The organism is Mycobacterium sp. IS-1590, from assembly GCF_001500025.1.
GTDB lineage: Bacteria > Actinomycetota > Actinomycetes > Mycobacteriales > Mycobacteriaceae > Mycobacterium.
In genome coordinates this window covers 55,908-113,578 of the sequence record NZ_LQIW01000045.1, presented here as the reverse complement: position 1 = coordinate 113,578, position 57,671 = coordinate 55,908, and the positions used below count along the sequence as shown (strand labels likewise).

Annotated in this window: 51 protein-coding genes (2 of these 51 cut by a window edge); 21 read left to right on the top strand and 30 right to left on the bottom strand. The window is 68.2% G+C overall.

The features are described 5' to 3' along the window. Positions 1-39: the final stretch of a DUF3367 domain-containing protein gene (locus AU197_RS20000; RefSeq protein ID WP_064404728.1), read on the top strand. It extends 4,107 nt beyond the left edge of the window; the window shows 39 of its 4,146 coding nt (coding positions 4,108-4,146); its start codon lies beyond the left edge, outside the window; the stop codon is at positions 37-39. Here the strand turns inward: AU197_RS20000 and AU197_RS19995 are convergent. Continuing rightward, positions 32-1,627, bottom strand: coding sequence for an MFS transporter (locus AU197_RS19995; protein WP_064404726.1), 1,596 nt, complete (start codon positions 1,625-1,627; stop codon positions 32-34). The genes AU197_RS20000 and AU197_RS19995 overlap by 8 nt on opposite strands. A 75-nt stretch (positions 1,628-1,702) precedes the next feature. Between AU197_RS19995 and AU197_RS19990 the strand changes: the two genes are divergently transcribed. Together AU197_RS19990 and AU197_RS19985 are read left to right on the top strand one after the other, a co-directional pair. After that, positions 1,703-2,674: a phosphotriesterase family protein gene (locus AU197_RS19990; protein ID WP_064404723.1), complete on the top strand. Its 972-nt coding sequence runs from the start codon at positions 1,703-1,705 to the stop codon at positions 2,672-2,674. 1 nt (position 2,675) lies between these two features. Further along, the gene (locus tag AU197_RS19985) at positions 2,676-4,142 is read left to right on the top strand and encodes an AMP-binding protein (protein WP_064404720.1); all 1,467 of its coding nucleotides are present in this window, start codon (positions 2,676-2,678) and stop codon (positions 4,140-4,142) included. Here AU197_RS19985 and AU197_RS19980 read toward each other — a convergent pair. Then, entirely contained in the window at positions 4,111-5,223 is a 1,113-nt protein-coding gene (locus tag AU197_RS19980) for an acyltransferase family protein (RefSeq protein ID WP_064405064.1), read from the bottom strand. The genes AU197_RS19985 and AU197_RS19980 overlap by 32 nt on opposite strands. 214 nt (positions 5,224-5,437) lie before the next feature. Between AU197_RS19980 and pgfA the strand changes: the two genes are divergently transcribed. Beyond that, positions 5,438-6,634, top strand: a complete 1,197-nt coding sequence (gene pgfA, locus AU197_RS19975) for a cell envelope lipid trafficking protein PgfA (protein ID WP_064404718.1) — start codon at positions 5,438-5,440, stop codon at positions 6,632-6,634. Positions 6,635-6,651: 17 nt separating this feature from the next. Further along, the gene (locus AU197_RS19970; RefSeq protein ID WP_197415608.1) at positions 6,652-8,292 is read left to right on the top strand and encodes an MmpA family trehalose lipid delivery protein; all 1,641 of its coding nucleotides are present in this window, start codon (positions 6,652-6,654) and stop codon (positions 8,290-8,292) included. Here the strand turns inward: AU197_RS19970 and AU197_RS19965 are convergent. Continuing rightward, positions 8,289-9,449: a glycosyltransferase family 4 protein gene (locus tag AU197_RS19965; protein ID WP_064405060.1), complete on the bottom strand. Its 1,161-nt coding sequence runs from the start codon at positions 9,447-9,449 to the stop codon at positions 8,289-8,291. The genes AU197_RS19970 and AU197_RS19965 overlap by 4 nt on opposite strands. A 46-nt stretch (positions 9,450-9,495) precedes the next feature. Here AU197_RS19965 and AU197_RS19960 point away from each other — a divergent pair, with 46 nt between their 5' ends. Together AU197_RS19960 and AU197_RS19955 are read left to right on the top strand one after the other, a co-directional pair. Further along, positions 9,496-10,257: a class I SAM-dependent methyltransferase gene (locus AU197_RS19960; protein WP_064404716.1), complete on the top strand. Its 762-nt coding sequence runs from the start codon at positions 9,496-9,498 to the stop codon at positions 10,255-10,257. A 54-nt stretch (positions 10,258-10,311) separates the two neighbouring features. Further along, entirely contained in the window at positions 10,312-11,787 is a 1,476-nt protein-coding gene (locus AU197_RS19955) for an aldehyde dehydrogenase (RefSeq protein ID WP_064404714.1), read from the top strand. Here the strand turns inward: AU197_RS19955 and AU197_RS19950 are convergent. After that, positions 11,784-13,619 carry an acyl-CoA dehydrogenase gene (locus tag AU197_RS19950; RefSeq protein ID WP_064404712.1) on the bottom strand — a complete coding sequence of 612 codons (1,836 nt, stop codon included), beginning with the start codon at positions 13,617-13,619 and terminating at the stop codon, positions 11,784-11,786. The genes AU197_RS19955 and AU197_RS19950 overlap by 4 nt on opposite strands. A gap of 461 nt (positions 13,620-14,080) precedes the next feature. Between AU197_RS19950 and AU197_RS19945 the strand changes: the two genes are divergently transcribed. Next, positions 14,081-14,653 (top strand): TetR/AcrR family transcriptional regulator, encoded by a 573-nt coding sequence (locus tag AU197_RS19945; protein ID WP_064405058.1) that lies wholly within the window; start codon positions 14,081-14,083, stop codon positions 14,651-14,653. On the opposite strand, the gene AU197_RS19940 is transcribed toward AU197_RS19945, so the two are convergent. The 8 genes from AU197_RS19940 to AU197_RS19905 form a co-directional block, all read right to left on the bottom strand. Further along, positions 14,629-15,171, bottom strand: a complete 543-nt coding sequence (locus tag AU197_RS19940) for a dihydrofolate reductase family protein (RefSeq protein ID WP_064404710.1) — start codon at positions 15,169-15,171, stop codon at positions 14,629-14,631. The genes AU197_RS19945 and AU197_RS19940 overlap by 25 nt on opposite strands. Position 15,172: 1 nt before the next feature. Beyond that, positions 15,173-16,090, bottom strand: coding sequence for a helix-turn-helix domain-containing protein (locus AU197_RS19935; RefSeq protein WP_064405057.1), 918 nt, complete (start codon positions 16,088-16,090; stop codon positions 15,173-15,175). Between the two features lie 54 nt (positions 16,091-16,144). Beyond that, positions 16,145-16,990 carry an arylamine N-acetyltransferase family protein gene (locus tag AU197_RS19930; RefSeq protein ID WP_064404709.1) on the bottom strand — a complete coding sequence of 282 codons (846 nt, stop codon included), beginning with the start codon at positions 16,988-16,990 and terminating at the stop codon, positions 16,145-16,147. A gap of 75 nt (positions 16,991-17,065) precedes the next feature. Further along, entirely contained in the window at positions 17,066-17,401 is a 336-nt protein-coding gene (locus AU197_RS19925; protein WP_064404707.1) for a DUF8129 domain-containing protein, read from the bottom strand. Between the two features lie 11 nt (positions 17,402-17,412). Then, positions 17,413-17,619 (bottom strand): hypothetical protein, encoded by a 207-nt coding sequence (locus tag AU197_RS19920; protein ID WP_064404706.1) that lies wholly within the window; start codon positions 17,617-17,619, stop codon positions 17,413-17,415. Positions 17,620-17,656: 37 nt separating this feature from the next. Continuing rightward, on the bottom strand, positions 17,657-18,439 hold the full coding sequence (locus AU197_RS19915; protein ID WP_064404703.1) for a crotonase/enoyl-CoA hydratase family protein: 783 nt from the start codon (positions 18,437-18,439) through the stop codon (positions 17,657-17,659). 21 nt (positions 18,440-18,460) lie between these two features. After that, complete coding sequence (locus AU197_RS19910) at positions 18,461-19,939, bottom strand: protein kinase family protein (RefSeq protein WP_156434495.1); 1,479 nt, start codon at positions 19,937-19,939, stop codon at positions 18,461-18,463. Between the two features lie 115 nt (positions 19,940-20,054). After that, the gene (locus AU197_RS19905; protein WP_064404700.1) at positions 20,055-21,272 is read right to left on the bottom strand and encodes a serine/threonine-protein kinase; all 1,218 of its coding nucleotides are present in this window, start codon (positions 21,270-21,272) and stop codon (positions 20,055-20,057) included. A gap of 109 nt (positions 21,273-21,381) precedes the next feature. Here AU197_RS19905 and AU197_RS19900 point away from each other — a divergent pair, with 109 nt between their 5' ends. After that, the gene (locus tag AU197_RS19900; protein WP_064404698.1) at positions 21,382-22,191 is read left to right on the top strand and encodes a lysophospholipid acyltransferase family protein; all 810 of its coding nucleotides are present in this window, start codon (positions 21,382-21,384) and stop codon (positions 22,189-22,191) included. 42 nt (positions 22,192-22,233) lie between these two features. After that, the gene (locus AU197_RS19895) at positions 22,234-23,514 is read left to right on the top strand and encodes an alpha/beta hydrolase (RefSeq protein ID WP_064404696.1); all 1,281 of its coding nucleotides are present in this window, start codon (positions 22,234-22,236) and stop codon (positions 23,512-23,514) included. A gap of 18 nt (positions 23,515-23,532) precedes the next feature. On the opposite strand, the gene AU197_RS19890 is transcribed toward AU197_RS19895, so the two are convergent. Next, complete coding sequence (locus tag AU197_RS19890; RefSeq protein WP_064404694.1) at positions 23,533-24,951, bottom strand: WS/DGAT/MGAT family O-acyltransferase; 1,419 nt, start codon at positions 24,949-24,951, stop codon at positions 23,533-23,535. 26 nt (positions 24,952-24,977) lie between these two features. Further along, complete coding sequence (locus AU197_RS19885; RefSeq protein WP_064404692.1) at positions 24,978-26,201, bottom strand: alpha/beta hydrolase; 1,224 nt, start codon at positions 26,199-26,201, stop codon at positions 24,978-24,980. Positions 26,202-26,352: 151 nt separating this feature from the next. On the opposite strand from AU197_RS19885, the gene AU197_RS19880 reads away from it, so the two are divergent. Then, a complete protein-coding gene (locus AU197_RS19880; protein WP_064404690.1) occupies positions 26,353-28,521 on the top strand; it encodes an acyl-CoA dehydrogenase family protein in 2,169 nt (722 codons plus the stop codon). Here AU197_RS19880 and AU197_RS19875 read toward each other — a convergent pair whose 3' ends face one another. From AU197_RS19875 to AU197_RS19865, 3 genes are read right to left on the bottom strand one after another with little or no spacing between them, the layout of a single operon-like run. Further along, a complete protein-coding gene (locus AU197_RS19875) occupies positions 28,522-28,905 on the bottom strand; it encodes a hypothetical protein (protein ID WP_502687896.1) in 384 nt (127 codons plus the stop codon). It abuts the gene before it with no gap. A gap of 47 nt (positions 28,906-28,952) precedes the next feature. Next, entirely contained in the window at positions 28,953-29,591 is a 639-nt protein-coding gene (locus AU197_RS19870) for a helix-turn-helix transcriptional regulator (RefSeq protein WP_064404686.1), read from the bottom strand. A 2-nt stretch (positions 29,592-29,593) separates the two neighbouring features. Continuing rightward, positions 29,594-29,785, bottom strand: a complete 192-nt coding sequence (locus tag AU197_RS19865) for a ferredoxin (protein ID WP_064404684.1) — start codon at positions 29,783-29,785, stop codon at positions 29,594-29,596. 122 nt (positions 29,786-29,907) lie between these two features. On the opposite strand from AU197_RS19865, the gene AU197_RS19860 reads away from it, so the two are divergent. Continuing rightward, positions 29,908-30,810, top strand: a complete 903-nt coding sequence (locus AU197_RS19860) for an alpha/beta hydrolase (protein WP_064404682.1) — start codon at positions 29,908-29,910, stop codon at positions 30,808-30,810. A 1-nt stretch (position 30,811) separates the two neighbouring features. On the opposite strand, the gene AU197_RS19855 is transcribed toward AU197_RS19860, so the two are convergent. The 3 genes from AU197_RS19855 to AU197_RS19845 form a co-directional block, all read right to left on the bottom strand. After that, positions 30,812-32,116, bottom strand: a complete 1,305-nt coding sequence (locus AU197_RS19855) for an amidohydrolase family protein (RefSeq protein WP_064404680.1) — start codon at positions 32,114-32,116, stop codon at positions 30,812-30,814. After that, positions 32,110-33,216 carry a CoA transferase gene (locus AU197_RS19850; protein WP_082696779.1) on the bottom strand — a complete coding sequence of 369 codons (1,107 nt, stop codon included), beginning with the start codon at positions 33,214-33,216 and terminating at the stop codon, positions 32,110-32,112. Before AU197_RS19850 ends, AU197_RS19855 begins: the two co-directional genes overlap by 7 nt. 67 nt (positions 33,217-33,283) lie before the next feature. After that, positions 33,284-34,276, bottom strand: a complete 993-nt coding sequence (locus tag AU197_RS19845) for a MaoC family dehydratase (RefSeq protein ID WP_064404676.1) — start codon at positions 34,274-34,276, stop codon at positions 33,284-33,286. Positions 34,277-34,307: 31 nt separating this feature from the next. On the opposite strand from AU197_RS19845, the gene AU197_RS19840 reads away from it, so the two are divergent. After that, positions 34,308-35,456 (top strand): acyl-CoA dehydrogenase family protein, encoded by a 1,149-nt coding sequence (locus AU197_RS19840; protein WP_064404674.1) that lies wholly within the window; start codon positions 34,308-34,310, stop codon positions 35,454-35,456. Positions 35,457-35,459: 3 nt separating this feature from the next. Beyond that, on the top strand, positions 35,460-36,197 hold the full coding sequence (locus AU197_RS19835; protein ID WP_064404672.1) for a GntR family transcriptional regulator: 738 nt from the start codon (positions 35,460-35,462) through the stop codon (positions 36,195-36,197). 50 nt (positions 36,198-36,247) lie between these two features. Here AU197_RS19835 and AU197_RS19830 read toward each other — a convergent pair whose 3' ends face one another. From AU197_RS19830 to AU197_RS19810, 5 genes are all read right to left on the bottom strand, one after another. Next, positions 36,248-37,132 (bottom strand): enoyl-CoA hydratase/isomerase family protein, encoded by an 885-nt coding sequence (locus AU197_RS19830; RefSeq protein WP_064404670.1) that lies wholly within the window; start codon positions 37,130-37,132, stop codon positions 36,248-36,250. Further along, on the bottom strand, positions 37,129-38,655 hold the full coding sequence (gene fadD4, locus AU197_RS19825; RefSeq protein ID WP_064404668.1) for a fatty-acid--CoA ligase FadD4: 1,527 nt from the start codon (positions 38,653-38,655) through the stop codon (positions 37,129-37,131). Before fadD4 ends, AU197_RS19830 begins: the two co-directional genes overlap by 4 nt. A gap of 231 nt (positions 38,656-38,886) precedes the next feature. Next, positions 38,887-40,710, bottom strand: coding sequence for a phosphoenolpyruvate carboxykinase (GTP) (locus tag AU197_RS19820; protein ID WP_064404666.1), 1,824 nt, complete (start codon positions 40,708-40,710; stop codon positions 38,887-38,889). A gap of 211 nt (positions 40,711-40,921) precedes the next feature. Next, positions 40,922-42,415, bottom strand: coding sequence for a hypothetical protein (locus AU197_RS19815; protein ID WP_064405054.1), 1,494 nt, complete (start codon positions 42,413-42,415; stop codon positions 40,922-40,924). An 8-nt stretch (positions 42,416-42,423) separates the two neighbouring features. Then, the gene (locus tag AU197_RS19810) at positions 42,424-43,377 is read right to left on the bottom strand and encodes a hypothetical protein (RefSeq protein ID WP_502687895.1); all 954 of its coding nucleotides are present in this window, start codon (positions 43,375-43,377) and stop codon (positions 42,424-42,426) included. Between the two features lie 195 nt (positions 43,378-43,572). Here AU197_RS19810 and trmB point away from each other — a divergent pair, with 195 nt between their 5' ends. From trmB to AU197_RS19795, 3 genes are read left to right on the top strand one after another with little or no spacing between them, the layout of a single operon-like run. Further along, positions 43,573-44,355, top strand: coding sequence for a tRNA (guanosine(46)-N7)-methyltransferase TrmB (trmB, locus tag AU197_RS19805; RefSeq protein ID WP_064404664.1), 783 nt, complete (start codon positions 43,573-43,575; stop codon positions 44,353-44,355). A gap of 52 nt (positions 44,356-44,407) precedes the next feature. Next, positions 44,408-45,112: an NYN domain-containing protein gene (locus tag AU197_RS19800; RefSeq protein WP_064404662.1), complete on the top strand. Its 705-nt coding sequence runs from the start codon at positions 44,408-44,410 to the stop codon at positions 45,110-45,112. Positions 45,113-45,162: 50 nt separating this feature from the next. Then, positions 45,163-48,516: an MMPL family transporter gene (locus tag AU197_RS19795; RefSeq protein WP_064404660.1), complete on the top strand. Its 3,354-nt coding sequence runs from the start codon at positions 45,163-45,165 to the stop codon at positions 48,514-48,516. Between the two features lie 18 nt (positions 48,517-48,534). Here AU197_RS19795 and AU197_RS19790 read toward each other — a convergent pair whose 3' ends face one another. Then, entirely contained in the window at positions 48,535-49,668 is a 1,134-nt protein-coding gene (locus AU197_RS19790) for an AI-2E family transporter (protein ID WP_064404657.1), read from the bottom strand. 75 nt (positions 49,669-49,743) lie between these two features. Between AU197_RS19790 and AU197_RS19785 the strand changes: the two genes are divergently transcribed. From AU197_RS19785 to AU197_RS19775, 3 genes are all read left to right on the top strand, one after another. Beyond that, the gene (locus AU197_RS19785) at positions 49,744-50,808 is read left to right on the top strand and encodes a lysylphosphatidylglycerol synthase transmembrane domain-containing protein (protein WP_064404656.1); all 1,065 of its coding nucleotides are present in this window, start codon (positions 49,744-49,746) and stop codon (positions 50,806-50,808) included. Positions 50,809-50,954: 146 nt separating this feature from the next. Then, on the top strand, positions 50,955-52,046 hold the full coding sequence (locus AU197_RS19780) for a M23 family metallopeptidase (RefSeq protein ID WP_231745082.1): 1,092 nt from the start codon (positions 50,955-50,957) through the stop codon (positions 52,044-52,046). Continuing rightward, positions 52,033-52,410 carry a DUF3054 domain-containing protein gene (locus tag AU197_RS19775; RefSeq protein WP_064404653.1) on the top strand — a complete coding sequence of 126 codons (378 nt, stop codon included), beginning with the start codon at positions 52,033-52,035 and terminating at the stop codon, positions 52,408-52,410. Before AU197_RS19780 ends, AU197_RS19775 begins: the two co-directional genes overlap by 14 nt. On the opposite strand, the gene AU197_RS19770 is transcribed toward AU197_RS19775, so the two are convergent. From AU197_RS19770 to AU197_RS19755, 4 genes are all read right to left on the bottom strand, one after another. After that, positions 52,366-53,712, bottom strand: a complete 1,347-nt coding sequence (locus AU197_RS19770) for a HAMP domain-containing sensor histidine kinase (protein WP_082696760.1) — start codon at positions 53,710-53,712, stop codon at positions 52,366-52,368. The two genes, AU197_RS19775 and AU197_RS19770, sit on opposite strands and share 45 nt — an antisense overlap. Before the next feature lie 66 nt (positions 53,713-53,778). Next, positions 53,779-54,447 carry a response regulator transcription factor gene (locus tag AU197_RS19765; RefSeq protein WP_197415616.1) on the bottom strand — a complete coding sequence of 223 codons (669 nt, stop codon included), beginning with the start codon at positions 54,445-54,447 and terminating at the stop codon, positions 53,779-53,781. Between the two features lie 63 nt (positions 54,448-54,510). After that, on the bottom strand, positions 54,511-54,885 hold the full coding sequence (locus tag AU197_RS19760; RefSeq protein WP_064404649.1) for a heme-binding protein: 375 nt from the start codon (positions 54,883-54,885) through the stop codon (positions 54,511-54,513). A gap of 190 nt (positions 54,886-55,075) precedes the next feature. Beyond that, positions 55,076-55,651, bottom strand: coding sequence for a hemophore (locus tag AU197_RS19755; RefSeq protein WP_064404648.1), 576 nt, complete (start codon positions 55,649-55,651; stop codon positions 55,076-55,078). A gap of 349 nt (positions 55,652-56,000) precedes the next feature. Here AU197_RS19755 and AU197_RS19750 point away from each other — a divergent pair, with 349 nt between their 5' ends. Next, a protein-coding gene (locus AU197_RS19750; protein ID WP_064404646.1) for an MMPL family transporter crosses the window boundary here: on the top strand, positions 56,001-57,671 show its 5' portion. The gene runs 1,236 nt beyond the window's last position; only the first 1,671 of its 2,907 coding nucleotides appear in the window; its start codon is at positions 56,001-56,003; its stop codon lies beyond the right edge, outside the window.

The window sequence follows — 57,671 nt, the reverse complement described above, 5'->3', positions numbered from 1 at the left end:
GCGGCGTCGACCGTGCGGCCCGAGAAGCGGCTCAGCTGACCGCGATCAGATGCTCGAGCTTGGGTTCGCCGACGACGTACTTGTCGACCTCCTGCTCGGCGATCAGGTCCTGGCCCGTCTGCCGCACGACGTGCTGATGCAGGTGCTCGTACCACGATCGCACGACGAACGCCTCGACGAACGTGTTGGAGAATTCGCCGCTGCGGAACAACCGCCATTGCACGGCGCCGGTGCGCTGCCGCGAACGCTTCACCCGGTCCATCGCCGCGACGAACGCCGCCTCGTTCTCCGATGCGACCCGGTAGGTCTTGAGCACGAGGACCGGACCGTCGGGCGGGGCGGGTTCGAACACCAGCGCCGGTTCCGGCCAGTGCCCCGAGGGTTCGACATCGAGGTTGCCGGTGCCCGGATGCAGCGGCCACCACAGCAGCGATACCGCGCACGCGGTGAGGAACCCCGCCGCGATCAGCAGGGCGGTGACGCTGCTGGTGGCTCCGGCCACCAGGCCCCAGACCAGCGAGCCGATGGCCTGCCCACCCATGAACACCAGCTGGTAGACCGACAGGCCGCGCGCCCGCACCCAGGCCGGAAGGCTCAGCTGCATCGACGCGTTCAGCGTCGACAGGGTGAGCAACCAGGACATGCCGCCGACGATCATCGCGACGACCACCACCGCCAGCACCGGGACGAGCGCCAACACCGCGGTGGCGAGCCCGAAACCGACGGCGCCCACGGTCAACAGGGCGTTTCGCCCGAACCGGAACTGCAATCGGGACAGCACCACCGCGCCGCACACCGCGCCGAAGCCGAGCGCACCCAGTAGCAGGCCGTAGCCCGCCGACGACAGGTGCAGTTGTCGATCGGCGATGACCGCGAGCAGACCCCACAGCGCGCTGCCGGGAGCGATGAACAGCAGTGCCCGCAGCAGGATGCGCCGCACCACCGGCGAGCTGCGGATGTACCGCCCGCCCGCGGTCAACGCAGACAGCGGCCGCTCGGTGGGCAGCAACCGTTCCTCGGCCGGGCGTCGCCAAGTGAACAGCACCACGACGATGCCGACGAACGACACCGCGTTCAGCGCGAACACCATCGTCGGCCCCGAAAGGGACACCAGCACACCCGCGATCGCGGGCCCGATCGCCCGCGCGCTGTTCAGGGCCAGGCTGGTCAACGCCGCCGCGGCGGGAATCTGTTCGCGCGGAACGAGTTCGGGCTGGATGGCCTGCCACGCCGGAGCCGTCAACGCCTGTCCGCAACCGATCAGGAACAGCAGGATCAGCAGCACCGCCGGGGTCGTCAATCCGACTCCGGTCAAGATCGCCAAGACCGAGACCCCGGCCGCCATCGCCGACTGCGTGGCGATCAGCAGGCGCCGCCGGTCGATCAGGTCGGCAACCACGCCCGAAGGTAACGCCAACAACATCACCGGCAGCGTCGTCGCGGTCTGCACCAAGGGAACCAGCACCGCGGCGCCGGGATCGCCGACCAGCATCCACTGCGCGCCGACCGTCTGCATCCATGTACCGAGGTTCGACACGAGCTGCGCGATCCACAACGCCCGATACATCGGCGACCGCAGCGGCGCCCACGCAGACGGCGCGGCGCGGACATTCGACGATGCCGCCATACGGTTCTGGCCTTTCGCTATGAATCGAGTTTCAAGTACCCGATTGAACGGCCGCTATCTCGTAGCATCGGCCGCGTGCCGGAACTGAACACCGCCCGCGGACCGATCGACACCGCAGACCTGGGCGTCACGCTCATGCACGAACACGTCTTCATCCAGTCCCTCGACATCACCACCAACTATCCCGAGGTCTGGGGCGACGACGCCCAACGGGAGGCCGACGCCGTCGTCCGCCTCAACGAGCTCAAATCGCGCGGAGTCGACAGCATCGTCGATCTCACGGTGATCGGCATGGGGCGCTACGTTCCGCGCATCGAGCGTATCGCCGCGCAGACCGGCATCAACATCATCGTGGCGACCGGCGTCTACACCTACAACGACGTCCCGATGTTCTTTCACTTCAGCGGGCCGGAAACCCCGCTCGGCGAGCCGATGGTCGACATGTTCGTCCGCGACATCACCACCGGCATCGCGGGCACCGGCGTCAAGGCGGCGATCCTCAAGTGCGCGACCGACGAGCCCGGCCTGACACCCGGCGTGGAGCGGGTGCTGCGGGCGGTGGCCCAGGCGCACCGGGAAACCGGCGTCCCGATCTCGACGCACACCCACGCCGCGACCAAGCGAGGCCTGGATCAGCAGCGGGTGTTCAGCGAGGAGGGGGTGGACCTATCCCGCGTCGTCATCGGTCATTCCGGCGACAGCACGGACCTGGCCTACCTGGAGGAGCTGATCGACAACGGCTCCTATATCGGGATGGACCGGTTCGGGGTGGACGTATTCCTGGGCTTCGAGGAGCGGGTGGACACCGTGGCGCGGATGTGCGAACGCGGTCACGCCGACAAAATGGTGTTGTCGCACGACGCGTCCTGCTACATGGACTGGTTGCCGGAGGGGCTGGCTGAGCAGACCATGCCCAACTGGCATTACCTGCACATTCACAACGACGTGATCCCGGCCCTCAAGAAACGGGGCGTCACCGAAGAGCAGCTCACGACGATGCTCGTCGACAACCCGCGCCGGATCTTCGAGACACGCGGCGGTTACTGACGTGCCGGAGCCGACCCCGCCGATCAGCACGCAGCTGTCGCAGCTGGCCGCGGCCGACCCAGACGCACCCGCTGTCACCTGTGAGGACGTCACCCTCACCCGCAGCGAACTCGACGCGACGACCAACCGACTGGCCCGTGCCTACGCCGAACTCGGTGTGGGAGAAGGCGATTACGTCTCGGTGGTGTTGCCGAACTCCATCGAGTGGGTGCAGGCGGTGCTGGCGATCTGGAAGCTGGGGGCCATTCCGCAGCCGCTCTCTCCTCGGCTTCCGGACGCCGAACTGGCCGGGCTGCTCGACCTTCGGCCGCGCGCACTGGTGGTCGGCCGCGACGACCCCGCCGGCCGAATAGCAAGTGTGCCAGCGGGTTACATGCCGGATCGGGATCTGTCGGACGCGCCGCTGCCCGAGAAGGTGTCGCCGGTGTTCAAGGCGATGGCATCGGGCGGCAGCACCGGCAGGCCCAAGCTGATCGAGGCCGGCAACGACAGCCGCTTCCCCCCGCTGGTGGGTTATCCGCTTGGGGCGCAGGAGGGTGACGTCAACCTGATCTCGGTGCCGATGAGCCACAACACCGGCTTCACCACGTTCGCGATCGGACTCGTGCAGGGCCATCACCTGGTGTTGATGCCGCGATTCGAACCGCACGAGTTCCTGCGCCTGGTGACCGAGCACCGGGTGACGTGGTTGACGACGGTACCCACGATCATGCAGCGCCTGCTTCCCGTGTACCGGGCCGATCCCGATGCCTATGACCTGTCGTCGATCCGGCGGTTCTGGCATGTCGGCGCACCGTGTCCCCCCGCGGTCAAGCGAGCCTGGATCGAGATCCTGCAGCCCGATACCGTGTGGGAACTCTACGGCGGCACCGAATTACAGGCGTTGACGTTCATCTCCGGTAGCCAGTGGTTGGCCCACCCGGGCTCGGTCGGTGTCGTCGTCACCGGGGAGATGAAGGTGCTCGACGACGACGGCAACGAGTGCCCGCCCGAGGTGGTCGGCGAGATCTACATGCGACCGTCGCCGGGCAGCGGACCGACCTACCGCTATGTCGGCGCGACGGCGAAGTCCCGCGACGGCTGGGACTCGCTGGGCGATCTCGGGTACTTCGACGACGACGGCTTCCTCTACCTCAGCGACCGCCGGGTGGACATGTTCACCGTCGGCGGCAAAAACGTCTATCCCGCCGAGATCGAGTCGGCGCTGTCCGAGCACCCCGCGGTGCTGTCGTGTCTGGTGGTCGGCGTCCCCGACGACGATCTGGGCCAGGTGCCGCATGCGCTCGTGCATGCCGACGGTCTGGACGAGGCGGGCGTCGTCGCGTTCCTGTCCGAGCGGCTCGAGCGCCACAAGGTGCCCCGCACGGTCGAGTTCACCGACGCGCCGTTACGCGACGACGCGGGCAAGGCGCGCCGTTCGGCGGTGCGCGACGAGGTCATCGCGCGACGGGCTCAGGCACGCTGTTGACCGACGAGTCCAATGGCGGCACCGGCCGGGTGTGGCGATACTCCCAGCGCCGCAACGCCGTTCGGCACGGCGACTCCACCAGCGCGTAGCTGACCGCGGCGATCGCGAACCCGAACACCACCGTCAGCACCAGCACCACCGGCATGTGCCCGTTGAACGCGAACTCGCCGATGACCGGGAACACCATCGCCAGCGCGGCGAGATGCCAGATGAACAATCCGTAGGACCATCGCCCCAACGTCACCATCGTCGTGCTGCCCAGCAGTCGATGCGGTGTGTCGGGTCGGTCGAGAACCAGCGGGGCAAGCAGCGCACCCGCGACCACGGCGCCCATCGCGATCTTGACGACGAACTGGCTGACGGTGCCCGGGGTGAGGCCCTCGGGCCCGGCGAGCGGCGAGGCGGCGACCAAAAAGGCCGCAACTGCGATGACGGCCATCAGCACCCGCCGCCGGGCCAGCCGATGCGGCCATCCGACGGGGGCGACGGTCAACTCGGCGAGCAGCATGCCCGCGGCGAACCAGGAGAAGAAGGCGGGCGGCCAGTTCAGGTGGTTGACGCCGGCCGATGTCGCGATCGGCAGCACCGCCCACCCGAGGCTGGCGATTCCCGCGGCGGCGATGACCGGGATGCGGGCCCGCACCGGGACTCGTCGCACCAGCAGCGCCAGCAGCGGCAGCGCCATGTAGAACGCGACCTCGACCGACAGGCTCCACATCTGTGTCAGTCCCGCGGTGAGCGTCAGCGGCACATAGATCTGGGTCAGGGTGAGATTGGCCAACCACACCGTCAGGTCGGCTTTGGCCTCGGGCAGCAGCGACAGGATCACCACGACCGCGACGAGGTACCCGGGCATGATGCGCACGATCCGGGAGCGCAGGTAGTGGCCGGTCGGTGGGATCGGCCGCAGCCCGCGCGCGGCCGAGGCGTGCCCGCGCCACAACAGGAAGCCCGAGAGGGCGAAGAAGAGCGCCACCGCGAGATCGAACCGGCCGAACAGCCGTCCGCTGACCCCGCCGGTGTGGCCGGTCTGGAACGCCACGTGGGTCACGACGACGCCGACCGCGGCGCAGGCCCGCATACCCTCCACCGCAGGCAGGAACCCGCGGGTTCCGCCCACCTGCTCGTCGCGAGTATCGCCGGCCGCCAAAACTGCCACGAAATCAGTGTGCCCGGTGCGGCCGAACACGGGTGCCACGGGTCGGCGGATGCGTCTGGACCGACGACGACCTTAAATTGTGCTGTTAGGGTCAAACGGGTTTCTGCGGGCATACCGCAGTTGAAGGAGGCACGGTTTGAACCGCGCAGTGGCGCTGCGGATTGCGGCTTGCGGGATCTTGGGGCTGGGTGCCGCCCTGTTGATCGCCGCACTGTTGCTGTCCACTTACACCCACAGCAAGATCGCCAAGATCCCGCTGGACCTCGATGCCACGCTGATCAGCGACGGCAGCGGAATGGCCTTCGACCCGGCATCGCTGAACAGCGACCGGTTCGTCGTCGACCGCGACGTGCCGATGGTCCAGCAGGAGCAGCTCACGGTGGAGTCGCCGTCGAACGCCGACGTGGTGACGATGCAGGTGGGCTCCACGCTGCGCCGCACCGACAAACAGCAGGACGCGGGGTTGCTGTTGGCGCTGGTCGACACCGTGACCGTGAACCGCAGCACCGCCGAGGCGGTGTCGAGCGAGAGCAATCCGGGCGGCGCGGTGCAGAAGCCGCGCGCCATGGAGGACGACAAGCCGCCGACCAACATCGCGCTGCCACACGAGGGCTTGGCCTACCGGTTCCCGTTCGACACCGAGAAGAAGACCTACTCCGTCTTCGATCCGATCGCGCAGAAGGCGTTCGACGCCAACTACGACGGCGAAGAAGACGTCAACGGCATGACCACGTACCGGTTCACCCAGAACGTCGGCTACGACTCCGACGGCAAGCTCGTGGAGCCGGTGAAGTACGCGTCGCTCTACGAGGACGACGCCGACAGCGAGGTCACCGCGCGGGCTGCGATGTGGGGTGTGCCCGGTGAGCCCGAGGAGCCGATCACGATGTCGCGGTACTACGCCGCGCAGCGCACCTTCTGGGTCGACCCGGTGTCGGGGACGATCGTCAAGAAGGACGAGCACGGCTACCACTACTACGCCCGCGAGCCGCTCAAGCCGGAGGTCACGTTCGTCGACTTCAAGGTGACGTTCAACGAGGAGACCGTCGAGTCCCAGGTCGCCAGCGCCGGCGACGAGCGCGACCGGGTCGCCCTGTGGGGTCGCATCCTGCCCATCACCTTCACCGCGATGGGTCTGGTGCTGCTGGTCGGCGGCGCCCTCCTCGGCTCGTTCAGCCTGCGCGCGGAGTCCGCGCTGATCGACCCCGGGCTCGACGAGGCCGACCATGGCTTCTTCGACACTCAGGGGATCAAGGTTCCGGGTGCCGAAGCCAAGACCGAGAAGATCCCGACATCTCGACCCACCGACCTTCCCCCGGACAGACCGGTCTGATTCGGAGGTCGGTAGCGGTGCCGGCGTACGCGCTGGTGCTCGCCCTTGCGGTGACGGCGCCGCTGTTCGCGCCCGGATATCTGCTGTTGCGCGACGCGGTCTCCACGCCGCGCTCCTACCTGTCCGACGCCGCGCTCGGCCTGTCCGAGGCCGCACCGCGGGCGCTGCCGCAGGATTTCTTCATGGCCGTCGTGTCGACGGTGGTCGACGGCGGCGTGGTGGCCAAGGCTCTGCTGATCGCCGGCCTGTGGTTGGCGGGTTGGGGTGCGGCCCGACTGGCCGCGTCCGTGGTGCCCGAGTCCGGGCTCGCCGGCCAGTGTGTGGCGGCGACGATCGCGGTGTGGAATCCATATGTCGCCGAACGTCTTTTGCAGGGCCACTGGAGCCTTCTAGTGGGCTACGGGTGCCTGCCGTGGGTGGCCGCGACCATGCTGCGGCTGCGGCAGTCGGCGCAGTGGAGTTCGGTGGCGGCGCTGGCGTTCTGGATGGCGCTGGCGGGGCTGACGCCCACCGGGCTGTTGTTGGCGGCGACCGTCGCGCTCATATGCGTTTTCGCGCCCGGGGAGGGCTGGCGGCGGTGGCGCTGTGCGGGCGTGGCGCTGGGCATGACCGTCGTCGCGGCCTTGCCGTGGTTGGTCGCGGCGACCGTGGCCCGGTCGCTGGAGTCGTCGCAGGCCGACGGCGTCGTCGCGTTCGCGGCGCGCGCGGAACCGGGCCTCGGGACGCTGTTCAGCCTGGCCGGGCTGGGCGGCATCTGGAATGCCGATGCGGTACCGCCCTCGCGGACAACGCTTTTCGCGGTCATCGCCACGGTGGTGCTACTCGGTGTGGTCGCCCTAGGCTTGCCGGTCGTGCTGCGTCGACCGGCGGCCGTGCCGCTGATGGTCCTGGCCGGGGCGGCCATCGTCCTGCCCGCGCTGATGGCCACCGGGCCGGGACTCAGTCTGCTCGAGGCGGCCATCCGCGCTTTTCCCGGCCTCGGGGTGGTGCGTGACGGGCAGAAGTGGGTGGCGTTGGCGATGCCCGGCTACGCGCTGGCCGGCGCGGCGGCGGTCGTCGTCGCCGGACGTCGGTTGCCCGCGGCGGTGGCCGCGGTTCTGTGCTGCGCGGCGCTCATCGCGACATTGCCGGACCTGGCATGGGGGGTGGGCGGCCGGGTCGCGGCCGTGCAGTACCCGCCGGGATGGGCGAAGGTGGCCGCTCTGATCAACGAAGACCCGCGAACGGTCGCGGTGATGCCGATGGGCAGTATGCGGCGTTTCGAGTGGGCGGGTGATGCCCCGGTGCTCGACCCGCTGCCCCGGTGGGTGCGCGCCGACGTGTTGACCACCGGCGATCTTCAGATCGGCGAGCGGACGGTGTACGGGGAAGGTCAGCGTGCGCGCGACGTGCAGGAGATTCTGGTCGAGAGCGCCGACCGCCAACTGCTCGCCGACGCGGGCGTCGGGTGGGTCGTGGTCGAATCAAGCGGTCCCACAACGCCTTTGCCGCTTCCGGTGGCCTACAGCGATGACGACCTCACGCTGTACCGCGTCGGCGGCTGGTCACCGCAGGCCGACGGCAGGGGTCTCGTGGTGGCCGCCCACCTGGCGTGGCTGGCGCTGCTCATCGCGGGCGGGGGTGTGACGCTGCTCGCGGCGTTTCGACGGAGGCGCTAGACGACGCCGCTGACGTACCGACCGGAATGCACGGACTCCAGCACCGTGCGCATCGCCTCGGCGCTCTGCTCCCAGGAGAACTCACCGCAGCGGACATGTGCCTTGGTGCCGAGTTGCTCACGCAGCACGCGGTCGGACAGCAGTTCGGCCAAACCGTCGACCAGGCCGTCGAAGTCGTCGACCAACACGCCGGTCACGCCGTCGACGATGGAATCGGTCAGCCCGCCCGAGGACCGGTAGCCGATCGTGGGCACCGAATGCTGACCGGCCTCGATGACCGCCAGCGCCCAGCCCTCTTTGCGCGATGGCAGCACATGCACCCAGGCCTCTTGCAGCACACGGTGTTTCGCCTCGTCGTCGACGTGCCCATGAAACGTCACCGCCTCGGAGATGCCGAGCAGGGCGGCGTGTTCGACGAGCCGCTGCTCCCACCATCCGCCACCGACGACGTCCAACGTCAGTCCCGGAAAGCGTCGTCGCAGCGCGGCGACGGCTTCGAGCGCATCCTCGATCTGCTTGTGCGGCACCAGACGTGACAACACCACGACACGGGGCGCCGACGCCCGGTCGGCGGTCAGCGTCGACACGGGCGCCTCGTCGAGCCCGTTGCGCACCACCGCGATCTGACCGGGACGCACGCCCAACATCGCCAGGTCGCGAGCCGACGGCAGCGACACCGTGACGTACTGGTTGCGCCGGTGCGCCCGTGGCGAGAGCCTCGATTCGACGAACCAGCCGATCCGGCCCATCACCGGGCCCGCGACCGGCCACTGCTCCCGGTGGCAGTGGTGTACGAGCACGGCGACGCGCCGTCCGTAGGCGAGGCGGGCCATGAACGGAATGCCGTTCTGGGTGTCGATCACCACGTCGGGCCGCACGCGCCGCAGCGGTCCGAGCCCGATACGGGCCAACACCATCGCCAGCCCCGCCCAGATGTAGACCGTGTGCCGCCCCCCGCCACGGCTGACCCGTACTCCGTCGACCACCTCGCGACGCGCGGCCCCCGGGTAACGCGCGGTGCGCAGCGTGACCTCGTATCCCGAAGCAGCCAACTGCGCGCCGATGCGCTGCAGATAGGCCTCGCTGCCACCACCTTGTGGGTGGCCGGTGTCGCGCCAACACAGCAGCAGCACCGATCGGAGCGGACGGGCAGACATCGGCAACAGCGTAGTCGGATCGCGTCGCTGCGTAGTCTTCGGTTCCATGCCGGCCACGGATCTGTTCGCCGAGCGGGCCACGCTGTCCCGGTCGCTGCGCCTGCTCACGGAGTTCCGCTTCGAGCAGACCGACCCCGCCCGGTTCTACGGCGCGCTCGGCGAAGACACCGCCGCGATGGTCGCCGACCTGTGGCTCGGTGCGGACGGATCGACGCCGGCCGGCCGGACCGTGCTCGACGTCGGAGGTGGCCCGGGCTACTTCTCGGAATCGTTCGTCGACAGAGGTTTTCGCTATATCGGCGTCGAACCGGATCCGGCCGAGATGCATGCCGCACCTCAGACGGTGACCGCGACCCCCTATGTGCGGGCTTCGGGGACGGCGCTGCCGTTCGCCGACGACAGCGTCGACATCTGCCTGTCCTCGAACGTGGCCGAGCATGTCCGCCAACCGTGGCGGATGGGCGCCGAGATGCTGCGGGTGACCCGGCCCGGCGGGTTGGTGGTGCTGTCGTACACGGTGTGGCTCGGGCCGTTCGGCGGGCACGAGACGGGTTTGTGGCATTACCTCGGGGGCGCCCGCGCCGCGCGTCGATACACCCGCAGGCACGGGCATCCGCCGAAGAACAACTACGGCTCGTCACTGTTCGCGGTGTCGGCGGCCGACGGCCTGCAGTGGGCCGCGAGCACGGGTGCGCTGATCGCCGCATTCCCGCGCTACCACCCGAGATGGGCGTGGTCGGTGACGAAGGTGCCCGCACTGCGGGAGTTCCTGGTGAGCAACCTGGTGCTGGTGCTGCGGGCGCCGTGAGCACCCGACTGCAACAGGTTCTACTTCGGCGGCTTCCTAGGTAGTGTGACGGGCATGACACAGAGCACCGCATATCGCACCGAATGGGACCAGCTGTTCATCGGCGGCAAGTGGGTCGAGCCGGCCACCTCGGATGTGATCGAGGTGCACTCCCCCGCCACCGGCGAACTGGTGGGCAAGGTGCCGCTGGCTTCGGCCGCCGATGTCGACGCGGCCTGCGCCGCCGCGCGCAAGGCGTTCGACGAGGGTCCGTGGCCGCACAAGTCCCCCGAAGAACGCGCAGCCGTGCTGGCCGCCGCGGTGCAGCTGATGGAGGAGCGGGGCGACGAGCTGAAGTTCCTGCTGGCCGCCGAGACCGGTCAGCCGCAGACGATCGTCGACATGATGCAGTACGGCGCGGCGATGTCGTCGTTCCAGTACTTCGCGGGTGCCGCGGACAAGTTCCGCTGGAAGGAGATCCGCGACGGCATCTACGGCCAGACCCTGGTCGTGCGGGAGCCGATCGGCGTGGTCGGCGCCGTCACCGCGTGGAACGTGCCGTTCTTCCTGGCCGCCAACAAGCTCGGCCCCGCGCTGCTGGCCGGCTGCACCGTGGTGCTCAAACCCGCCGCCGAGACACCGCTGTCGGTGTTCGCGATGGCCGAGATGTTCGCCGAGGCCGGCCTGCCCGAAGGGGTGCTCTCAATCGTCCCCGGCGGCCCCGAGACCGGTCGCGCGCTGACCGCAAACGACCAGATCGACAAGTACACGTTCACTGGCAGCTCCGCCGTCGGCAAGGAGATCGCGAAGATCGCCGCCGAGAAGCTCAAGCCGTGCACGCTCGAGCTCGGCGGGAAGTCCGCCGCGATCATCCTCGAGGACGCCGACCTGGACTCCACGCTGCCGATGCTCGGGTTCTCCGGTGTGATGAACAGCGGGCAGGCCTGCGTCGCGCAGACCCGCATCCTGGCGCCCCGGTCGCGGTACGACGAGATCGTGGAGAAGGTCGCCAACTTCATCGGCGCGATGCCGGTCGGGCTGCCCGACGACCCGAACGCCGCCATCGGCCCGCTGATCTCGGAGAAGCAGCGCGACCGTGTCGAGTCCTACATCAAGAAGGGTGTGGAAGAGGGCGCCCGCCTGGTCACCGGCGGTGGCCGCCCCGAAGGTCTGGACAGCGGCTGGTTCGTGCAGCCGACCGTGTTCGCCGACGTCGACAACTCGATGACGATCGCCCAGGAGGAGATTTTCGGCCCCGTGCTGGCGGTCATCCCCTACGAGGACGAAGAGGACGCGATCCGCATCGCCAACGACTCGGTGTACGGGCTGGCCGGTTCGGTGTGGACGACCGACAACAAGAAGGCGCTCGACGTCGCCTCGAAGATCCGCACCGGTACGTACGCGGTCAACATGTACGCGTTCGACCCCGGCGCCCCGTTCGGCGGCTACAAGAACTCCGGTATCGGCCGCGAGAACGGCCCCGAGGGCATCGAGGCCTACGTCGAGCACAAGAGCGTGCTGCTGCCGTTCGGCTACACGCCCGAGGATTAGAACGCGTCTTCGGGCACGTCCATGGCGTCGAGGCCGACGGTCTCGATGACGCCGCGGACGGCGGCCAACAGCGGCAGCATGTGCTCGGCGAAGAAGTTCCCCGCTGCGACCTTGCCGGTGTAGAACGCACGGTCGCTTGCGGAGACGTCGCCGTCCAGCGCGGCCAGGGCGATCTCGGCCTGGTGCAACAACAACCAGCCGATCACCAGGTCGCCGACGGCGAGCAGGAACGGCACCGATGCCAGTCCGATGCGGTACAGGTCGCGCGGGTTCTCCTGCGCCGAGACCAGATATCCGGTCAGGGCCGCGACCATCGCCTGCACGTCCTGCAGCGCGGTGGCCAGTCGGGCGCGCCCGTCGGCGAGTTCTGGACGCGCGAGGTCACTGCGGACGAACTCCTGGATCTGGCCGGCCAGGTGCGCGAGCGCGGCGCCCTGGTCGCGGGCGATCTTGCGGAAGAAGAAGTCCTGCGCCTGGATGGCGGTGGTGCCCTCGTACAAAGAGTCGATCTTGGCGTCCCGGATGTACTGCTCGATCGGATAGTCCTGCAGGAAACCCGACCCCCCGAACGTCTGTAGGGATTCGGTCAGGCACTGGTATGCGCGTTCCGAACCCACGCCCTTGACGATCGGCAGCAGCAGATCGTTGACGCGCCCTGCCATTTCGGCGTCGGCACCGGAGACGATCTGCGCGACGGCGGGGTCCTGGTGGGCGGCGGTGTAGAGGTAGAGCGCCCGCAGTCCTTCGGCATAGGACTTCTGCGTCAGCAGCGCCCGGCGCACATCCGGGTGGTGCAGGATGGTCACCCGCGGTGCGGTCTTGTCGGTCATCTGGGTCATGTCCGCGCCCTGCACCCGCGTCTTGGCGTACTCCAGCGCGTTGAGATAGCCCGTCGACAGCGTGGCGATCGCCTTGGTGCCCACCATCATTCGGGCGTACTCGATGACCTTGAACATCTGGGCGATGCCGTTGTGGGAGTCGTTGACCAGCCATCCCACGGCGGGCACACCGTGTTGACCGAAGGTCAGCTCGCACGTCGCCGACACCTTGAGCCCCATCTTGTGCTCGACGTTGGTGACGAAGACGCCGTTGCGCTCGCCGAGTTCGCCGGTGTCGGGGTCGAAGTGGTACTTCGGCACGATGAACAGGCTCAGCCCCTTGGTGCCCGGTCCTGCGCCCTCGGGGCGGGCCAGCACGAGATGCACGATGTTCTCGAACAGGTCACCTGCGTCGCCGTTGGTGATGAACCTCTTCACCCCGTCGAGATGCCATGTGCCATCGGCCTGTTGGACGGCCTTGGTGCGCCCTGCACCGACGTCGGAACCGGCGTCGGGTTCGGTCAGAACCATCGTCGCGCACCAGTCGCGCTCGACCATCAGCGCGGCCCAGTGGCGCTGCTGCTCGTTGCCGATGCCGTACAGGATGTCGGCCATCTTCGATCCGGCCTGGTAGATGAACACCGCCGGATTGCCGCCGAGGACGAACTCGTTGATCGCCCACTCCACGGCCGCCGGTGCCGCAACCCCGCCGATGTCCTCGGCCATCCCCACGCGGAACCACTCGCCTTGCCGCCAGGCCCGAAACGACTTCTTGAACGGCTCGGGCAGGGTCACCTCGTGGGTGCCCGGGTCGAACGTGGGCGGGTGTCGGTCGGATTCGGCGAAGGACTCTGCGAGCGCACCCTCGGCCTGGCGGGCCGCCTCGTCGAGCATCTGCCGCACCGAATCGCCATCGAGCTCGCCGAACTCGCCGGTCGCCAGCGCCTTGTCGAGACCCAGCACCTCGAAGAGGTTGAACTCGAGATCCCGCACGTTGCTTCTGTAGTGGCCCATGACGAGCGCCTTTCGTTCGCGTAGCGCCGAGCGTAGCCGTCCGATCGAGCCGCGACCTGCACTTCAGCTCAGGTCGCAGCCGCCGCGCAGATTATGGTTTATCCCATAATGAGAGCGGCAGGCCCCGCACGGCCGCCCCCACCAGCCGTGCCGCTTGACCTGGTATTACCGCCGATCGGGTTGTGATGTGGAATACATTAATTGCCCCGGTGTGTTGGACGTTTTATGCTCGTCGTCATACCAGGGAGGCACCCGATGTGGGTCATTGAAGTCAACGTCGCCGGATACCGGTTCACCCATCGCGTGCACGATCGTCGGATCTTTCGACTCAGCCCCCGTACGCTCGGTTGGCGTCCGGCGCAACTGCGTCGCACGCCCGCAGCTTGACCGCCCAATTGGAGGTTGACCTGTCTTCCGTCGGGACCAAGACCGCCAACAGGCGCGGTTCGACGCGCACCAAGATGTTGGTCGCGGCTGCCGAGGTGCTGCGAGAGCGCGGCGCGGCCGGCGTCACCATCGACGAGGTGCTCGCCCGCAGCGGCGCGCCACGCGGGTCGGTGTACTACCACTTCCCCGCGGGCCGCAATCAGATCCTGCGCGAGGCGCTGACCTTCGCCGGTGATGCAATCACCAAGGAGATCGACGACGCGGCCGCCAAGGGTGGGATGCATTTGGTCCGCAACTTCGTGGCGTTCTGGGAGGAACTGCTCGTCGAAAGCGATTTCGTGGCCGGCTGCCCGGTGGTGGCAGCGGCGATCGGTTCGGCAGCCGAGGAGCCGCAACTGACCACCGTGGCAGGCAGCATCTTCAGCCACTGGCGCGATGCCCTGACCCGCGCGTTCGTCTCCGACGGTTTCGACGAGTCCGACGCCGCCTCCCTCGCGATCACCTGCATCGCGGCGCTGGAGGGCGCGGTGGTGCTGTGCCGGTCGACACGTTCGGTCGACCCGCTACACGATGTCGCCGCACAAGTCGAATTCCTGATCAGGTCACGCGATTTCATCCGGCGCTACGGCGTGCCCGACCGCAACTGAGCCGAACGCCAACGCGCGCAGACGAAGTCCCGGTTCACCGCCGCTTCGACGAGTTGCCACTCCGAACGGACCGGCAGCACCGGCGAACCCGCACCGAGCGAGCACGGCGCGTAGCTGACGATCATCTCGTCGATGAGGCCTGCCTCGACGAACTGTCGCGCGGTATCGCCTCCACCGACCACCCACACGTCCTTGTCCGCCGCGGCGGCGAGCAGCTCCGAATGGAGATCGGCGACGTCACCGGCGAATGTCTGCACATCGTGTCCGCGCTCGACGATGTGCGGACGTCGCGTCAACACCCACGACGGCTGCTCGTACATCCAGTCACCGGGTTCGTTGCGCACGATCCATTCGTAGGTCGCCGAACCCATCACCACGGCGCCGACAGTGGCGATGAACTCGTCGTAGTGGAACGGACCGTTTCGGTCGATGTCGCGTGATGTCAACCAGTCCAGGCTGTCGTGGTCGTCGACGATGAAGCCGTCCATGCTGGACGCCGTGTAGTAGACCGTCGCCAAATCAGTTGCCTCTCATCCATTCCAGCGGATCACCCCGGTGGGTATCGATGCCGTGACGGGCCAGCATCGCCCGGACCAGCCCGCGCCGGTGGGCCGAATACCCCAACACGTGGGCGACGATGCCGTACAACTGGAACGATTCGGGCGGATCGCACAACGCATCGATGACGGTGTCGCCCATCCGGCCGTCGGCGGCATACTCGGAAACCATTGTCGTCCAGCGCTTTGCGATGTCGTCGTGGTGGCCGGCCAGCTGCGCGGCCGTGATGGATTCGGGTCGGGTCGCCGAGCGATCCGGGAAGTCGCGCCCTTCGATCGTGGCCAGCCACACCTGCTTGGTCCAGACGATGGCACCGAGCACGGCTCCGACGCTGGGTTCGGGACCGTCCCAGTCGAGAATCACCTGTCCGGGCGAGAGCTCCTCTCGCCATTGGTCTTTCGTCAACAGGCCTGCGCGGCCGATGAGGTATGCGGTGTCGGCGACGTCGTGAGCCACCATCAGCTGGGAGATGTCGGGCTCCTTCGCTTCTCCGGCGTTGTCGAGCCACAGCGAGTGCGGGGGATGAAAGTGCAGGCCGTTGGGCGCGGCGACCCGGAACCCGACATCGTCAGCCCTGGACGGCGGCACGCCGAAGGTGCGCCGGAAGGCGCGGGAGAACACCTCGACCGACGACCATCCCTCGTCGGCCGCGACGGCGGAAACGCGTTCACCCTGCTGCAGTCGCCATGCTGCCCGTTCGAGCATGATTCGGCGGCGCATCGCCGCGGGCGGTTCGCCGGTCAGGCGGCGCACCTCCCGCGAGAAGTGGAATTCGGAGGCGTGGGTGCTGCGGGCCATGCTGTCGACACCGCTGTTGTCGTCGGCGACGACCGCGTCGAGAAGTTCGCGCAGGCGGTCGCGACGCGAGTCGGTGGTCACGATCACCGAGTATCGTCGCGCCACCCGCGAAAGAACATGACGTTTCCTGCTGCTTCAGCTGTCGAGCACCTCGTGCACCCGGGCCTCGATGTCACGGTGATCGCCGAGGTCGGTCAGATCGATTCCGAAGCGGTCGGTCAGCTCGGTGAGAACGTCCGCTGCGGTGTCGAGACGAACTCGCTCGGTGCCTTCACCGCTGTGGATGGCCAGGTTGCGGCCGCGCAGGTTCCACCTGGCGTCGTCGGTGACCAGCGCCACCGACAGGCCGGTGACGAAGCCCGACTCGGGAAACGTTGACACGTACCAACTTCCGACTTGCAGATCGATCTGCGGCCGCGGGCGGGTCTCGAACACGTACAGCGGCTGCCACTGCCCGCGGATCTCGGCTTCCAGCAGGTAACCCTCGTCGTGGTCGCGCAACCGGTACGGCTCGTGCCGCGTCGGCTGCACGGGACCGGCTTGAAGCCGGATCGGCGACGTCAGCGTCTGTCCGCCGAACCCGACGTCGACCAACCACGGTCCGTCCTCTGCCGGGACGCGCACCGACAGCACCTGATGCGTTTGCGCGGGCAGCGCACCCGACTGGTTCATCCACACCACCCGGCCCGCGAGCCGCTGCACGCCGTAGCCCAGCGCCTCGAGCACGTACCCCATCAACCCGTTGTGCTCGTAGCAGTAGCCGCCGCGGCGACGGCGCACCAGCTTGCGGGTCAGCGCGCCCGCGCTGAGATCGACGACCGGGATTCCCAGCAGCGGATCGAGGTTCTCGAACGGAATCGACCGGTTGTGCGCCGCCACCAGGGCCCCCAGGGTGGACAGCGTCGGCTCCGTCGAGCCGGTGTAGCCGACCCGGTCCAGGTAGGCAGCTACGTCGAGCGCCGCCGTCACGTCGGTTGCCATGCCCACATCTTGCGGCCTCAACCGCCGTTCAGGTCAACCGGTGCCGCGCGTCGGCGCGAACTCTATGCGCGGGGCTTAGGGCTTGCCGCGGGCCGGCGTCTGGTTCGCGACGCCGTGCCGAAGCGGGGTGCTGGCCTGCGCGGCCGTCGACTCCTGCACGGGCGAACCGCCCGCCGTACCGCTCACCTCGGGCGCATTGGCCGGGTCACCGGATGACGGCTCGGCGCCGTGGGTCAGTTCCTTGAGCCGCGCATGCAGCACCTCGAGCACCGGGATGCGGTTGCCGTGCTCGGTCTCGTGGTCGAACACCGCTCGCAGCGCGGGCTCGTCGAGCGCACGGATGCGATGCCGCAGCTCGGTCAGCGGCAGCTGGTCGTAGTCGGTGATCGGCAGGTCGTCGCTCTGCGCCATGCGCTGACTCCTTAGAGGTGAGGTAGGCCGTCGGTCGGCGAGGGAATCGCTGTCCCCGGTCCGTCGGCGTGTCCGCGGTACCGGGCGATCACCGCAGCGACCGCTCCGATACCCGCGAGCGCCAACGTGGGCCACATCGCGGCCTGCACCAACCACACTCGTCTCTGCACCTTGAAGATGCGCTTCTGCGCGCGCCGCGCTCGGGACAACGTTTCCACGTCTAACGGTTGCCCCGGGCGGCGGTTGTGAAACCCGTTAGGTTCCCGTCCACTTCGGCGCCCGCTTCTCGGCGAACGCGATCGCGCCTTCCTTGGCGTCGTTGGACATGAAGACCGGACCGAAGATCTCGACCTGCTTCTTCCACATCTCCTGAGAGTTCCAGTCGCGCGACTCGACGATGATGCGCTTGGTCGCCGCCACCGCGAGTGGACCGTTGGCGGTGATCTTCTCGGCGAACGCGATCGCGGCCTCCAACGCCTGTCCCGGTTCGGCGAGGACGTTGACCATCCCGAGGTCGTGGGCGCGCTGGGCGGTCAGGCTCTCCCCGGTCAACGCCAGTTCCATCGCCAGCCCGTACGGGAGGCGCTGCGGCAACCGCAGCAGTCCGCCGCCGCCTGCGACCAGACCGCGCTTGACCTCGGGGATACCGAATGCGGATTCCTTCGACGCCACGATCAGGTCGGTGGCCAGGGCCAGCTCGCACCCACCGGCCAGGCAGTAACCCTCCACGGCGGCGATGAGCGGCTTGGCGGGCGGGCGTTCGGTGAAGCCCAGGCCGCGGCCCTCGATGGCCACGTTCTCGCCGCGCGCGAACGCCTTGAGATCCATGCCCGCGCTGAACGAGCCGCCGGCCCCGGTCAGGATGCCCACCGACAGGCCGGCATCGCCGTCCAGTCGATCCATGGCGTCGGCAAGGCCGCGACTGACGTCGGCGTTGACCGCGTTCTTGGCCTGCGGACGGTTGATGGTGATGATCAGAATGCGGTCGCGCTGTTCGACCAGTACGACTGGTTCAGTGTTGTCACTCACGCGGCTGATCGTAACGGCCCGCCGATCGGATCATGCGGGCGCAGCGGCCGCGTGCACGCCGATCTCAGCGATGGCCGCACGGTTCTGACCGTCGGCGGTGCCCAGCTTGGTTATCCACACCACCACGCGCGAGATCGGCCGCGTGTCCGTCACCGGAATTCGCGTGAGGCCGGGCTGCACGGGTGTGGCGGGTGTGAGTTCAAAGGAGTCGGTCAGCGCCTTCGGATCGTCGGGCTTGTCGGTCCCGCGTACCTGAATCAGCGAGCCGGCGCTGTTCTGGTCGATGGTGACCGCGGTGATCGGTGTCGGCTCGCGCAGTGAGATGAGCAGGCCCACGCCGGGTTTGAACTTCGGGAAGGGGTCGGCGTCGTAGTAGCGATCGGTCGACCATGCCGTGTCGGGTTTGGCGTCGATCGCCAGACCGGCGTCGTCGGGACTGTCCGGAGATCCGTCGGGGGCGAAGACCGTCGCCGCTTCCAACGGGACGCGGTCGCCGGGGGTGAGTCCGCGCACGGTCTTGGTCTGCTCGGGAGGTGGGGGAACCGTGGTCGTCGGAACCAGTCCGAGTTTGTCCGCGTCCATCGCGACGTCGTCGTCGCTGGTTTCCAGCAGACCGTTGAGCGACGAGCCCAGCGCCAGGATCGCCACCGCAACGATGGTCGCGGCCGCACCGAGTCCGGTGCGAAGGATGGCGCGCCGGGCCACCTCTTTCTGTTCCTCGGGCCCGAAGTTGCGGAATTCGGCGTAGCGTCCGGGCCTCGGAGGCGGCAGGGGCGGCATCACCCGGTGGGTCGACTCGACGTCGGGCGCGGCGGCCTGCTCCAGCAGTGTGAGTAGTGTTGCGGCGCTGCCGATTCCACCGTTGTCCCGCAGCAGCGCAGAGGTCGTCGTGGAGACCAGGAACGGGATTCGGGGATCGACTTCGGCCGGCTCCTTGGGCTGAGTTGAAGCCGGCCACTGACCGACAAGCAGCGTGTACAGTGCGCAGCCGATTCCGCGGAGGTCCGTCTGCGGGGTGGTGTCGGGAAGGACGGCCGGAAACGCAAGCGCCACGTGTCCGTCGGCGCCCACCCGTAGCCGCGCGGGATCGTCGACCGACAGCACCAGACCCGCGCGGTGCGCCGCCTCGGCGGCCCCGGCCAGCGCTGTTGTCATGGCGGCCACGGAGTCGGGCGCCCGCTTTTCGCCCGCGACCTCACGGAGGCTCGCTCCGGGAAGCCAGTCGGACACCACGACGCCGAAGACGCCCGTGTGCAGCACCTCGAGCACCGGCGCGATACCGGCTGCGTCGAGGCCGCGGAGCCGGATGGTGCGCGCGAGGATCTCGTGAACGAACTCGTCGGGCAATTCCTGTGCAACGTCGACGAGTGTCAGCGCGACGTGCTGCCCCGACGCGATGTCGAGCGCTTGCCAGAATTCCAGCAGCGGACCGCTCCCGTGCGCGTCCAGCAGCCGATATCGGCCCCCGATCGCCATGCCGGGGATCAGCCGTTGGGGACTTGTCGCCATCGCTTCCGAACTCGCCTCGACGGTTGTGGTCCGCTCGTCCGCTGCGGTGCGGAGGGGACCCGAACCGGCCCGATTGTCGACGGTGGATAGCCGCGGGGCGCGGTGCCTAAACGCCTCAGTCGCCCTTCTTGCCGTTGCCGTTGCCCCGCCCGTTGCCGTTGCCCGGGCCGCCCTTCTTGGGCCCGGGCGGCGGTTTGGGTTGCTCGACGATCGGCGCCGCGCTCGTCGGCGGGGGTGGCGCAACGGTCGTCGGCGGGGGCGGTGGCGGCTGCGCCGGCGTGCTGGTGCTGACCTGTTGCGGCGGCGGTGTGCTCGACGACGGGTCCAGCGCCAGCGCGAGGCCGGCGACGACGAACGCGACGAACCCCGCGGCCGCGAGCAGCAGCTTGCGCTCGCGGCTCACCGGTCGCCGCCGTGGGGGTGGTGCCACGAAGTAGTTGGCGGAGGGCGCGAGCGGTTCGGCGAGGATCTTCGTGGCCGGTCGTGGCGCCGCTGCGGGCGCCGGCCCCATCACCAAAGCCGTGGGCGCCCCGGCCAACGCGTCTCGCATGTGCTCGGCGCTACCGAATCGCCGGCTCACGTCTCTGGCCATGGCCCGGTCGATCGTCGCGGCCAGCGCCGGGTCGACGTCGGGGCGTACGGCGCTGATCGGCGGAGGAGGTGCATCGAGGATGGCGTGCAGCAGGGCCGCGGGATTCTCCTGGGCGAACGGCCGCTGTCCCGTCAACGCCTCATAGCCCATCACGCCGACGGCGTACAGGTCGTCGGCCACCGACGCCGGTGCGCCCGCGACGCGCTCCGGGCTCATGTAGGCCATCGTGCCGACGATCTGGCCGGTCGCGGTCAGCGCGGCGCCCGCCGTCTTGGCGATGCCGAAGTCGGCGACCTTCATCGCCCCGCTGTTCGGCGCGATCAGCACGTTGCCCGGCTTGATGTCGCGATGGACGATGCCCGCCGCGTGCGCGCAGGCCAGCGCGCCGAGCACGTCGTGCAGCATCGCGCGGACACGTGGTGGCGCCATCGGCCCCATCTCGATCTCGTCCTGCAGCGTGCGGCCGGGCAGGCGCTCCATGACGATGAAGGGGCTGCCGTCATGCTCGCCGCTGTCGTGCACCGCCACGATGTTGGGGTGGTTCAGTCCGGCGGCGGCACGGGCCTCCTCCTCGAACCGTCGCCGCATGCCGGTGTCGGCGTTGAACGCGGGATACAGCAGCTTGATCGCCACCGGCCGATGCAGACGGGTGTCCCACCCGTCGTGGACCTCGGCCATCCCGCCGCGACCGAGGACACCTCGCAATTCGTAGCGGTCCGCAAGAAGTTCGCGGCCGTCCATGCAGATAAGGTAGCCGCACCCACTTTGGGGCAAACGCGCGACATTTGTCCTGCACAGGGACGATCGGCTAAACTAGAACACGTTACAGTTTTCGATCAGAGGGGGTCCGGTGGCCGCCAACGACACCGAGCCGTCGCAGCTCACCAAGTGGGACCCGGGTCTGACCGAACGGTTCTTCGCCATCACCCGCCCGTTCCTCAAACGCTACTTCCGTTCTGAGGTGCGGGGCCTGGAGAACATTCCGGCGGGTGGCGCCCTGGTGGTGTCCAACCACTCCGGGGGCATGCTCCCCATGGACGTGCCGATCCTGGCCGCGGACTTCTACGAGCATCATGGCTACGACCGGCCCATCTACACGCTCAGCCACGACATGCTGATGGTCGGGCCGACCGGCGAGTTCTTCCGCAAGATCGGCTACATCAGCGCCAACCACGAGAACGCCGACCGCGCGCTGCGCTCCGGCGGGCTGGTCGTGGTGTTCCCCGGCGGCGACTATGACGTGTACCGGCCCACGTTCTCGGAGAATGTCATCGACTTCGGCGGGCGGACCGGCTATGTCAAGGCCGCGCTCAACGCCGGTGTGCCGATCGTCCCGACCGTGGGCATCGGCGGTCAGGAGACGCAGATCTTCCTGTCGCGTGGCACCTGGCTGGCAGAGCGCCTCGGGCCGATCGCGCGCCTGGCCCGCACCAAGATCCTGCCTGTCTCCTTCGGGTTCCCGTTCGGCCTGTCGCTGGTGGTGCCGCCCAACATCCCGTTGCCGTCCAAGATCGTCATGCAGGTGCTGCCACCGATCGACATCGTCGCCGAGTTCGGCGAGGACCCCGACATCGACGAGGTCGACGCGTATGTCCGCCGGGTGATGCAGCGCGCCCTCGACGAGTTGGCGACCGAGCGACGCCTCCCGATTCTGGGCTGATACTGGTTTCGGAGACACGTCAGAGGGTTATGACCGACGTCGATGACTAGACGCCGCTTTCCGCTGCTTCGCGCGGCGGCCGAACTCGCCAACGCCGCCAACGGTGTGCAACCGCTCGGTCGCGAGGGGTACATCACCCTGCCTGTCTTCGCGTTCGGATGGCCGACGACCGAGGCCGCGCCGCTCTACCTGGGCGGTTCGGTGCTCGACGCCCTGCGACGCGGACTGCGCGGTGACTTCCGTGGTGCGCGGGGCCGTATCGCCTTGGCGCTCACGGCGATCGCATGGGCGCTGCTCGGCGTCATCATGTACCGCAACGTGAACTCGAAGCGGTATTTCGAGGAGCCCCTGAGCGAAGCGCTCGGCGACGACTACGAGCAGGTGGCCTCGAGGTCACAGCCCGCACGGCGGAGCCGACTCGCCGGCGTCGGCATCCCCCCGAACGAATTGATGCGCCGCCGCTACGTCGAGCGGGCCAACACTGTCCAGTACGGTCCGCACGGGCGCGTCAACCGGGCCGACATCTGGCGGCGGGCCGACCTGCCGCGCGACGGCAAGGCGCCCGTGCTGCTGCAGGTGCCGGGCGGGGCGTGGGCCATCGGCATGCGACGGCCGCAGGCCTATCCCCTGCTCAGCTACATGGCCGAGCGGGGATGGGTGTGCGTCTCGATCGACTACCGGGTCAGCCCGCGGCACACCTGGCCCGCGCACATCATCGATGTCAAACGTGCCCTGGCCTGGATCAAGGAGAACATCGCAGACTACGGCGGGGACCCCGACTTCGTCGCGATCACGGGCGGCTCGGCGGGCGGCCACCTGTCCTCGCTGGCCGCGCTGACACCGGATGATCCGCAGTGGCAGCCGGGCTTCGAGGACGCCGACACGTCCGTGGCGGCCGCGGTACCGATCTACGGCCGCTACGACTGGGTGTCGGCGCGCGGCTCCGGCCGCAAGGAGTTCATCGCCTTCCTGCAGAGGTTCGTCGTGAAGAAGCCCATCACCGAGCACAAGCAGACCTATGTCGACGCCTCCTCGATCATGCGCGTACGTCCCGATGCCCCACCGTTTTTCGTGCTCCACGGTCAGGACGACTCGATCATCCCGGTGCAGGAGGGTCGTGATTTCGTCGAGGCGCTGCGCAAGGTGTCGACGTCCACGGTCGCATACGCCGAAATCCCGCACGCCCAGCACGCTTTCGACTTCTACGGATCGCCGCGTGCGCACTACACCGCTGCCGCGGTCGAGCGCTTCTTGTCGTGGGTGCACGCGCAGCGTCACGCGCCGAGCCGCCGATTGCCGCACCCGCAGTCCGCCGGGGCGTAGCTGTCTGCTGGGCTCGCCCTACTGCGCCATGGCGGACTCGACCACCGTCAGCTCGTCGGAAAGACCTGCAGCCCGACGGATCTCGATGAAAGCGTCGATCATCGCGTCGGTCAATTCGTGCGGGTCGTCGAGTGTGGCACCATCCGACAGCACCGAGATGTTGAGTTGGTCGACGTAGCTCCACACCGTGATGTTGAGCCCGCTGCCGGTGGTGAGCGGACCAACCGAGTAGATCTCGGTGACCAGTGCACCGCCCACCCGGCCGGGTTGGCGGGGGCCAGGCACGTTGGAGATCGGCAAGTTCAAAATCTTGTTCTGGCCGTCCTTTTCGGCCAGCCAGTGAAACAACCGCTCGGCAGGCCTCGGCGGAAAGTAGGCCGACCACCGGCTGATCAGCTCCGGCCCCATCAGGTGATGGGTCTCCTTGGCCTCCACCGCGGCATCGTGCGCCGCTCTGACCCGTTCCAGCGGATCCTCGAGCTGAATGGGTACCGTCATCATGACCCCGGTGAAGTAGTTGCCCGAGATCCGATCGGGAGAGAAGTCGAAACTGACTGGGACAGAGGCCAACAGCGGGTGGTCGGCCTGCCCGTCATACTTCAGGGCGAGCTCACGCAGCGCGCCCGCCGACATCGCCAGCACCATGTCGTTGATGGTGACGCCCAGATGCTTGGCCGTTTCCTTCACGTCGGCGAGCGCCAGGGTGGCGGTGGCGAACTTTCGTTGCGCGTCGACGCGATGGTTCATGAACGAGGGAGGCGGGGTGAACGGCCGGGTGAGTTCCGGTGACAGCTTCTTCGCACTTTTGCGCACCCGTTGGACGCCCTGCGCCGTATACCGCATGACCCCCGGCAGCCGACCGATCTGACGCATATGGTCGGCAAACGCCGTCCGCACCAATTCCGCCTTCCCCGGCGGCGGATCGGTTGCGTACGAGTCACGCTCGGCTTGTGGGCCTTGCTGCAGATCCATACCGCGGGCCAGGAGATTGGCCGATGCGACCCCGTCGGCCAGGGCATGGTGAATCTTGCCGAGCACCGCGATTCGACCGTTGGCCAGGCCCTCGATGAAATACATCTCCCACAGCGGCCTGCTGCGGTCCAGCGGTGTGCTGGCGATCTGGCCGATCGCTTCGTCGAGTTGGCGGCGCCCGCCGGGGCTGTCCACGCGCCAGGGCCGCACGTGGTACTCGAGGTCGACCTCGCAGTTCTCCCGCCACATCGGGTGGTGGAACTTGAACGGGATGTCGACGAGTTCGTAGCGGAAGGGGTCGAGTTTGTAGAGTCGCCGGTGGATGACACGGCGAAAATCGTCGATGCCGAAGGGGCGGTCACCCAACTCGGAAAGGTCGATCACCGCCAGCTTGAGCGTGTGCATGTGCACCGTGGGGGTTTCCGAATACAGCAGGATCGCGTCCCAGCCGCTGAGCCTTCTCACGTCGCGACCCCTCCCTCCGGAGGAGCCTATATAACCTCTTTGGCCCCGACCAGCGTACGGTTTCGGTGAATCTGGTTCAGGAACAATCCTATTGCCGTCGCGGCGGATCCGGTCCTGGCCCCGTCGGTCATGTCGAACGCGTGCCCGGCGCCGGGCAGTTCGACGTAACTGACCACCGACCGCGACGCCGCGCGCAGCCGTTCGACGAAAGCACGGGCCTGCGCCACCGGAATGACACTGTCGCCGGTGCCGTGGACGATCAGGAACGGCGGCGCCTCGGGGTGCACCTGCGCGATCGGGGACGCCTTGCGGTAGACACCTGGGTTCCGGCCCACCTTGTGTCCGACGACGACGCGTTCCAGGAAATCGATGAACCGCACCCGCTCGACGGTCGAGCGATCCTCCCAGCAGTAGCGGCCGTAGATCGGAACCACCGCATCCACCGAGGTGTCCGCATCCTCCGCCAGCTCGGCCTGCAACTCCGGATCGTTGGGCGTCAAACCGGCGAGCGCCGCCAGGTGCCCACCGGCCGAGGTGCCCGCGATCGCCACGAAGTCGCGGTCGCCGCCGAACTTGTCGACGTTGGCGCGGGCCCACGCGATCGCGGTCTTCACGTCGTGGATGTGCGCCGGCCAGCGGTGGTGCGGCGCCACGCGGTAGTCGATGGACAGGCACACCCAGCCCATCTCGGCCAGATGCGACATCAGCGCGTACCCCTGCAGGATGCGCTTGCCGTGTACCCACGCGCCGCCCGGTACGAAGATCAGCACCGGCGCCGGCTCGGCAGGCAACTCCTTGGGCCGCCACACGTCGAGCAATTGCGTAGGCCGAGGCCCGTACCGCACCGACGTGCGATAGACGCTGCGCCGATGCTCGCGCAGCTTCCACAGCGGCGGCACCGACTCCGGCGCCGGCCACTCGATCGCGAGGTCCTTGGCGTTGACGACACCGCGCAGCGCGGCCTCGGTGACGGCGTTGGTGCTGTTGCGTTCGGCCTCTTTTTGCTCGGCGTCACCCGGGCTAAACCACGACTTGACCGTGGCGCCCAGGAAATCGGGCGCGTGGCGGGACCCCCAGACACCCATGGCGGCCAGAGCGCCCAACGGCTCCAGGTGCTTTCCGATGACGGGCAGCGAAGCCGAGGCCACGCTCATCGCCAGCATGTAGTCGGAGGGCCCGGCGTTCAGCAACCACCGCGCGCGTGTCCAGAAGGTCGGACCTGGGTACCGGGCATCCGGTCGCACCGTCATTGCGCGACTGTACCCCGGCGCCGGTTACGCACAAGACAACTTCTTGAAGTGTCTACGGGACACATTTCGGGATCTCCGGCGCCTATACCGTGACCTGCGCAGATGGGCTAGCGTGACTTGCCGACCGTCAACTTCGAAGAGGACTTCGCACGTGAGTAAGTCAGCGCTTGCCATCACCGAAGAGCACGTCGACCTGGCCGACGCGGTTTTCGGCCAGCTCAACCGTGTCAACAGCCGCGCGGCCGCCCGCTCGACGCTGGAGGGTGGTTCGTCGCACCCCGCCGAGATCTGGTCGGCCGCGGCGAGCCTGGGCTGGACCGGCCTGGCCATCGCCGAGGACTACGGCGGGTCCGGCTTCGGGCTGGCGGAGTTGGCGGTGGTGCTCGAAGCCCAGGGTCGCGAACTGTGCCCCGGGCCGTTCCTGCCTTCCGTGGCCGCCGCGGTGGTGATCGACCGGTGCGCATCCGGTTCCCTTCGCGCACAACTGCTTCCGGATCTCGCCGACGGCAGTACGGTCGGCGCGCTTGCTGTTTCAGGCAGCGTGACCGTCGGCTCCGACCTGGTCGTGACCGGCGAGAGCCCCGCGGTGCTGGGCGCGCCCGACGCGAATCTGCTGGTCGTGGTCGCGGGCGACGACGTCGTCGTCATCGATTCCGCGGCCGAGGGCGTCACGATCACCCCGCTCGAGTCGATGGACACCTCGCGCAGCCTCGGCTCGGTCGCGCTGAGGGGTGTGGCGGTCACCGACGAGCGTCTGCTTCGCGGCGCGGCACGCAAGGCGCACACGGTATTTCGCATCCTCGCGTCGGCCGAAGCCGTCGGCGTCAGTTGGGCGAGCATGGAGATGGCCGTCGAATACGCCAAGGTGCGTGAGCAGTTCGGCCGCACGATCGGGACATTCCAGGCCGTCAAGCACCATGCGGCCAACATGCTCGTCAACGCCGAGGTCACGACGGCCGCGACATGGGATGCCGCCCGCGCCGACGACCTGGACAGCGCGTCGTTCGCCGCCGCGGTCGCCGCATCGCACGCCATCCGGACGCAGATCTTCAATGCCCAGACCAACATTCAGCTCCACGGCGGGATCGGTTTCACCTGGGAGCACGACGCCCACCTGTATCTGCGGCGCGCCAGGACGCTCGCGGCGCTGACGGCCGAGGCCGGCGATCCGCTGCTGGACATCGTCGAAGCGCAGCGCAGTGGCCAGGCGCGGGGCGCGACGTTCACGCTGCCGCCGGAAGCCGAGCAGTTCCGCGAGCAGGCGCGCGACGCCGTCTCGAAGTTGCGCTCGCTGCCCGCCGGCCAACAGCGCGACTTCCTCGTCGACTCCGGTTACCTGGTGCCGCACTGGCCCAAACCGTGGGGACGCGCCGCGGAGGTGCTCGAACAGCTGGTCATCGAGGAGGAGTTCGCCGATGTCGAGCGGCCCGACCTGGGCATCACCGGCTGGGTCACGCTGACCATCGCCCAGGCGGGCACCGACGATCAGAGGGAGCGCTGGGTCGAACCGGTGCTGCGCGGCGACGTGATGTGGTGTCAGCTGTTCTCCGAACCGGGCGCGGGCTCGGACGCCGCGGCCGTGCGGACGTCGGCGAAGAAGGTCGACGGCGGCTGGCGGGTGACCGGCCAGAAGGTATGGACCAGCCTGGCCCACCAGTGCCAGTGGGGTCTGGCCACCGTGCGCACCGACCCCGACGCCCCCAAACACGCAGGTGTGACGATGATGGCCATCGACATGAAAGCCCCTGGTGTGACGGTGAATCCGCTTCGCGGGCTGACCGGCCACGCCCACTTCAACGAGGTGTTCTTCGACGACGTCTTCGTCCCGGACGCCGACGTCGTCGGGGATGTGAACAAGGGTTGGTTGGTGGCCCGCGCGACGCTGGGCAATGAGCGCATCTCGATCGGCGGCGGTTCGGGTGGCACGACCGGGTTCACCGCGGCCGATCTGGTGAAGTTGCTCGACAACGCCTCGGCCGAGACCCGGGCGACGTACCTGCGGCGGGCCGGCGAGGTGATCGCCGAGACGCACACGTTGCGGTTGTTGAACCTGCGACGGGTGACCCGCGCGATCGCGGGTTCGGACCCCGGACCGGAGGGCAACGTCACCAAGCTCCTGGTGGCCGAATCCGGGCAGCGGATGACCGAATTGGCCATGGAGTTGGCCGGATCTTCCGCCGTCGTCGGGCAGACCCCGACGCTGACGCTGGCCTACCTCGGTAACCGGGCCATGACGATCGCCGGTGGCACCTCGGAGATCACCCGGAACACGATCGCCGAGCGCATCCTCGGCCTGCCGCGTGACCCGTTGCTGAAATAGTCAGGCCAGCAAGGTGATTCCACCGACGATCAGCGCGATCACCTTGACGAGCTCGAGCGCGACGTAACCGTAGTGGGCGCGTGACCGGCCCGTCGGCGCCTGTCCCGGCGGGGTGGTCAGCACGACGTCCGAGCGGCGGTTGAGCGCCGGACGGACCGCGACCAGTTGTGCGGCCAACGCCACGACGACGACGCCGACCGCGATGACGGCAACGGGTGAGGGCCGCGCGATCGCCACGCCGATGACCAGGACCACAGCCAGCACTGCCTCGATGCTGTTGAGGGCGCGGAACACCAACCGGCCGATGCCGAGCCCGACCTGCAGGGACACCCCCGGGGCCCGAAACTTCAGCGGAGCCTCGATGAACGAGATGGCGAGCACCATGCCCAACCAGACGAAGGTGACCGCGATCGAGACCGCCTGTGCGACTGTCACTGAACTCGCCTCCTCGGCGCCATGTGTGCGATGCAGAGCCCTGGCTCTGCGAAGGGGGTCAACCCATCCACCGTCACCGGTGCGTCCCAGGCCGTCAGCGCGCCCTGCATGAGGCCGAGATGCACCGGACAGATGACCTCGCGGCGGTCCACGGCCAGCTCCAGGAACGGACAGTTTCGCAATCCGATTTCGGCACCGGCGGAACGCTTTTCGGGATCAAATCCCAGATCGGCGAGCAGATCGGTGAGTCGGTCGACAGCCTGCCGGGGGCCGGGGACGGTGTCGTCTTCGTTGGCGACGGTCTCGTTACGCGCCCACGCGCGCCCCGCCGCGATCGCCCGACTTTCGGGGTCGCGCTGGCGCGCGAGCGCATCGGCCAGGACACCGGCCAACGTCCGGTAGTCACGCGGACCGACGGGATCCATGCCCGTCGGCACCCGGAACATCAGCGGTGGTCGGCCGGGTCGTGCCCGTTCGGCTTCGACCGTTTCCACTCGCCCACTTCTGGCCAGTGTTTCCAGGTGGAATCGGGCGGTGTTGGGATGGACCGACAATTGCTCGGCGACCTCGCTGATGCTCATGGGCCTGCCTGCGGTGCGCAGCGTCGTCAGCACCGCTTCGCGCCGCCCTGCCATCGCTAATCCCGTGTGAAGATTGCGGCCCGCGGGCACTCGGCGATGGCCTTTTCGCTCTGCTCCCGCAGGTCGGCGGGGATCGGATCGACGGTCACCACGGAGTAGTCGTCGTCGTCGAGTTCGAACACCGCCGGTGCGTACTTCACGCACATCGCGTTTCCCTCACAGCGATCGCGGTCCACCACGACATGCATGACGCCTCCTCGGCTTCAGTAGCGACGTACGCCGAGTTTATACAAATATGACTTGTATAAACAATGGGCCGGCGCAGACGATCTGCCGAAATTCCCGGCAGCGGTGAAGTAATACTTGTCGGGTGCCGTTCACCGATTTCCATCCCGACCTACGCCGCGCCGCCCGCCTCGCCCCCAAACAGGTGATCACCCCCGCGACGCTGCCGATCGTGCGCATGGTCACCCGGCGCATGTGGCGCCGCCCACCACGCGATGTCGAGCCGCTGACCCTCCCGTCGGGAGTCGACGTCTGGCTGTACCGGCCGCCCGGCGGCACGACAAAGGGACCCGCGCTGCTGTGGATTCACGGCGGGGGTTATCTCATCGGCCACCCCGGCCAGGACAACGAACTGTGCCGCCGGTTCGCCCGGCGCCTGGGCGTCACGGTGGCTTCCGTCGACTACCGGTTGGCGCCCGAACACGCCTACCCGGCCGCAGTGGAGGACTGCTACTCGGCGCTGAAGTGGTTGATGGCCTTGCCGTCGGTGGACCCCGACCGTGTCGCGATCGGAGGCGCCAGCGCCGGCGGCGGTTTGGCGGCCCAGTTGGCGCTGTTGGCGCGCGACCGCGGCGAAATCGCGCCATCGGCCCAGCTGCTGGTCTATCCGATGCTCGACGACCGCACCGTGGACCGCCGCGAACCGGACAACCCTGGGCTGCGCCTGTGGAACAAGTCGAGCAACAAGTTCGGCTGGTCGGCTTACCTCGGCGACGCCGATCCCGCCGTGGCCGTGCCCGCGCGGCGAAACGACCTGGCCGGGTTGCCGCCCGCATGGATCGGGGTCGGAACGCTTGACCTCTTCCACGACGAAGATCTCGAGTACGCCGAACGACTCAAGGCCGCGGGAGTGCCGTGCGACGTCGAAATAGTCGAAGGCGCATTCCACGGCTTCGACGGCATCGTGCCCAAAGCCTCTGTCTCACAGCGCTTCTTCGACAGCCAGTGCGCAATGCTGCAGCGGGCCTTGGCGCCCGCGGCTGCCTGAGTCACCCGCGTTCGAAGACCACCTCGCCCCCGATCACGGTGGCGTCGACCATGTCCGACGCCAGGGTCTCGAACACGTCATCGGGAGATAGCTCCAGTATCGCCAGGTCTCCCGGCTGCCCGGGCGCGACGGTTCGGCGCCGCAACGGATCGTGTCCGGTACCGAGGAACATGCCCAGTGCTTCCGCCGCGGCGATCCGTTCGTCCGCACCGAGCACCGCGCCGCTGCCGGTCACGCGGCGCACCGCGGCGCGCATCGTCGCCCACGGATCGCCCTGGCCGAACGGCATGTCGGTCGACAGCGCGACCGGCACGCCCGCGCGCAACAGCGAGGCGACGCGCCACAACTCATGGTGTTCGTCGACGGGGACGTCGGCGAGGTACTGATCGCCGCGCTCGGTGACGAAGTTCGGCTGCGTCACCACGGTTACACCGCTTGCGGCGAGGGACGCGATGACGTCGTCGGCAACGACGGAGGCATGCTCGATGCGGTCCCCCGGATGCGTTCCGGCTGTCTGCAGGGCGGACAGCGTGACGACGAGTTGCGCCGCGGTCACACAGTGCACGGCCACCGGTGCACCCTCGGCATGCCGTCCGGAGATCCACGAGGTGAGACCGTCGAGGTCGAGGTCTGAATCGTGCAGGATCCGCTTGCCTGGCGCGAGGCAGAGCACGCGCTGGCGCAGTTCCCCGCAGCGATGGGACTCCAAAAGCCTGACCACGTCGTCGATCTCGAGGTCCGGCGTGGCGTCGGTGACGCCCGTGACGCCCAGGCCGCTGAGCCGGCTGCTCACCTCGCCGAGACCGGCTTCGTTGCGCTGCAGGGCATCCGACCACGAGCGGTCGGCGCTGCGCAACCGCCCGTCGGGGTGGTCGGCCATACCCACGCGGGCCAACCCCGCCGAGTTCAGCGTCCACAGCACGCCACTGCGGTGCTGCACCCGGACCGGGAGCGCGGGCGCCACCTCGTCGAGCACGGTCCGATCGAGGGGGCCTGCGACCGCCTCGTGATAGCCCACGGCCCGGACCCAGCCATCGGCGCCGGGGTTTACGTTCGCCAGCGCGCGGGCCAGCTCCGCCCGGTTGCGCACCTCGGCCGGGCCGACCCGTACCGAACGTAAAGCCGCTGCGGCGGAACGCAGATGAACATGGTGGTCGTGCAGCCCGGGTATCACGGTACGACCGGCGGCGTCGTAGATCGGCTCGCCCGCACGAGGCGACAGCACAGGTTCGACCGCAGTGACCTCTTCGGCCACCCGGATGTCGACGGCGGCGCCGTCGAGCAGAGTGGCCCGCTGAATCAGCAAGGCGCGAGCCGTCGCTGCTCGATCAGCTGCTCCACTTCCTCGTTGTCCGCTCCCAAAGGGGACGCGGCGGCCGATAGTTGCGGCGCTGCGGCACAGGGTGATCGGTCGTCGCGCGGTAGTTCTGCGTAGGTGGCGGCGACGGCGGCCATCGACATCTCGATCAGTTCGCCGCCCCCGCTGCGCAATGACTGCGCGACGGCCAACGCAGCCTCGAGACCGGTCAACGGGTCGGCGATGGCATCCCCGCAGAACGCGGGCTCGTCGGGCTCACCACAGACCAGGCCGCCTGACACGGCGGCGTCGTCGCCGAACGCGACCCAGTTCTCGCGGCCACCGTCTGTGCCGTGACCGGTGACCCGCAGCCATACTCGGCCGTCTCGGGGCGCCACGTCCGTCGGGCCGAGACCGCGGCGAACCAACGCCGCGGGCCGCGACGACTCGATCACGACGTCTGCGGCGGCCAGCAGCGCGCGCAGACCCGATGGTTCATCGAAATCGACTCTGTACGAGAGTTTTCCTGCGTTCATCCAGTCGAAGAACGATTGCGGACCGTGTCGGGCGCCGTCGGGCCGTGCGGAGCTCTCGACCTTGACGACGGTCGCACCCGCCGATGCAAGCAACCCTCCACACAGGGGTCCGGCCCACATCGCCGACAGGTCCGCGACCAGGAGGTCCGCCGGGCCCCGCGTCGCGGTGGCCGCGCCGAACGGGTAGACGCGCGGGGCCTCGGGAGGGGTCTCGGCGAGGCCCGCGGCAGGAAGGCCGAGCAGCCGGGCACGCTCTGTCATGTCGGCGCAGTCGTTTTCGGCGACCCAGCCCTGTACGGCCGGCCACGGATCATCGACCTCGTCGGCCGAGATCAACGCCGGAACCGCGGCGACGTCGTCGGGTCTGGCCAATGTGAGGGCACACCAGCCGTCACGGCTGCGCATCAGGCGCGTCGCGCCGCCCGCCGACACCTGCCCGGCCGGCGAGAGACCCAGCAGGGCGGCGCGCCCGCCGATCAGCTCGGCCGCGTCGACCCGCACGCCGGTGAAGGTTTCGAAGGCGTCGGCGACCCGCCCGGCCCGGTCGAGCACGGCGGTGGGGACAGTCAACATCGTCGACGTCACGTTCCCCATTGTCGGCCTACTTCGCGAGCGTGTGCCGCCGGGGGGTGGGCGCGGCTCAGAATTGCAGGGCGGTGAAGCGCCAATCGAGCACGTTGCGGTCCTGTTCATCGACCGCGGACACCAACGATCGCACCGTCAGCACGCCACCGCGACCATCCGGAAGCGGCTCGGCCTTCTCGATGTGCACCTCGCTGTAGAGCGTGTCCCCTTCGTACACCGGCCCGGTGTGGTCGCAGGACTGCCAGCCGAGAACGGTGACGAGGTTGGGCAACAGCCGGGTCACTTGGGCCAGCGCCAGCCCGATGGTGTGGCCGCCGTAGACCAGCCGACGGTTGTTGACTCGCCAATCATGATGTGTCGCAGCGATGTTCAACGTCAGCCGGGCCAGCTCCGGCGCGCTGCTCACCACGTCCGCCGAGCTGTGCAGCACGGTCCCGACGAGCTCTGGATCGAAGTGGGCTCCCGGTACTTTCGTGCGGTACGCCTCGGCGTCCCAGTCCGCGGTCGGATCGGGTGCCGGCGGGGTCTCAGTGCCGATCGCCGACAGGTCATCGGCGTGCCCAGTGTCGCCGGCGCCGTCGCGCAGCGGCAGCATCGCGCAGCGGTGAAAGTCGAGCACCAAACGGCCGAGGTCGTCGACGGTGGTCATCCGCAATGCGGCCAATCCGGTCCGCGCCCTGCCCGGTTTGGTGGAGTTCTCCTTGAGCCCGACCACTTCGGTGCGGGTGAACAGGGTGTCGCCGATGACGGGGAACCGGTGAAACACCAGACCGCGGTAGAACAGGTTGGCCTTCACCCGCTGGGTGACCAGGGTGGTCTGACCGATAGCCACGTCACAGACCAGCGCCGGATGCGCCAGCGGGCCTGCCGCACCGGTGACCGCGGTCGCCAACTCGCCGTCGAGTGCCAGCCGCAGCCGATCCCCCACGATCGACTGGTGCACGGCGGCCGCGCCCGACGTCAGCGTCATCGGCGGGGCGGTGTCGAAGACCTGCCCGACGTGCAGATCGTCGAAGTACGGTCCGCTCACGGGTGCCCACTTTGGCATTGGGCCGCACAAAGTGTCAATATGGCCGTACATGAATGAGGAAGAGACGATGCTGGTCGCCACCGTGCGGGCCTTCATCGACCGCGAGGTCAAACCGCGAGTGCGCGACGTCGAACACGCCAACGAATATCCCGAGGCGTGGATCGAGCAGATGAAGCAGATCGGCATCTACGGCCTGGCGATCCCCGAGGAGTACGGCGGTTCGCCGGTGTCGATGCCCTGCTACGTCGAGGTGACCCAGGAGCTGTCGCGCGGCTGGATGAGCCTGGCCGGGGCGATGGGCGGGCACACCGTCGTGGCCAAGCTTCTGGTGTTGTTCGGCACCGAGGAGCAGAAGCGCCGCTACCTGCCCCCGATGGCGACAGGAGAGATCCGCGCCACGATGGCGCTGACCGAACCCGGTGGCGGGTCCGATCTGCAGAACATGTCGACCACGGCGCTGCCGTCCGAAGGCGACGGCCTGACCATCAACGGGGCGAAGACCTGGATCTCCAACGCGCGGCGATCCGGACTGATCGCGCTGTTGTGCAAGACCGATCCGGCGGCCACCCCGCGCCACAAGGGCATCTCGGTGGTGCTCGTCGAACAGGGCATGACGGGGTTGTCGGTGTCGCGCGATCTGCCCAAGCTCGGGTACAAGGGCGTCGAGTCCTGCGAACTGATCTTCGAGGACTGCCGCGTTCCGGCGTCGGCGATCCTCGGTGGTGAACCTGGCAGGGGTTTCGGGCAGATGATGAAAGGCCTTGAGACGGGCCGTATTCAGGTCGCCTCGCGGGCTCTGGGCGTGGCGACGGCCGCGTTGGAGGATGCGCTGCGGTACGCCCAGGAGCGCGAGAGTTTCGGGCAGCCCATCTGGAAGCACCAGTCCGTCGGCAACTACCTGGCCGACATGGCCACCAAGCTCACCGCCGCCCGCCAGCTCACCCGCTACGCCGCCGAACGCTACGACAGCGGCGAGCGGTGCGACATGGAGGCGGGGATGGCGAAGTTGTTCGCCTCCGAGGTCGCGATGGAGATCGCGCTCAATGCGGTCCGCATCCACGGCGGCTACGGCTATTCCACGGAGTACGACGTCGAACGGTACTTCCGCGACGCGCCGTTGATGATCGTCGGCGAGGGCACCAACGAGATTCAGCGCAACGTCATCGCCTCGCAGTTGGTGGCACGAGGCGGTCTGTAGGCGATGAGGCCTGCGCCGGCGTACCAGACCCTGCGCGACCAGTTGCGCGAGCAGATCGCCGCCGGCCGCTACCGCGATGGGGCCCGGTTGCCGACGGAATCGGAACTCGTTGCCACTCACAGCCTGTCGCGACAAACCGTGCGCCGGGCGTTCCAGGACCTGGTGGCCGAGGGCGTGGTGTACCGGGTACCGGGCCGCGGCACGTACGCCAGTGGTTCGGGACGTCGCTACCTGCGCCAGTTCGGCTCGATCGAGGATCTGATGAGCCTGTCCGATGACACCACGATGGAGGTCCTGGGCGGACTACGGCGCCGGGTCGACGTGGAAGCCGCCAGCAGGCTGCGCCTCGACGACGACATCGTGCACACGGTGGTGTTCCGGCGGCTGCACGGCACCGACCCCGGGGTGCCGTTCGTGCTCACCACGGTGCATCTGGCGCCCACGGTGGCGGCGGCGGTGGCCGACTCGCCGGAACTTATCGACGGTGCGGTCGGCACCCAGACCGTAATCGGCCTGCTCGAGCCGCATCTGAGCGCGCCGATTGTCGAGGCCGCACAGTCGATCACGGTCGCACCCGCCGACAGTAGGGTGGCGGACGCCGTGCGGTGCGAACCCGGTCATCCGATGTTGCGCGTCGACCGGTTGTACTCCGACGCCGAAGGCCGGCCGGTGGAATTGTCGGTCAGCCATTTCCTGCCCGAGCAGTACACCTACCGGGTGACGCTACGCCGCTCGGGTTGACGTGACTTCGGTGTCCTGACAGTCGCACAGCGATCGTTTGAGCACCGAAATCACACGATGGCGTCGATGAGCCCCCACCGCAGCGCCGTCGCCGGATCGATCGTGCGGCCCGACAACACCAGATACGCTGTGCGCCAACGGCCGATCCGGCGGGTGATGCTCACCGTTCCGCCCGCTCCGGGGATCAGCCCGAGACTCAGTTCCGGCAGCCCGAAGACGGCAGTCGGGCTCGATTCGATGTGGCCGCAGAACGCCGCCATCTCCAAGCCGCTGCCCAGCACTTGACCGTGGACCCGAGCGCGGCAGCGCTCGCCGAGGCGGTCGGTCAGCTCGGCCAGCACCAGCGCGGGGCTGTAGCGGGTGCGGGCGAAATGTGCGCTTGTGGGATCGACGAAGCTACCGAACTCGGCGAGATCCCCGCCGCTGCAGAATGACGGCCCGTTGCCGGACAGGATCACCTCGGTGACCGACGGGTCGACCCGCGCGACCTCCAGTGCTTCCAGGAGTGCGCCGCGGGCGTCGGTGGAGAACGCGTTGTGCCGTCGCACCCGATTGAACCGCACATGGACGGTGTCGTCGATACGTTCGGCCACAACGGGATCGGGAATCTCGGGAACCTGCGAGGGTCCGCGCTCCTCGAGCCAGCGCGCGAACTCCGGCCCCGACTGCAGCGTGGAGTACGCCAGCGATTCGGTGACGACGCCGGCGAAGGCGGGGCCGGCGGGGTCGACGGCGCGAAGGACGTCCTCGCAGATGCCCGCGGCATGCGGCCACTGGGCGCACCGCTGCGTCACTTCGGCGAGGGTATCGGCCACAGACGCGACCGTGACGACCCGCCGGTCGTCGGAGTCATGTTCTGACAGGGTGAATGTGGCTTCGTCAGTGGGCGATTCGATCGCCACGACGATGCCCGATGGCAACTCGGCGTGTGTCACGAGTACTTCTTGACCAACTCCTGCTTGAGCATCTTGCCGGTCTCGGTACGGGGCAGTTGCGCCTCGAACGAGATCGAGCGCGGACATTTGTAGTGCGCCAGGCGTTCCCGCAGCCATTCGAGCAGTTCCTCGGCGAACTCGTCGGTCGCGTCTGCGGGGTCGACGGTCTGCACCACACCCTTCACGCGCTGGCCCATCTCTTCGTCGTCCACCCCGAACACCGCCGCGTCCAATACCTTCGGATGGGTGATCAACAGGTTCTCGGCTTCCTGCGGATAGATGTTCACCCCACCGGAGATGATCATGTGGTGCTTGCGGTCCGTCAGGAACATGTAGCCGTCCTCGTCGAGATAGCCCACGTCACCGACCGTCACCCACCCGTGCCGCTCACGCGACTCGGCCGTCTTCACCGGATCGTTGTGGTAGACGAAACTCATTGGGCCCATGTCGAAGTAGATCTGCCCGGGCTGTCCCGGTGGCAGTTCCTCGCCGTCCTCACCGAGCACGTGCGCCTCTCCCAGCAGCGGCTTGCCCACCGAGCCCGGGTGGTTGAGCCAGTCCTCGGCGGTGATGAAGGTGATGCCCGCACCCTCGGAGGACGAGTAGTACTCGTCGATGACCGGACCCCACCAGTCGATCATCTGCTTCTTGATGTCGACCGGACAGGGCGCGGCGGCATGCACGACTCGGCGGATCGACGAGAGGTCATACGAATCGCGGATATCAGCCGGGAGTTTGAGCATCCGGACGAACATCGCCGGCACGAACTGCCCGCTGGTGACCCCGTATTTCTGGATGGCAATCAGCGCCTCCTCGGGCTCGAACTTTCCCATGATCACCGTGGTGGCGCCCATGGCCTGCGCGGACATCGTCCACATACACGGCGCGGTGTGATACAGCGGCGCCGGGCTGAGATACACCGAATCACTGTCCATTTGGATGGCCATCAGCAGGGCGGACAGCATGTTGCCGGCCTGCGCGGGGGAAACATGGGGTAGTTCGCGCCGAATCCCTTTGGGGCGTCCGGTGGTTCCGGACGAGTACTGAAGCAGGTCACCCTCGATCTCGTCGGGGATGGGGGTTTTCGGATGATCCGCGACGCATTCCGGGTAGCGCTGCCAGCCATCGAGGTTGTCGTCGGCCAGAATCAGCAGATCGGGCAGGCCGTTGGGCAGGTGCTCCTCCAACTCCTCGCAGACCTTACGCATCGCCTGTGATCCGATGACCGCCTTGGCACCGCTGTTGTCGACGATGTAGGCCGCCTCGGCTGCGGTCAGGTGCGTGTTGATCACCGCGTAGTACAGGCCGCTGCGCCGGGCCGCCCACATCACGACGTGCAGGTGCTCGTTGTTCTCCATCAGCACGGCCACGGTGTCGCCCTCGACGAGGCCTGCCTGCCGGAAGTGATGGGCCAACCGGTTGGCTCGCGCCTCGAGCTCGCCGAACGTCACCGTGGTGCCACTGGGATGCATGATGACGGCGGGTTTGTCGGGCGTCGCCTCGGCATGTTCGCGGATCTGCATGGGCCGACTCTACGATGCGCCCAGTTGACAGGTGTCAAGTGGTGTCGGTTTCCGATGCCGGCATACCCGCGAGACCCGCACCACCGTGGCGAGTGCATCCGGTTTCAACGGTCCGAGAGAACCTTCACAGACACTTTGAGCACGCTCACCGTGCGGTGAGCGTGCTCAAAGTGTCGTCATTGCGCGGCGTGTCGTCTGCAGACCCGCGCGCTCGCGCGAACTGAGTGGGGGTTACTCGGCGTCGAGGCGGTGCTTGAGCGCGTCGAACTCGTCCTTGATGCCGGTGGGCAGCTTCTCGCCGACGAACTCGAACCACTCCTCGATGAGCGGCAGCTCCTGGCGCCACTCGTCGACGTTCACCTCGAGCGCGGCGTCCACATCGGCTGCGTCGACATCCAGGCCCGACAGGTCCAGGTCCTCGGCCGTGGGCACGGTGCCGATCGGCGTGGTGCGGCCCCCGGCCTTCTGCTCGATGCGGTCGATGATCCACTTCATCACGCGGCTGTTCTCGCCGAAGCCCGGCCACAGGAAGCGGCCGTCGTCACCACGGCGGAACCAGTTGACGAAGAAGATCTTCGGCATCTTCGACTCGTCGGACTGCTTGCCGATGTCGATCCAGTGCGCGAAGTAGTCACCGACGTTGTAGCCCAGGAACGGCAGCATGGCCATCGGGTCGCGGCGCACGGTGCCGACCTTGCCCTCCGCGGCCGCGGTCTGCTCGGAGCCCATCGTGGCGCCGATGAACACCCCGTGTTGCCAATCGCGGGCCTGCGTGACCAGCGGCACCGTCGTCTTGCGGCGGGCGCCGAACAGGATCGCCGAAATCGGGACACCCTGCGGGTCGTCCCACTCGGGCGCCAGCGTCGGGCATTGCGACATCGGGGTGCAGTACCGCGAGTTCGGATGCGCGGCCTTCTCCTCCGAGTCGGGCGTCCACTCGCGGCCCTTCCAGTCGGTGAGGTTCTGCGGTTCGCCCTCGAGGCCCTCCCACCACACGTCGTTGTCGCTGGTCAGCGCGACGTTGGTGAACACCGTGTTGCCGGCCTCGATGGTCTTCATCGCGTTCGGGTTCGACGACCAGTTGGTGCCGGGCGCGACGCCGAAGAAGCCGAACTCGGGGTTGACGGCGTACAGGCGGCCGTCCTTGCCGAACCGCATCCAGGCGATGTCGTCGCCGATGGTCTCGGCGCGCCAGCCCGGGATCGTGGGCTGCAGCATCGCGAGGTTGGTCTTACCGCACGCCGACGGGAACGCCGCGGCGACGAAGTAGGACTTGTTCTCCGGCGAGATCAACTTCAGGATCAGCATGTGCTCGGCGAGCCAACCCTCGTCGTGCGCCATCGCCGAGGCGATGCGCAGCGAGTAGCACTTCTTGCCCAGCAGCGCGTTGCCGCCGTAACCGGAGCCAAAGCTCCAGATCTCGCGGGTCTCCGGGAAGTGGGTGATGTACTTCGTGTCGTTGCACGGCCAGGGCACGTCCTTCTGCCCGGGCTCCAGGGGCGCGCCGATCGAGTGCAGCGCCTTGACGAAGAAACCGTCGGTGCCCATCTTGTCGAGCGCGGCCTTGCCCATGCGGGTCATCGTCCGCATCGACACCACGACGTACTCGGAGTCGGTGATCTCGACGCCCAGCTTCGGGTCCTCGGCGCCCAGCGGACCCATGCAGAACGGCACCACATACATGGTGCGGCCGCGCATACACCCGCGGTAGAGGTCCGTCATGATGCTGCGCATCTGCGACGGTTCCATCCAGTTGTTGGTCGGGCCGGCGTCAATCTCCTTCTCGGTGCAGATGAAGGTGCGCGACTCCACGCGGGCCACGTCGGAGGGGTCGGACAGCGCGAGGTACGAGTTCGGCTTCTTCTTGTCGTCGAGCTTGGTGAAGGTGCCCGCGGCCACGAGCTGGTCGCACAGGCGGGCGTTCTCTTCGTCAGAGCCGTCGGTGAAAACCACGCGGTCGGGCTGCGTCAGCTCGGCGACCTCTTGAACCCAAGCGAGCAGACCCTTGTGCTTCGTCGGTGCGGTGTCCAAACCTGGGATGGTCGCTGCGGTCATGAAAAATCTCCTGTGTCTGTTGCTGCCAGGACCCAAGGCTCCGTGTGCGCCACCCAGACGGGGACAGGCGGCGCTGCGGTCTCCCTATACCGAGGTTATCGCGGGTGAGAAGCCCGCGGTGAATCGGGAGTGTGTCCGATCACTCACAGGAACGATTCAGATAGCTGTTTCACAGGCGTTTTACCAATACTTCGCGCTGACTTGACGCGCGTCAACCCACAGAACCGCCGCCATCGGTCCGCTCAGGCCCCTCGGCGGGACGCCTCGCCGGATCCGCACGGCCGTACAGATCGGCGCGGACAACGTCCAGCGCGCGCTGCAGCGACGGCAGCCTGCGGTCGCGTTCGGCGGCGGCTCGTGCGGTCTCGAGCGCGTGCTGGCGCAGCTCGGCGTCGATCGCGGTGATCTGCTCCGCGGCTGCGGCGGCCTCGCGTTCGTCCAGCGCGGCCAGCTCGGAAGCCAGCGCACTCTCGGCGGCCAGCACCCGCGTCGCGACACGTTCGTCGAGTCCGGCCTTGACTGTTCCGGTGATCTCGGTGAGCCATCGGTCCAGCACGGCCCGGTCCTGCAGCACCCCGCGAATGCCGACCACCCACACGGTCAACACCAGCCCCACCAGGCCGCCGGCCACCAGACCTGCGACGGTCAGACCGGGGGCCAGACCGGTGAACAAGCGCGTCACCGCCAGCGCCACACCCAGACCGAATCCGGCGCCGAGGATCATCGTCAGCTGCGTCTCCAGCCGCCGCGACTTGAACCGCGGCGGGGCGATCTCGGGAACGGCCGGGGCGTCGGACACCGGCGGAGCGGTCAATCCGACGTGGGCCGCCACATCGGTCAGCTGCGCGGTGACACCCTGCTCGACCTCCCCGACGACCACGCCGAGGCGCTCGCGTACCCGCGACTCGAAGTCCCCGAGTGCCCTGCGACCCAGGCCCGACGCGTCCTCGGCGAGTTCGGCCCGCACCGAGGTGCAGCGGTTACGCGCGAGATACCCCAACTGGACGCGGGCCTGCTGAATCTGGGTGCGCAGGGCGATGCCGCGTTCGGACTTCGTCACCCGGCGATTCCGCACGATGCCGTCACGGCGCTCGTGCAACGCCGCGACGCGGAGGCGGCGATGGGCGCCGTCACCGTCGGTGCAGTACTGGCGTGCCACCGCTTCGAGTCGAGTTTCCCACGCCCGCAGACGGTTTCGTCGTGCAAGCTCAGGATCGTCCAGCCGCTGCCTGAGCAGGCCGACGAGCTCTTCGACGCGCGGCTCCCCCAGATCTGGTGCGGCGGTCACGCCCACCCACGGCACCGGGGCGTAGCGGGGCGAACGGTCGGCCAGCACCGCGCGATCGGCGGCCAAGACCTCACGCCAGTTGCGGTGGGTGTCGATCTTCGACACCACACCCACCACCAGGTCGGTATGACGCGAGACCAGATCGACCAGCTCACAATCGGATTCGGTCAGCGGTGACACCGCCGAGACCACGAACACCACAGCGGCGGGCGCCTCGGCCTGCCCGAGGTCTTCAGACTCGACGAAGGTGTGCTCGGGCATCCTCTCCCGAAGCGCGGCGACCACGCTCGTGGTGCCCGCCAACCACGGACCCGTCACCAGCACCACGTCGCGGGCGCGCACCGCAGGCGGGTCGAGTCCGGGTTCGACGGCCGCGACCACCGCGTCGGCCGCCGCGAGTTGATCGGTGCCCGTCACCTCCGCGGTCACCGCGACCGCCCGAGCAGGCGAAGCGAACCGCGGCTGATGTCGGCCGCGCAGGCGCGGTGCAACGCATTGACGGGACCGTCGCCGTACCGGCGCCACTGCGAGGCGCGGCGCAGATGAGTGGCCGGGTCGTCGCCCCGGTCGACGCTCGCCCCCGCGGCCTCGACGACATCGACTGCCGCCGTCATCACCGCGAGGACGGCATCATCGGTCACCAGCAGGTCGGCCAGCCGCGAATCGTCGGATTGCGTTGCGAGCGCGCGTAACTGGGTCACCGCGGTGCGCAGCCTCCGGTACCGCAGCGGCGCCCCCGCCGCAGCGACGTACTCCACGACCCGGTCGACCTGGCTGAGCTTGCGCAGGTGGTTCGGCAACGATTCGAGGCTCGCGCCGCGGCCCAGCGCGAGCACCGCGTGCGCGATGCCGAACCGGTCCAGCGCAGCGAGCAACCGCTCGCGCACCTCCCGCGGCAGCCGATGCGGCGCCTCCACGAACGCGTCGGTCGACGACAGGTCGGCGGGTTCGGTGAGCAGAGTCGCCAGCGCATCGAGCAGCTCGCCGGTCAGGTTCACGTCGGCGAGCAGCGCGACCATCGGCACCGTCGGCAGCCCGGTCAGGGCCCGAACCTTGCCTGCCCGGTGATACGCGTGCGCCATCGGTCCCGCGGCACCGAATCCTGTGAGGTCGGCCTTGTTCAGGACGACGACGGCGGGCCTGCCCGACGCGTCGAGAAGGGCCCGGTCCTCGGGTTTGAGGGCTTCGGCGATCACCAGCACGTCGACGTCGGCCACGTCATCGGCTGACACCGCCACCCCCGCGGCAGCCAACGCCGCGGCCACGGTCGAGCGCCCGACACCCCGGCGACCCCGCACCGCGACCCGTATCGGCGCGCGGAGGCGCCTGACGATCGCCGTCAGCCGCGGATCGCGGCGCTCTTCACTGATTTGCAGCAGCGCGTCGACGAAAATCTGGTGACCTTCCCCTGTCGTGGGCGCGGCGGCCTCACCCCCGGCCCGCCTTCGATGATCGTGACACCTCGGACGGCGTCGTGGGAGCGGCCGTGCCTGCTCCTGGGGATAGCCGCCGATACCGGTCGAAGGCAACTGTTGGGTATCAATCTGTACCACGATGCGGGTACTCCACTGTCGATGAGCGACCATGGACAAATGCATCTGCCCGGGCCCGACGTCGCCGAGGGGTCGACTTCGGGACCCGAGGCTTCCCGCCCACCGGTCGGCCACCAGCACCGCTATCCCCGCGTAACCAGCTTTCGTACGCGGCGTACCACCCTGTCTGCCGCACAGCAGGCCACGTGGAATCGGCTGTGGCCCGAGATCGGGATGCAGGCGCGCGACGGCGATGTGCCGGCTCCGCTGGTGGACACCGCCGCGTGGTTCGGGCGGTCGGCCCCCGTGGTGGTGGAGATCGGCTGTGGAGCCGGAACCTCGACGCTGGCGATGGCCAAGGCCGAGCCCGACCTCGACGTCGTCGCGGTCGAGGTGTACCGGCGGGGGCTGGCTCAGCTGCTGTCCGGCATCGAACGCGAAGGGGTGCCCAACATCCGGCTGGTCCGCGGCGACGGCGTCGACGTTCTGCAGCACATGTTCGGGCCGGGCTCGCTGACCGGTGTGCGGGTGTTCTTCCCCGACCCGTGGCCCAAGGCCCGCCACCACAAGCGCCGGCTGCTGCAGCCGGCCACCGTGGGATTGATCGCCGACCGGCTGCGCCCCGGCGGTGTCTTCCACGCGGCCACGGACCACGCGGGGTACGCCGAGCAGATCGCCGAGGTCGGCGATGCGGAGCCGCGCCTGCGCCGGGTGAACCCGTCCGACGAGCTTCCGATCTCCGTCGAGCGACCGGTCACGAAGTACGAGGGCAAGGCGCAGCATGCCGGCAGCGACGTCGCCGAACTGCTGTGGGAACGAACGTGATGTGGGGTTATCGCCCCCTTGCGGGGGACGCGCGCGGGGAAAGCAGACGATCATGAGCCTCACCGAGGACATCGAAGATGTGGCGGCCCCCGAGGCGCCGCAGACCGCGGCCGATGCGACGGCGCGCGTGCTGCTGGTCTGGGATGCGCCGAACCTCGACATGGGACTCGGCTCGATCCTCGGTGGAAGGCCGACGGCCGCGCACCGGCCACGCTTCGACGCATTGGGCCGCTGGCTCTTGAACCGCACGGCCGAGCTGTCTTCCCAACTCGGAGGAACCGCCCCTCCCGTCTCGCTGGAGCCCGAGGCGACCGTCTTCACCAACATCGCACCGGGCAGCGCCGACGTCGTCCGGCCCTGGGTGGAAGCACTGCGTAACGTGGGGTTCGCGGTCTTCGCCAAACCGAAGGTCGACGAAGACAGCGACGTCGACAGCGACATGCTGGACCACATCGCGCTGCGCCGCGACGAGGGTCTGGCCGGGCTGCTGGTGGCTTCGGCGGACGGGCAGGCCTTCAAACAACCGTTGGAAGAGATCGCCCGCGACGGCATCCCCGTCCAGGTGCTCGGATTTCGCGAACATGCGAGCTGGGCGCTAGCGTCGGATACCTTGGAGTTCGTCGACCTGGAGGACATCCCTAATGTCTTCCGGGAGCCGCTACCGCGAATCGGCCTCGATTCGCTGCCCGAGCAGGGGGCATGGTTGCAGCCGTTCCGGCCGCTGTCCTCGCTATTGACCTCGCGGGTCAACAACTGAACCGCTCAGGGGTCGCCATCGACTTCGAGAGAATCGAGTAAGGAGCTTACGTGTTCGCCTGGTGGGGTCGAACGGTGTACCGGTATCGATACATCGTCATCGGCGTCATGGTCGCGCTCTGCCTCGGTGGCGGCATCTTCGGGATCAGCCTCGGCAATCACGTCACCCAGAGCGGCTTCTACGACGAAGGCAGCCAGTCGGTCCACGCATCGGTGGTGGCCGACGAGGCCTTCGGTCGCGACCGAACCAGCCACGTGGTGGCGATACTCACGCCGCCCGACGGGCAGAAGGTCGACAACCCGCAGTGGCAACGCGACGTCGTCGGCGAGCTGGACAGCTTCGTCAAGGATCATCCCGACCAGGTGGTGAGCTGGGTCGGCTGGCTGCGGGCGCCGGACGCCGCGAACGCGACCGTCCAGCAGATGAAGACCAGCGATCTGTCGAAGACGTTCGTCAGCATCCCGCTGCAGGGCGACACCGACGACGAGATCCTGAAGAACTACCAGGCGGTCGAACCGGACCTGCAACAGCTCAACGGCGGCCGCATCGAGTTGGCCGGCCTGAACCCGCTGGCCAGTGAACTGACCGGCAGTATCGGCGAGGACCAGCGGCGCGCCGAGGTCGCGGCCATCCCGCTGGTGTGTGTGGTGCTGTTCTTCGTCTTCGGCGGCGTCGTTGCCGCGGCCCTGCCCGGCCTCATCGGCGGCCTGACGATCGCCGGCGCGCTGGGCATCATGCGCCTGCTCGCGGAGTTCATGCCGGTGCACTTCTTCGCCCAGCCGGTGGTGACGCTGATGGGCCTCGGCATCGCGGTGGACTACGGGCTGTTCATGGTGAGCCGGTTCCGCGAGGAGATCGCCGAGGGTTACGACACCGAGGCGGCGGTCCGCCGCACCGTGATGACATCGGGCCGCACCATCATGTTCTCCGCGGTCATCCTGGTCGCGTCGTCGGTGCCGCTGCTGCTGTTCCCGCAGGGCTTCCTGAAGTCGATCACCTACGCGATCATCGCCTCGGTCATGCTGGCCGCGATTCTGTCGGTGACGGTGCTGGCCGCGGCCCTGGCCCTGCTCGGACCCCGCGTCGACGCGCTCGGTGTGCGCACCTTGCTGCGGTTCACCCAGCCCTACCCGACCCCCTCGCCCGCCGAGACCACCGACCGCACCAACCCGCTGGCAATCGCATCGATCCCGCTCGGTCTGCTCGTACCGTTCGCCGCGATCCCCGTCGGACACATCGCCAGGGCGCAGATCCGGCGCACCTACGACAAGGGCGCCAACTACGCCCTGCTGGGCCTGGTGCTCGGCTATGTCGGCTCGTTCGCCTGGATCTTCGTCGGCCTGTTCGCCGCCAAGGACACCCTCGGGACGGGCATCTTCTATCTGCTGCTGGCCATCGCGATCTTCGTGGCGGGCACCATCCTGGTGCTCTCGGCCGCGAGCATGAGCCCGCTGGTGCGCAAGCCGACGGTGTGGTGGCTGAACTGGTTGGCCGAAAAGACCCAGAAGACCAAGACACGCGCCGAAGTCGAGAAGGGCTTCTGGGGCAAGCTGGTCAACCGGGTGATGAAGCGGCCGGTCGCGTTCGCCGCACCCATCGTCATCGTGATGATCCTCATGATCATCCCGCTGGGTCAGCTCTCGCTCGGCGGCATCAGCGAGAAGTACCTACCGCCGGACAACGCCGTGCGCCAGGCGCAGGAGACGTTCGACAGATCGTTCCCCGGTTTCCGCACCGAGCCCCTGACGCTGGTCATCGAGAACGACAACGGCGACCCCGTCACCGATCAGCAGGTCGCGGAGATCCGCAGCAAGGCGTTGATGATCCCCGGGTTCATCCAGCCCGAGGACGACCCGACCAAGATGTGGCAGCCGCGCCCGTATCAGGAGGGCGGCTCGCAAGACCCCTCGGTTCGGGTGATCCAGAACGGCCTCGTGAACCGTAACGACGCGGCGAAGAAGGTCGAGGAACTGCGCGGCATCGTGCCGCCGCGCGGATTGTCGATCTCCGTCGGCGGAACCCCGGCGTTGGAGCAGGACAGCATTCACAGCCTGTTCGACAAGCTCCCGCTGATGGTCACGATCCTCATCGTCACCACCACGATCCTGATGTTCCTGGCGTTCGGATCGGTGGTGTTGCCGATCAAGGCCGCGGTGATGAGCGCGCTCACGTTGGGTTCCACGATGGGCGTGCTGACGTGGATGTTCGTGGTGGGACACGGCTCCGGGCTGATGAACTACACACCGCAGCCGCTGATGGCACCCATGATCGGGTTGATCATCGCGGTCATCTGGGGCCTGTCGACCGACTACGAGGTGTTCCTGGTGTCCCGCATGGTGGAGGCCCGGGAACGCGGCCTGTCCACCGCCGAAGCCATCCGCGTCGGCACCGCAACCACCGGCCGGTTGATCACCGGCGCGGCGTTGGTCCTCGCGGTGGTCGCAGGAGCGTTCGTGTTCTCCGACCTGGTGATGATGAAGTACCTGGCGTTCGGGCTGCTGATCGCGCTGCTGCTCGACGCCACCATCGTCCGGATGTTCCTCGTGCCCGCCGTGATGAAGCTTCTCGGCGACGACTGCTGGTGGGCGCCGCGGTGGATGAAACGGATCCAGGAACGGCTGGGGCTCGGCGAGACCGAGCTGCCCGACGAACGCAAGCGTCCCGCGGTGCGCGAAGCCGCCGAGGACCCCGAGGCGCTGGTCGGTGCGGGCGCACCGGTGCCGCCCCGGCCGCGCCCGCCGCACGATCCGACGCATCCCGTCTCGGGGTCGCGCCCCGGGGCCACCCGCGTCGCGGCACCCCAACGGGTCCCCTCGGCCACCGGCACCACGCGCATCTCCAGCACCAGCACGCCGCCTGCGGCGCCTGCCGACGAACCCCAGACCACGCGGTTGTCGATCGCGAAGAACGCCGTGCGCAACGCGGTGAGCAATGCCGCTGCGACGGCGCGGCAGGCCGCACGCCCGCCGGCGCCGCCCGCCCCGCCCGCGGCTCCCCGTCAGGGTGGCGGGCGCCCGCCGCGGGAGGAACGCGAGATCGAATCATGGCTGGGCGAATTGCGAGGCACCGGCACACCGACCCCGCCACCGGCGCCCGCTCCGCAACGGCCGTCGGCCGAACCCACCCGAGCGATGCCGACGCCGTCGGAAGGCAGGGGGCAACGCCCGCAGGCGGCGCCTCCGGCACCGGGCAACGAGCCGACGACGGCGATCCCGACGCCGCGGTCGCAACCGCCCGAGCCGGCGCGGGACCCCGACGCGACGACCGCTATCCCGACTCCGGGCAAGCAGGGCGACGACGCCGAGGCGGCGACCGAGAAGCTCAACACCCGCGAGGACGAGGAGCGCCAACGTCGCGGCGGCGTCAGCGCACAGGATCTGCTGCGGCGCGAAGGCCGTCTGTAAGCGCTTTCGTCCCGTGGTTCAGTCGACCTCGTCGCTTTCGGCCTTGACCAGTGGACCGTCGTCGGCTTCGAGGGCTTCCTTCTCGGCGTCTGGATCCCGCGCCGTCAGCACCCGTACGGCACTGTTGAGGAACGCCAGCACCGGCACCGCCAGCAACGCGCCCACGATTCCGGCGAGCACCCCGCCGCCGGCGATCACCAGCACGATCGCGAGCGGATGAATGGACACGGCGCGACCCATCACCAACGGCTGCAGCACGTGGCCTTCCAGCTGCTGTACCGCGATGACCAATCCGAGCGTGATCAACGCGTAGATGAAACCCTTGGCGATCAACGCGACGACCACCGCGAGCGCACCGGCCACCACCGCGCCGACCAGCGGGATGAACGCGCCGAGGAACACCAGCGAGGCCAGCGGCAACGCCAGGGGCACACCCATGATCGCCAGCCCCGTGCCGATGCCCACGGCGTCGACGAGCGCGACCAGGAAGGTGGCCCGCACGTATCCGATCAACGAATGGAAGCCGGCCCGGCCCGCCTCGCGCACCCGATCGCGGACGTGGACGGGGAAGATCTGGGTCACGAACGCGAAGATGTTGCGGCCGCCCTGCAGCAGGAAGATCAGCGTGAACAACACGAGCACGGCGCCGGTCACGATCTCGGTCACCGTGCCTGCCGTGGACAGCGCGCCCGTCGTCACCCTTTCCTGGTTGTTCTGAAGAGCCTCGATCGCGGCGTTACCCGCGTTGTCGATCTGATCCCGGCTCAGATGCAGCGGGCCCTCGATCAACCAGTTGCGGATCCCGTCGATGCTGCGACTGACCTGTTGTGTCAACTCCGGTGCGCCCTCGATGAACTGGGTGACGACGAACGACAGGATCCCGCCGACCACGGCGAACCCGCTGAGCAGCATCAGCGCCACCGCCCCGGCCCTCGGTGCACCCCGCCGGTCGAGGAAGTCGACCGCCGGCATCAGCAGGGCCGCCAGGATCGTCGCCAGCGCGACGGGTACGACGATGATCTCCAGGCGCTTGAACACCCACAGCAGGGCGACGATGGCGGCGAGGATGACGAGTAGGCGCCACGACCAGGCTGCCCCCTTGCGAACGAGAGGTGAGACGGACTCGTCATCAAGAGATGGGCCCCCAGGCATCCCGATAGCGTAACGGCCTGTCACTTGCAGCGACGGATCTGAGGGAAACAGAGCACTACGCCTTACCCTTACTCCGTGGCACACGACGCGCCTGCGAGTGCAGCCCGCAGCCAAGGGCGCTCTCTGCGCGGGAAGTACTGGTGGCTGCGGTGGGCCGTCCTCGCCGTAGCGGCCGTCGTACTGAGCGTCGAACTCGGATTGGTGTGGGATCAGCTCGCCAAGGCGTGGCACAGCCTCTACACCGCGAAGTGGTGGTGGGTGCTGGCGGCGGTGGGCACCGCGTTGGCGTCGATGCACTTCTTCGGCGACATCCAACGCAAGCTGTTGCGGTCGGCGGGAGTGCCTGTGCGGCAATGGCGTTCACAAGCCGCGTTCTATGCAGGCAACTCGCTGAGCACGACGCTGCCGGGCGGACCGGTGCTGTCGGCGACGTTCATCTACCGCCAGCAGCGGCTCTGGGGCGCGACTCCGGTCATCGCCTCCTGGCAGCTCGTGATGTCGGGTGCGCTGCAGGTGATCAGCCTGGCGTTGCTGGGGTTGGGCAGCGCATTCTTCCTCGGCGCCAAGCACAATCCGTTCTCGCTGATCTTTACACTGGCCGGTTTCATCATGCTGATCGTGCTGGCACAGGCGGTGGCCTCACGACCGGATCTGCTCGACGGCATCGGGGTGCGGGTGCTGTCCTGGGTCAACTACGTTCGCGCGAAACCCGCCCACAACGGGCTGACCAAATGGCGTGGGACGCTGGCCCAGCTCGAGTCGGTGAAGCTGAGCAGGCGTCAGCTCGGCATCGCATCCACCTGGTCGATGTTCACGCTGGTCACCGGCGTGGGCACGCTGCTGTTCGCCTGTTACGCAGCCGGCGGGCGCCCCTCGCTGCTCGGGGTCATCGTGGCCTACGTCGCCGCCCGCGCGGTCGGCTCGATTCCGCTCATGCCCGGCGGGTTGCTGGTGGTGGAAGCGGTGCTGGTCCCCGGTCTGGTGTCGAGCGGAATGACACTGGCCTCGGCGATCTCGGCGATGCTGATCTACCGGTTGATCAGCTGGATCTTCATCGCCGCGATCGGATGGGTGGTGTTCTTCTTCATGTTCCGCACCGACACCGACGTCGACCCCGACGCATGCGCCGACCAGCGGTAGCCGTCCTCGGTGCTGCGGCACTGATCGCCGCCTGTTCGCCGGCCATGCAGCCGGCCGAACTGACATCGCCGACCGAGTCGTCGCCGGAAACGACGACGACGGCCTCTCCCCCGCCTCAAGGACCACGGCGAGCTCCCGCCCCGTCGGTGGCCACCCCGATCGTCGGCGACGCCATCAGTCAGCCCGTGCCGGTGCGGGCCACGGACGGCAAGAAGCATCTGGTGTACGAGATCAGCCTGACCAACACGCTGCCGCACCCGCTGACCATGAAGTCGATCACCGTGCTGGACCGCGACGTCGCCCTACTCGACCTCCAGGGCGATCAATTGGCGCAATGGGCGCGGATCATCGGAACACCCAGTCCCACAACGACAATCGGACCCGCTCAGACAGCGCTCGTGTGGTTCGACGTCGCGCTGGGCGACGACGTGCAGACGCCGACGCGGCTCACACACGCCGTCGCTCTGGCGAACCCCGACCCGCAGGATCCGCTCTTCCCCGCCGACCAAACCGTCGACATCGCCCCTGTCGAAGTTCAACCCCGCGAACCCGTCGTCATCCGGCCCCCGTTGAGGGGGGCGAGTTGGGTCGACGGCGGTGGATGCTGCGCCACCAGCGCCCACCGCACGGCGCTCAACCCGGTCAACGGCCGACTCTGGGCCGCGGAACGATTCGCGATCGACTATATCCAGCTCGACCCCGACGGACGCCTGCTCACCGGCGACGCGTCGAAACCCGAGAGTTTCTCCTACTTCGGCGCCGACATCCACGCCGTCGGTGACGGACGGGTGGTCTCGGTGCTCGACGGCCTGCCCGAGCAGGTGCCCGGCCGCGACCCGACCGGCCTCCCGCTGAGCCAGTACGCAGGCAACCACGTCGTACAGGATCTCGGCGACGGGAATTACGCGCTGTACGCGCACATCAAGACCGGGACTGTTGCGGTCAAACCCGGCGACCGGCTGACCGCGGGACAGGTGCTCGGCAACGTCGGCAACACCGGCAACTCCACCGCACCACACCTGCACTTTCAGGTCATGAGTTCACCGGACCCGTTGGGCTCCAACGGATTACCTTTCGTGATCGACGATTTCCGGCTCGACACGAGACTCGTCGACGACGACGCCGTCGACAGGCTTTTCGCGGGGACGTCCGCACAGTTTGAGCCCGGATTCGCCTCTCGCGACGAAAAGACCGCCATGCCATTGGAACTGGATGTGATGACCTATGCCGATCGATAGCTCGGAACAGACCCGGCCGGCCCTGACCGCGCTGGCCACCGACGTGGCCTGCCTGATCGTGTTCGCCGCCATCGGACGGCGCAGCCACGACGAAGGCCTCGATCTGGCCGGTATCGCCGAGACCGCGTGGCCGTTCGTGTCGGGCGCTCTTGCCGGGTGGGCACTGTCGCTCGGGTGGCGGCGTCCCTATTCGCTGATCCCGACCGGCCTCGTGGTGTGGGTGTGCACCATCGTGCTGGGGATGCTGTTGCGCAAGCTGACATCTGCGGGTGTGGCACCGAGTTTCGTTGTGGTCGCCTCGATTTCGACCGCCGTGCTTTTACTGGGCTGGCGCGCGGGGATCCATCTCATGACTCGCCGCTGACACCGTCAGGGTCGCGCGCAGCCCGCCCAGCGGCCCGTCCGACAGCTCGATGCGTCCGCCGTGCAACGCCGCCTGCTGCGCGACGAGGGCAAGCCCCAGACCCGAACCGCCCGGCGCGGCGGTGCTGCCGCGGGAGAAGCGTCCGAGGACGGTCTTGTGCTCGTCGGCGGGAAGCCCGCGGCCGTTGTCGTCGACGACGATCGTCATCGTCCCGTTCATCCGGTGTGCGGCAAGCACGATGCGGCTCGCGCTGCCATGGGTGATCGCGTTGCGCACCAGGTTGTCGACCGCCAGCCGCAGGCCGCTGGGCCAGCCCCAGATCGTGCCCAGGTCGTCATCGGCCTCGACCTCGATCTCGACGGCACCGGCTGTGCGGGCGTTCTCGCGGGCTACCCGGTCCAACAGCTCTGCGACATCGATGGTTTCGCGATCCTCGGCGCGTGCCAGCTGACCCGACGCCAGCTGGCCGAGCGCGGTGATGATCGCCTCCACCCTCCGCTGGGCCCGGGAAAGGTCCTGCACCACCTCGGCGCGCTCCTCGGCGGGCAGGTCGTGGATGCGCAACGTGTCGATGTCCGCGCGCATCGCCGTCAACGGGGTGCGCAGTTCGTGTGCGGCGTTGGCGGCGAAATCCTGCGCCGCCTGTAGGGAGTTCGTGGTGGCCTGCTGCGCGGCCGCCAGGCGGCTGAGCATCCCCGACATGGCCTCCGAGAGGTCCTCGGCCTCACGCACACCGTGCACCTCCGGCATCTGGGCGGTGTCCCTGCCCAACTTCTTGGTGTGCTCGGTGAGCCTGCGCAGCGGACGCACCGCCGGGCCCGCCAGTAACCAGCCCAGCCCCGCGGCGATCAGAACCGCAAGGGCGCCGACGCCGGTGTAGAGCGGAATCCTGCTGGGGCTCAGCAGAATACTGTCGGCGCGGATGCCGATCGACATCAACACCCCGCCGTCCTGGTCCACAGGAATCGTGCGGACGCGGTATTCGACACCATTGACCTCGACGGTGTCGGTACCCGGAGGCAGCGGCGGTAACTGAAAACCGCGCTGGAACACCACCTCTCCCGTCGATCGCGAGCGTCCCGTCGTCAGCACCCCGCGGCGCGGGTCCTGCGGCTGTTCGGGGAACACGCTCGCGTCGATGATCGAGTCGAGCCGCCGGTCGAGTTGCGCCTCATCGTTGCTGGCCAACACCACCGACGTGAGGACCAGGAACGCGGCCACGACGGCCGCCGCGGCCGCACCCGCGGCGACAGCCACCCGTGTGCGCAGCGACGCCGACCGCAGGACCCGCGGCGCCTTCACTCGGCAGCGCCCGATCGTTCGCTCGCAAGCTCGCCGCTTGATCGTTGTTCGGCTCGCAAGCTCGCCTCAGGACTCTTCCCGTAATACGTAGCCGATACCGCGGACCGTGTGGATCACCCGGGGCAGCCCGTCGCGTTCGAGCTTGCGCCTCAGGTAGGAGATGAACACGTCGGCGACATTGGTCTCGACGTCGAAGTCGTAACCCCACACCATTTCCAGGAGCCGCTGCCGGCTCAGCACCACACCGGCGTTGTCGACGAGCACCGCGAGCAGGTCGAACTCCCGCTTGGTCAGATCGACCCGTTCCCCCGCGACGAACACCAACCGGCGCGCGGTGTCGATGGTCAACGGCCCCACCGTCATCGTGTCGGACTGATGGTCGGAGTGGCTGGCCCGGCGCAGCAACGCGTGCAGCCGAGCGACCAACTCACCGAGGTCGAAGGGTTTGGTCAGGTAGTCGTCGGCGCCGGCCTCCAGACCGGCGATCCGGTCGTTGACGGTGTCGCGCGCCGACAGCACGCAGATCGGGATGTCGTTTCCCAACGCCCGCAGCGCGGTGACGACAGCGACGCCGTCGAGTTCGGGCATCTGCACGTCGAGGACCAACGCGTCGTGTGATTCGTTGGAGAGCAGGCGCAGCGCTTCCTTGCCGGTCGCGGCGACCCGAACGTCGAACCCCGAGTGGCGCAATCCGCGCGCGACCGAGGTTCTGACGTCCGGGTCGTCGTCGACCATCAGCACGGTGGGGCCCGCAGCCTCCTGCTGAGCGGACGGCCCAGGTGTCAAGCGAACGCAGGCCTAGCTGTCGGCGATGCCGTCGCCGTTGGTGTCGCCGCAGCGGTTCTTGATGTCGACCAGCGGCTGACGGATCCCCGTCAGGTCGGCCTTGATCTGAGGATTGGCGTTCAGGTAGTCCTGCACCTTGCCGCGGACCTCTTCGCGCGGCAGACCCTCGAGGCTGGTGAAGAACCAGTTGACGTCCGGATGCGTGAACAGGTACGCCGACGTCGATGCCGATACGCCGGAGGCCACACCGGCGAGGTCGGCCGCGGTGCAGTTCGGTGGCTCCGCGGCAGCGAGCGGCGTCGCACCGAAGAACATCGCACCGGCGATCGCGCCGGTGCCGACCGCGCCAGCAACCGCACGACGCGCAGAACGGGCCGAGAGAAACATGGGTGAGCTCCTTCACCGGAAGTGGGTGGTCGTAACCAGGGTGGTTAGCGACGTCTACCAACTGGGACCAACGAAGAAAAGCTAAGCAGAATGTCCGCAGACTTTCTTGCCTTGCGGTCAACGAGTCGCCGAAAACACGAAAATCCGCAGCTGAAACCGCCCGCGACGGGTGACGGGGCGTCGCTTCGAGTCAGGGCAGGCCGGCGATGGCCGCCGACGGTGATTGCGAGTTGCCCTGCGAAACCGGTGACGTCCCGTGCGGTTGGGCCGCGGCGCCCGGCGCGGTCAGCGCCGGGGTCTTCGCGGCCGGGGCCTGCGCCGGCAAATCCGCGGGAAGACCTGCGCCCTGCTGCTGCGCGGCCTGCATCAAGCCCATCACCTGGGGCAGTGTGAGCGGAAGTTTGCACTTGCCCGACAGGCTGGCCAGCGGCTGCTGCAGCTGCTGCAAGTCGTCGGCGACTTCCGGGTTGGCGTCGAAGTACGCCTTCAGCGCGCCCAGCGACTGCGGCCCGGCCTGCTGTTTGGAGATCGTCGTCAACGCCTGGTTGGTCTGCGGGTGCGCGTCGAGATAGTCACCGGTCGAGGTGGCGACGTTTCCGATCGTCCTGGCAACCTCGCTGGCCGCGCACGGGTCCTTGGCCGCGGTCGCCGACGGAGGCGACGACAGGGACGGCAGCACCAGCGCGGCTGCCACGGCCCCGCCCGCGGCAGAGGCAGCGACGACGCCGACGACGCTGCGACGTATCAACCCGGCGGTCGTTTTCATGACAACTCCTAACGATTCGCGGACGATCTCGAACGGTCCGCAAATGCTCTCGCGATGGACGGCAATCAGTCCCCGACGCCGAAAACGGCCGAGGCACATCCTGCCACCGGTCGCGGCACCCCCGCCAATCCTGCGGGGTGACGGCCCGGATGCGCGCCGGTGGAAAGGGGGTGGCGGTAACGCCGTTCGGCTTGGTTGCGAGAACGAATCGGGACATCGTGAGGCGTTGCTGGCCGATCGTTCAGGCACCATGAGAGGAGATCGAAGGGACCGGCACCTTACCGCAGGTTGTTGTACGCTTCGGCTACGAAACGCCGGGGAGAAAGCGGGGAATCCAATCCAGCAATTCATGTTGCGCTTGAGTAGCAAACTGCGCAGATATCGCTGGGCGGTCTTCGCCGTATGGGTGCTCCTGCTCGTCCCGTCGATCTGGCTGGCGCTCAATCAGTCGAGCCACCTCACCGGTGGCGGCTTCGAGGTCGACGGCTCCCAGTCGCTGCGCGTGCAGCACGAACTCGAAGAGCACTTCCCCGATCAGGGCGCCTCGCCGCTGGCGTTGGTCGCCGCACCGCGCGCCGACGCCTCGTACCAGGACATGAACGACGCCGTCGCGCACCTCGAACGCCTGGCCGCCGAGGTGCCCAGCGTCAAGATCGTGCCGAACCCGCAACAGCCCCCGCCGCAGCCGGACCGGCCCTACGTCATCACCCTGCAGTTGGACTTCGACAACACCGGCGCGGTCGACGTCGCCAAACAGCTGCGCCAGAAGGTCGGTATCGACGGCGAGGACCCCGGCGAGATCGAGAACGGCAGGGTCAAGCTCTACGTCATCGGCCAGGGCGCGCTGGGCGCGGCCGCGACGCAGGCCACCAAACACGACATCGCCCAGGCGGAGCGGTGGAATCTGCCGATCGTCCTGATCGTCCTGCTCGCGGTGTTCGGATCGCTGGCCGCGGCGGCCGTACCGCTGGTGCTGGGCGTCTGCACCGTCGTGGTGACGATGGGGATCGTCTACCTGCTGTCGATGTTCACCACGATGTCGGTGTTCGTCACGTCGACGGTGTCGATGTTCGGCATCGCGGTGGCGATCGACTACTCGCTGTTCATCCTCATGCGCTTCCGCGAGGAGTTGCGCGCCGGCCGGGATCCGGACCAGGCCGCGGACGCCGCGATGGCCACCTCCGGACTGGCGGTGGTGTTGTCCGGGCTGACCGTGATCGCGTCGGTGACCGGGATCTACCTCATTCAGACCCCGGTGCTGGAGTCGATGGCCACCGGCGCCATCCTCGCGGTCGCGGTCGCGGTGCTCACGTCCACGACGCTGACGCCGGCCGTGCTGGCGACGTTCGGGCGGGCGGCGGCACGGCGCTCGTCCTATCTGCATTGGTCGAGACGCCCCGAGGCCACCCAGTCCCGTTTCTGGACGCGCTGGACCGGCTGGGTGATGCGCCGTCCGTGGCTGTCGGCGACGGCCGCCGCCGCGCTGTTGATCGCGCTGGCCGCACCCGCATTCTCGATGATGCTCGGCAACAGCATGCAGCGTCAGTTCGAGCCCACCCACGAGATCCGGGGCGGCGTCAACGCCGCGGCGGAGGCGCTGGGCGCCGGCGCGTTGGGCCCGGTCCGGGTGCTGGTGGCGTTCCCCGATGGCAACGCGGCCTCGGCACCGGCGAAGGAACCGCTGCTCGATGCGCTCCGTCAACGCATGGCGCAGGGCCCGAACGTGGTGTCGGTCAGCCCGCCGTCCTTCGGTGAGGACTATCGGCACGCGCTGCTGTCGGCGGTGTTGTCGGTCGATCCCGAGGACATGGGCGCGCGGGAGACCGTGGACTGGATGCGCGCGGAGTTGCCCCAGGTACCCGGCGCCCAGAACGTGCACCTCGACGTCGGCGGTCCGACCGCGTTGATCAAGGATTTCGACGACCGGGTCTCCGCCACACAGCCGCTCGTGTTCCTGTTCGTGGCGTTGATCGCGTTCTTCATGCTGCTCGTCGCGATCCGCTCGGTGGTCCTGGCGCTC

Bases quoted from the DNA above. Each gene is read 5' to 3' on its own strand.
- AU197_RS19885 (WP_064404692.1), bottom strand. From the start codon at position 26,201: ATGACGGTGCGACCGGATGCCCGGTACCCAGGTCCGACCTTCTGGACA.
- AU197_RS19955 (WP_064404714.1), top strand. From the start codon at position 10,312: ATGACACAGAGCACCGCATATCGCACCGAATGGGACCAGCTGTTCATC.
- trmB (WP_064404664.1), top strand. From the start codon at position 43,573: ATGAGCGACCATGGACAAATGCATCTGCCCGGGCCCGACGTCGCCGAG.
- AU197_RS19820 (WP_064404666.1), bottom strand. From the start codon at position 40,710: ATGACCGCAGCGACCATCCCAGGTTTGGACACCGCACCGACGAAGCAC.
- AU197_RS19790 (WP_064404657.1), bottom strand. From the start codon at position 49,668: ATGCCTGGGGGCCCATCTCTTGATGACGAGTCCGTCTCACCTCTCGTT.
- AU197_RS19755 (WP_064404648.1), bottom strand. From the start codon at position 55,651: ATGAAAACGACCGCCGGGTTGATACGTCGCAGCGTCGTCGGCGTCGTC.
- AU197_RS19925 (WP_064404707.1), bottom strand. From the start codon at position 17,401: ATGGCGCAGAGCGACGACCTGCCGATCACCGACTACGACCAGCTGCCG.
- AU197_RS19765 (WP_197415616.1), bottom strand. From the start codon at position 54,447: ATGGTCGACGACGACCCGGACGTCAGAACCTCGGTCGCGCGCGGATTG.
- AU197_RS19800 (WP_064404662.1), top strand. From the start codon at position 44,408: ATGAGCCTCACCGAGGACATCGAAGATGTGGCGGCCCCCGAGGCGCCG.
- AU197_RS19850 (WP_082696779.1), bottom strand. From the start codon at position 33,216: ATGTTGACTGTCCCCACCGCCGTGCTCGACCGGGCCGGGCGGGTCGCC.
- AU197_RS19845 (WP_064404676.1), bottom strand. From the start codon at position 34,276: ATGCCAAAGTGGGCACCCGTGAGCGGACCGTACTTCGACGATCTGCAC.
- AU197_RS19895 (WP_064404696.1), top strand. From the start codon at position 22,234: ATGACTAGACGCCGCTTTCCGCTGCTTCGCGCGGCGGCCGAACTCGCC.
- AU197_RS19945 (WP_064405058.1), top strand. From the start codon at position 14,081: ATGTTGGTCGCGGCTGCCGAGGTGCTGCGAGAGCGCGGCGCGGCCGGC.
- AU197_RS19980 (WP_064405064.1), bottom strand. From the start codon at position 5,223: ATGCGGGCCTGCGCCGCGGTCGGCGTCGTCGTGACCCACGTGGCGTTC.
- fadD4 (WP_064404668.1), bottom strand. From the start codon at position 38,655: ATGCAGATCCGCGAACATGCCGAGGCGACGCCCGACAAACCCGCCGTC.
- AU197_RS19870 (WP_064404686.1), bottom strand. From the start codon at position 29,591: ATGGCAGGGCGGCGCGAAGCGGTGCTGACGACGCTGCGCACCGCAGGC.
- AU197_RS19835 (WP_064404672.1), top strand. From the start codon at position 35,460: ATGAGGCCTGCGCCGGCGTACCAGACCCTGCGCGACCAGTTGCGCGAG.
- AU197_RS19775 (WP_064404653.1), top strand. From the start codon at position 52,033: ATGCCGATCGATAGCTCGGAACAGACCCGGCCGGCCCTGACCGCGCTG.
- AU197_RS19995 (WP_064404726.1), bottom strand. From the start codon at position 1,627: ATGGCGGCATCGTCGAATGTCCGCGCCGCGCCGTCTGCGTGGGCGCCG.
- AU197_RS19965 (WP_064405060.1), bottom strand. From the start codon at position 9,449: ATGTCTGCCCGTCCGCTCCGATCGGTGCTGCTGCTGTGTTGGCGCGAC.
- AU197_RS19875 (WP_502687896.1), bottom strand. From the start codon at position 28,905: ATGGTGCTCGCCATCTCGTTCATCGAGGCTCCGCTGAAGTTTCGGGCC.
- AU197_RS19930 (WP_064404709.1), bottom strand. From the start codon at position 16,990: ATGGCAACCGACGTGACGGCGGCGCTCGACGTAGCTGCCTACCTGGAC.
- AU197_RS19905 (WP_064404700.1), bottom strand. From the start codon at position 21,272: ATGGACGGCCGCGAACTTCTTGCGGACCGCTACGAATTGCGAGGTGTC.
- AU197_RS19960 (WP_064404716.1), top strand. From the start codon at position 9,496: ATGCCGGCCACGGATCTGTTCGCCGAGCGGGCCACGCTGTCCCGGTCG.
- AU197_RS19865 (WP_064404684.1), bottom strand. From the start codon at position 29,785: ATGCATGTCGTGGTGGACCGCGATCGCTGTGAGGGAAACGCGATGTGC.
- AU197_RS19910 (WP_156434495.1), bottom strand. From the start codon at position 19,939: ATGGCGACAAGTCCCCAACGGCTGATCCCCGGCATGGCGATCGGGGGC.
- AU197_RS19840 (WP_064404674.1), top strand. From the start codon at position 34,308: ATGAATGAGGAAGAGACGATGCTGGTCGCCACCGTGCGGGCCTTCATC.
- AU197_RS19760 (WP_064404649.1), bottom strand. From the start codon at position 54,885: ATGTTTCTCTCGGCCCGTTCTGCGCGTCGTGCGGTTGCTGGCGCGGTC.
- AU197_RS19950 (WP_064404712.1), bottom strand. From the start codon at position 13,619: ATGGGCCACTACAGAAGCAACGTGCGGGATCTCGAGTTCAACCTCTTC.